57 protein-coding genes and 1 pseudogene (1 of these 58 running past the window's edge) are annotated in these 54,703 nt (G+C 38.8%); 7 read left to right on the forward strand and 51 right to left on the reverse strand.

Going from position 1 to position 54,703, the window contains the following annotated elements:
* From HMPREF2607_RS04110 to ndk, 14 genes are all read right to left on the reverse strand, one after another.
* Positions 1-5: the start of an endonuclease III domain-containing protein gene (locus tag HMPREF2607_RS04110; protein ID WP_021144101.1), read on the reverse strand. It extends 619 nt beyond the left edge of the window; the window shows 5 of its 624 coding nt (coding positions 1-5); its start codon is at positions 3-5; its stop codon lies beyond the left edge, outside the window.
* Entirely contained in the window at positions 2-1,522 is a 1,521-nt protein-coding gene (locus tag HMPREF2607_RS04115; protein WP_021146817.1) for an ABC transporter permease/substrate-binding protein, read from the reverse strand. Before HMPREF2607_RS04115 ends, HMPREF2607_RS04110 begins: the two co-directional genes overlap by 4 nt.
* Positions 1,515-2,243 carry an ABC transporter ATP-binding protein gene (locus tag HMPREF2607_RS04120; protein ID WP_021144098.1) on the reverse strand — a complete coding sequence of 243 codons (729 nt, stop codon included), beginning with the start codon at positions 2,241-2,243 and terminating at the stop codon, positions 1,515-1,517. The genes HMPREF2607_RS04115 and HMPREF2607_RS04120 overlap by 8 nt, the downstream gene beginning before the upstream one ends.
* Positions 2,236-3,090, reverse strand: a complete 855-nt coding sequence (locus tag HMPREF2607_RS04125) for an SDR family oxidoreductase (RefSeq protein ID WP_021144097.1) — start codon at positions 3,088-3,090, stop codon at positions 2,236-2,238. Before HMPREF2607_RS04125 ends, HMPREF2607_RS04120 begins: the two co-directional genes overlap by 8 nt.
* Before the next feature lie 18 nt (positions 3,091-3,108).
* Positions 3,109-3,558, reverse strand: a complete 450-nt coding sequence (locus HMPREF2607_RS04130) for a MarR family winged helix-turn-helix transcriptional regulator (RefSeq protein WP_021144096.1) — start codon at positions 3,556-3,558, stop codon at positions 3,109-3,111.
* A gap of 160 nt (positions 3,559-3,718) precedes the next feature.
* Positions 3,719-4,438 (reverse strand): acetolactate decarboxylase, encoded by a 720-nt coding sequence (budA, locus tag HMPREF2607_RS04135; protein WP_002883899.1) that lies wholly within the window; start codon positions 4,436-4,438, stop codon positions 3,719-3,721.
* Positions 4,439-4,453: 15 nt separating this feature from the next.
* Entirely contained in the window at positions 4,454-6,130 is a 1,677-nt protein-coding gene (alsS, locus tag HMPREF2607_RS04140) for an acetolactate synthase AlsS (RefSeq protein ID WP_070476038.1), read from the reverse strand.
* Positions 6,131-6,343: 213 nt separating this feature from the next.
* A complete protein-coding gene (locus HMPREF2607_RS04145; RefSeq protein WP_002883903.1) occupies positions 6,344-6,685 on the reverse strand; it encodes a hypothetical protein in 342 nt (113 codons plus the stop codon).
* A 98-nt stretch (positions 6,686-6,783) separates the two neighbouring features.
* Positions 6,784-8,163 carry a hypothetical protein gene (locus HMPREF2607_RS04150; protein ID WP_070476040.1) on the reverse strand — a complete coding sequence of 460 codons (1,380 nt, stop codon included), beginning with the start codon at positions 8,161-8,163 and terminating at the stop codon, positions 6,784-6,786.
* 47 nt (positions 8,164-8,210) lie between these two features.
* Entirely contained in the window at positions 8,211-10,043 is a 1,833-nt protein-coding gene (lepA, locus tag HMPREF2607_RS04155) for a translation elongation factor 4 (protein WP_003092624.1), read from the reverse strand.
* A gap of 121 nt (positions 10,044-10,164) precedes the next feature.
* Positions 10,165-10,329 carry a hypothetical protein gene (locus HMPREF2607_RS10475; protein ID WP_164712007.1) on the reverse strand — a complete coding sequence of 55 codons (165 nt, stop codon included), beginning with the start codon at positions 10,327-10,329 and terminating at the stop codon, positions 10,165-10,167.
* Between the two features lie 100 nt (positions 10,330-10,429).
* Positions 10,430-11,194 (reverse strand): (S)-acetoin forming diacetyl reductase, encoded by a 765-nt coding sequence (locus HMPREF2607_RS04160; protein ID WP_002883902.1) that lies wholly within the window; start codon positions 11,192-11,194, stop codon positions 10,430-10,432.
* A 213-nt stretch (positions 11,195-11,407) separates the two neighbouring features.
* Entirely contained in the window at positions 11,408-11,701 is a 294-nt protein-coding gene (locus HMPREF2607_RS04165) for a rhodanese-like domain-containing protein (protein WP_038676115.1), read from the reverse strand.
* 1 nt (position 11,702) lies between these two features.
* On the reverse strand, positions 11,703-12,116 hold the full coding sequence (gene ndk, locus HMPREF2607_RS04170; RefSeq protein WP_186821383.1) for a nucleoside-diphosphate kinase: 414 nt from the start codon (positions 12,114-12,116) through the stop codon (positions 11,703-11,705).
* 167 nt (positions 12,117-12,283) lie between these two features.
* Here ndk and HMPREF2607_RS04175 point away from each other — a divergent pair, with 167 nt between their 5' ends.
* Complete coding sequence (locus tag HMPREF2607_RS04175; RefSeq protein WP_070476046.1) at positions 12,284-13,429, forward strand: cobalamin-independent methionine synthase II family protein; 1,146 nt, start codon at positions 12,284-12,286, stop codon at positions 13,427-13,429.
* A gap of 60 nt (positions 13,430-13,489) precedes the next feature.
* On the opposite strand, the gene trmFO is transcribed toward HMPREF2607_RS04175, so the two are convergent.
* The 17 genes from trmFO to HMPREF2607_RS04265 all read right to left on the reverse strand — a co-directional run bounded on the left by trmFO (position 13,490) and on the right by HMPREF2607_RS04265 (position 30,731).
* Positions 13,490-14,833, reverse strand: coding sequence for a methylenetetrahydrofolate--tRNA-(uracil(54)-C(5))-methyltransferase (FADH(2)-oxidizing) TrmFO (trmFO, locus tag HMPREF2607_RS04180; protein WP_070476049.1), 1,344 nt, complete (start codon positions 14,831-14,833; stop codon positions 13,490-13,492).
* Positions 14,834-14,950: 117 nt separating this feature from the next.
* Positions 14,951-16,327, reverse strand: a complete 1,377-nt coding sequence (locus tag HMPREF2607_RS04185) for a sensor histidine kinase (RefSeq protein ID WP_148130146.1) — start codon at positions 16,325-16,327, stop codon at positions 14,951-14,953.
* Positions 16,318-16,977: a response regulator transcription factor gene (locus HMPREF2607_RS04190; protein ID WP_070476052.1), complete on the reverse strand. Its 660-nt coding sequence runs from the start codon at positions 16,975-16,977 to the stop codon at positions 16,318-16,320. Before HMPREF2607_RS04190 ends, HMPREF2607_RS04185 begins: the two co-directional genes overlap by 10 nt.
* A gap of 35 nt (positions 16,978-17,012) precedes the next feature.
* Positions 17,013-17,837 (reverse strand): TraX family protein, encoded by an 825-nt coding sequence (locus HMPREF2607_RS04195; RefSeq protein ID WP_070476054.1) that lies wholly within the window; start codon positions 17,835-17,837, stop codon positions 17,013-17,015.
* Positions 17,838-18,604: 767 nt separating this feature from the next.
* Positions 18,605-19,333, reverse strand: coding sequence for a lantibiotic immunity ABC transporter MutE/EpiE family permease subunit (locus HMPREF2607_RS04205; RefSeq protein WP_070476060.1), 729 nt, complete (start codon positions 19,331-19,333; stop codon positions 18,605-18,607).
* Positions 19,334-19,337: 4 nt separating this feature from the next.
* Positions 19,338-20,012: an ABC transporter ATP-binding protein gene (locus tag HMPREF2607_RS04210; RefSeq protein ID WP_070476064.1), complete on the reverse strand. Its 675-nt coding sequence runs from the start codon at positions 20,010-20,012 to the stop codon at positions 19,338-19,340.
* 180 nt (positions 20,013-20,192) lie between these two features.
* Positions 20,193-22,337, reverse strand: a complete 2,145-nt coding sequence (topA, locus tag HMPREF2607_RS04215; protein ID WP_014633069.1) for a type I DNA topoisomerase — start codon at positions 22,335-22,337, stop codon at positions 20,193-20,195.
* A 167-nt stretch (positions 22,338-22,504) separates the two neighbouring features.
* Complete coding sequence (gene dprA, locus HMPREF2607_RS04220) at positions 22,505-23,344, reverse strand: DNA-processing protein DprA (protein ID WP_070476066.1); 840 nt, start codon at positions 23,342-23,344, stop codon at positions 22,505-22,507.
* A gap of 66 nt (positions 23,345-23,410) precedes the next feature.
* The gene (locus HMPREF2607_RS04225) at positions 23,411-24,331 is read right to left on the reverse strand and encodes an ROK family protein (protein WP_070476068.1); all 921 of its coding nucleotides are present in this window, start codon (positions 24,329-24,331) and stop codon (positions 23,411-23,413) included.
* 6 nt (positions 24,332-24,337) lie between these two features.
* A complete protein-coding gene (locus tag HMPREF2607_RS04230) occupies positions 24,338-25,108 on the reverse strand; it encodes a ribonuclease HII (RefSeq protein WP_070476069.1) in 771 nt (256 codons plus the stop codon).
* Positions 25,095-25,949 (reverse strand): ribosome biogenesis GTPase YlqF, encoded by an 855-nt coding sequence (gene ylqF / locus HMPREF2607_RS04235; protein WP_070476072.1) that lies wholly within the window; start codon positions 25,947-25,949, stop codon positions 25,095-25,097. Before ylqF ends, HMPREF2607_RS04230 begins: the two co-directional genes overlap by 14 nt.
* A gap of 128 nt (positions 25,950-26,077) precedes the next feature.
* Positions 26,078-26,767 (reverse strand): XRE family transcriptional regulator, encoded by a 690-nt coding sequence (locus HMPREF2607_RS04240; RefSeq protein ID WP_013990509.1) that lies wholly within the window; start codon positions 26,765-26,767, stop codon positions 26,078-26,080.
* A gap of 94 nt (positions 26,768-26,861) precedes the next feature.
* Positions 26,862-27,377 (reverse strand): transcription repressor NadR, encoded by a 516-nt coding sequence (locus HMPREF2607_RS04245; RefSeq protein WP_013990508.1) that lies wholly within the window; start codon positions 27,375-27,377, stop codon positions 26,862-26,864.
* A gap of 22 nt (positions 27,378-27,399) precedes the next feature.
* A complete protein-coding gene (locus HMPREF2607_RS04250) occupies positions 27,400-27,927 on the reverse strand; it encodes an ECF transporter S component (RefSeq protein ID WP_002883896.1) in 528 nt (175 codons plus the stop codon).
* A gap of 112 nt (positions 27,928-28,039) precedes the next feature.
* Positions 28,040-29,602, reverse strand: a complete 1,563-nt coding sequence (gene ffh / locus HMPREF2607_RS04255) for a signal recognition particle protein (protein ID WP_002883924.1) — start codon at positions 29,600-29,602, stop codon at positions 28,040-28,042.
* Between the two features lie 32 nt (positions 29,603-29,634).
* The gene (locus HMPREF2607_RS04260; protein WP_070476075.1) at positions 29,635-29,967 is read right to left on the reverse strand and encodes a putative DNA-binding protein; all 333 of its coding nucleotides are present in this window, start codon (positions 29,965-29,967) and stop codon (positions 29,635-29,637) included.
* Positions 29,968-30,032: 65 nt separating this feature from the next.
* Positions 30,033-30,731, reverse strand: coding sequence for a GntR family transcriptional regulator (locus tag HMPREF2607_RS04265; protein WP_021144070.1), 699 nt, complete (start codon positions 30,729-30,731; stop codon positions 30,033-30,035).
* Between the two features lie 163 nt (positions 30,732-30,894).
* On the opposite strand from HMPREF2607_RS04265, the gene guaA reads away from it, so the two are divergent.
* Positions 30,895-32,457, forward strand: a complete 1,563-nt coding sequence (gene guaA, locus HMPREF2607_RS04270) for a glutamine-hydrolyzing GMP synthase (protein WP_070476078.1) — start codon at positions 30,895-30,897, stop codon at positions 32,455-32,457.
* A 286-nt stretch (positions 32,458-32,743) separates the two neighbouring features.
* Here the strand turns inward: guaA and HMPREF2607_RS04275 are convergent, their stop codons facing one another.
* The gene (locus tag HMPREF2607_RS04275; RefSeq protein ID WP_021144068.1) at positions 32,744-33,328 is read right to left on the reverse strand and encodes a GNAT family N-acetyltransferase; all 585 of its coding nucleotides are present in this window, start codon (positions 33,326-33,328) and stop codon (positions 32,744-32,746) included.
* Between the two features lie 118 nt (positions 33,329-33,446).
* Here HMPREF2607_RS04275 and HMPREF2607_RS10750 point away from each other — a divergent pair.
* Positions 33,447-33,503, forward strand: a pseudogene (locus HMPREF2607_RS10750) (IS3 family transposase); the annotation flags it as partial.
* Between the two features lie 109 nt (positions 33,504-33,612).
* Here the strand turns inward: HMPREF2607_RS10750 and adhP are convergent.
* From adhP to glmS, 9 genes are all read right to left on the reverse strand, one after another.
* Positions 33,613-34,632, reverse strand: a complete 1,020-nt coding sequence (gene adhP / locus HMPREF2607_RS04280) for an alcohol dehydrogenase AdhP (RefSeq protein WP_049545388.1) — start codon at positions 34,630-34,632, stop codon at positions 33,613-33,615.
* A 161-nt stretch (positions 34,633-34,793) separates the two neighbouring features.
* Positions 34,794-35,075: a DUF5960 family protein gene (locus HMPREF2607_RS04285; protein WP_037611375.1), complete on the reverse strand. Its 282-nt coding sequence runs from the start codon at positions 35,073-35,075 to the stop codon at positions 34,794-34,796.
* Positions 35,053-35,430, reverse strand: coding sequence for a hypothetical protein (locus HMPREF2607_RS04290; protein WP_014634573.1), 378 nt, complete (start codon positions 35,428-35,430; stop codon positions 35,053-35,055). The genes HMPREF2607_RS04285 and HMPREF2607_RS04290 overlap by 23 nt, the downstream gene beginning before the upstream one ends.
* Positions 35,427-36,842, reverse strand: coding sequence for a Y-family DNA polymerase (locus HMPREF2607_RS04295; protein WP_070476080.1), 1,416 nt, complete (start codon positions 36,840-36,842; stop codon positions 35,427-35,429). Before HMPREF2607_RS04295 ends, HMPREF2607_RS04290 begins: the two co-directional genes overlap by 4 nt.
* Before the next feature lie 113 nt (positions 36,843-36,955).
* Positions 36,956-37,807 carry an amino acid ABC transporter substrate-binding protein gene (locus tag HMPREF2607_RS04300; protein WP_070476083.1) on the reverse strand — a complete coding sequence of 284 codons (852 nt, stop codon included), beginning with the start codon at positions 37,805-37,807 and terminating at the stop codon, positions 36,956-36,958.
* Positions 37,808-37,819: 12 nt separating this feature from the next.
* Entirely contained in the window at positions 37,820-38,449 is a 630-nt protein-coding gene (locus HMPREF2607_RS04305; RefSeq protein WP_002891086.1) for an amino acid ABC transporter ATP-binding protein, read from the reverse strand.
* A gap of 8 nt (positions 38,450-38,457) precedes the next feature.
* Entirely contained in the window at positions 38,458-39,099 is a 642-nt protein-coding gene (locus tag HMPREF2607_RS04310; protein WP_002891087.1) for an amino acid ABC transporter permease, read from the reverse strand.
* A 199-nt stretch (positions 39,100-39,298) separates the two neighbouring features.
* On the reverse strand, positions 39,299-39,631 hold the full coding sequence (locus HMPREF2607_RS04315) for a zinc ribbon domain-containing protein YjdM (RefSeq protein ID WP_002891088.1): 333 nt from the start codon (positions 39,629-39,631) through the stop codon (positions 39,299-39,301).
* A 117-nt stretch (positions 39,632-39,748) separates the two neighbouring features.
* Positions 39,749-41,557, reverse strand: coding sequence for a glutamine--fructose-6-phosphate transaminase (isomerizing) (glmS, locus tag HMPREF2607_RS04320; protein ID WP_070476086.1), 1,809 nt, complete (start codon positions 41,555-41,557; stop codon positions 39,749-39,751).
* A 207-nt stretch (positions 41,558-41,764) separates the two neighbouring features.
* Here glmS and HMPREF2607_RS04325 point away from each other — a divergent pair, with 207 nt between their 5' ends.
* Positions 41,765-42,673 carry a LysR family transcriptional regulator gene (locus tag HMPREF2607_RS04325; RefSeq protein WP_014634578.1) on the forward strand — a complete coding sequence of 303 codons (909 nt, stop codon included), beginning with the start codon at positions 41,765-41,767 and terminating at the stop codon, positions 42,671-42,673.
* Between the two features lie 93 nt (positions 42,674-42,766).
* Here HMPREF2607_RS04325 and HMPREF2607_RS04330 read toward each other — a convergent pair whose 3' ends face one another.
* On the reverse strand, positions 42,767-43,480 hold the full coding sequence (locus HMPREF2607_RS04330; protein ID WP_064521226.1) for a glycoside hydrolase family 73 protein: 714 nt from the start codon (positions 43,478-43,480) through the stop codon (positions 42,767-42,769).
* Positions 43,481-43,652: 172 nt separating this feature from the next.
* Between HMPREF2607_RS04330 and HMPREF2607_RS04335 the strand changes: the two genes are divergently transcribed.
* Positions 43,653-44,660: a YeiH family protein gene (locus HMPREF2607_RS04335; protein ID WP_070476089.1), complete on the forward strand. Its 1,008-nt coding sequence runs from the start codon at positions 43,653-43,655 to the stop codon at positions 44,658-44,660.
* A 54-nt stretch (positions 44,661-44,714) separates the two neighbouring features.
* On the opposite strand, the gene HMPREF2607_RS04340 is transcribed toward HMPREF2607_RS04335, so the two are convergent.
* The 3 genes from HMPREF2607_RS04340 to HMPREF2607_RS04350 form a co-directional block, all read right to left on the reverse strand.
* Positions 44,715-45,026: a hypothetical protein gene (locus HMPREF2607_RS04340; RefSeq protein WP_070476092.1), complete on the reverse strand. Its 312-nt coding sequence runs from the start codon at positions 45,024-45,026 to the stop codon at positions 44,715-44,717.
* A 145-nt stretch (positions 45,027-45,171) separates the two neighbouring features.
* A complete protein-coding gene (locus HMPREF2607_RS04345; protein WP_037597868.1) occupies positions 45,172-45,570 on the reverse strand; it encodes a hypothetical protein in 399 nt (132 codons plus the stop codon).
* A 218-nt stretch (positions 45,571-45,788) separates the two neighbouring features.
* Positions 45,789-47,333 carry a metal ABC transporter solute-binding protein, Zn/Mn family gene (locus tag HMPREF2607_RS04350; RefSeq protein WP_070476094.1) on the reverse strand — a complete coding sequence of 515 codons (1,545 nt, stop codon included), beginning with the start codon at positions 47,331-47,333 and terminating at the stop codon, positions 45,789-45,791.
* 157 nt (positions 47,334-47,490) lie between these two features.
* Between HMPREF2607_RS04350 and HMPREF2607_RS04355 the strand changes: the two genes are divergently transcribed.
* Positions 47,491-48,312: a PrsW family glutamic-type intramembrane protease gene (locus tag HMPREF2607_RS04355; RefSeq protein ID WP_070476099.1), complete on the forward strand. Its 822-nt coding sequence runs from the start codon at positions 47,491-47,493 to the stop codon at positions 48,310-48,312.
* 54 nt (positions 48,313-48,366) lie between these two features.
* Here HMPREF2607_RS04355 and HMPREF2607_RS04360 read toward each other — a convergent pair whose 3' ends face one another.
* The 6 genes from HMPREF2607_RS04360 to HMPREF2607_RS04385 form a co-directional block, all read right to left on the reverse strand.
* Positions 48,367-49,764, reverse strand: a complete 1,398-nt coding sequence (locus HMPREF2607_RS04360; RefSeq protein ID WP_070476101.1) for a C69 family dipeptidase — start codon at positions 49,762-49,764, stop codon at positions 48,367-48,369.
* Positions 49,765-49,781: 17 nt separating this feature from the next.
* Positions 49,782-50,693, reverse strand: coding sequence for a DNA-binding protein WhiA (gene whiA, locus HMPREF2607_RS04365; RefSeq protein ID WP_004182012.1), 912 nt, complete (start codon positions 50,691-50,693; stop codon positions 49,782-49,784).
* Complete coding sequence (locus HMPREF2607_RS04370; RefSeq protein ID WP_002891102.1) at positions 50,690-51,664, reverse strand: YvcK family protein; 975 nt, start codon at positions 51,662-51,664, stop codon at positions 50,690-50,692. The genes whiA and HMPREF2607_RS04370 overlap by 4 nt, the downstream gene beginning before the upstream one ends.
* Positions 51,661-52,551, reverse strand: coding sequence for an RNase adapter RapZ (gene rapZ, locus HMPREF2607_RS04375; protein ID WP_070476103.1), 891 nt, complete (start codon positions 52,549-52,551; stop codon positions 51,661-51,663). The genes HMPREF2607_RS04370 and rapZ overlap by 4 nt, the downstream gene beginning before the upstream one ends.
* Positions 52,532-53,302, reverse strand: coding sequence for a DUF1003 domain-containing protein (locus HMPREF2607_RS04380; protein ID WP_070476105.1), 771 nt, complete (start codon positions 53,300-53,302; stop codon positions 52,532-52,534). Before HMPREF2607_RS04380 ends, rapZ begins: the two co-directional genes overlap by 20 nt.
* 126 nt (positions 53,303-53,428) lie before the next feature.
* Complete coding sequence (locus HMPREF2607_RS04385; protein ID WP_398584101.1) at positions 53,429-54,319, reverse strand: CAP domain-containing protein; 891 nt, start codon at positions 54,317-54,319, stop codon at positions 53,429-53,431.
* Positions 54,320-54,332: 13 nt separating this feature from the next.
* On the opposite strand from HMPREF2607_RS04385, the gene HMPREF2607_RS10755 reads away from it, so the two are divergent.
* Positions 54,333-54,703 (forward strand): hypothetical protein (locus HMPREF2607_RS10755; RefSeq protein WP_398584102.1); only part of this gene is annotated, 371 nt, incomplete at its 3' end.

Raw genomic sequence — 54,703 nt, forward strand, 5'->3', positions numbered from 1 at the left:
ATCATTTCTTCAATAGTCCTTGTTTTACCAAAAACTCACGTGCGACTTTAGCAGCAGGTTTTCCTTCTACTCCCACTTGGTAGTTCATCTGACTCATTTGGCTCTCTGTGATTTTGCCAGTCAACTTGTTCAGAATGCCTTCCAATTCTGGATGTTTCTTAAGAAGAGCTTCTTTCATGAGGGGTGCTCCTTGGTAAGGTGGGAAGAGGTGTTGGTCATCCTCTAGAACAACTAAATTATATTGAGCAATTTCTGGGTCTGTTGAATAGGCATCTGTTATTTGAATATTGCCTTGTTGGATTGCCTCATAGCGAAGTGCCGGCTCCATGGTAGCCACATTAAGATTTAGTCCATAAACTGATTGAAGTCCTTTGTTTCCGTCCTCACGGTCGTTAAATTCCAACGTGAAACCAGCTTTGAGCTTGTCCTGAACTTTCTTGAGATCAGAAATCGTCTTCAGATTATACTCTTTCGCAATACTTTTCGGAACAGCAATCGCATAGGTGTTTTGATAAGCCATCGGTTTGAGTAAAGCTAGATTATCTTGTTTCTTTATACCATCACGCGCAACCTCGAAAACTTCTTTGGAGTCGTTACTGACTTTAGGAGCTGGTTGCAAGAGAGAGCTTGTAATGGTCCCTGTAAATTCTGGATAGATATCGATATCACCCTTTTTAAGCGCTTGATAAAGGAAATCTGTCTTCCCAAAGTTAGGCTTAACCGTCACTGTCATGTCACTATTTTCCTCAATGAGAAGTTTGTACATATTCATGAGAATTTCAGGCTCAGGCCCCAATTTCCCAGCTATGACTAGGTTTTCTTTTTCTTTCTGAGGAATCATGCTTGGAGCATAACTCGCTCCCAAACCAAGGAGCATCACCGCAAAGGCCGCAACAATCGTACGCAACTTTGCCTTTTCCAACCATTTGAGAATAACATTAAATAGAATGGCCAAAATGGCTGATGAGATTGCGCCGATTAAAATGAGACTGGCATTCCGACGGTCAATCCCCAAAAGGATAAAGGAACCCAATCCTCCAGCTCCAACAAGAGCGGCTAAAGTCGCTGTCCCAATGATCATAACGGTTGCTGTACGAACCCCCGATACAATGACAGGCATGGCCAGTGGAATTTCAAACTTCTTGAGTCGCTCCCACTTGGTCATTCCAAAAGCAACCCCTGCCTCCTCAAGACTAGGATCAATGCCGTTCAAGGCTGTGATTGTATTTTCCAAAATCGGGAAAATAGCGTAAATGACTAAGGCTGTGAGGGCTGGTAAGGTTCCAATCCCCATGAAAGGAATAAAGAGACCCAACAAAGCCATTGAGGGAATGGTCTGGAAGATACCCGCAACTTGTAGCACCCAGTTCGCCGCTTTTTTGTGGCTATTTAGATAAACCGCCAGCGGAATCGTCAGAAAAATAGCGACCAACAAGGTCAAGAGAGACAATTGTAAGTGTTGTCCAAGGGCTGTAAGCCAGTCCCCAAAACGTTCTTGAAAAGTTGTAAATAGTTTAGACATGGTGAGCACCTCCAAACAAATCTGCGACAAAGTCTGTCGCAGGCGCTTGTAAAATTGTTTCAGGGTCTGCTACCTGACGAATTTCTCCATCCTGCAAAACTGCAATTCGATCCCCTAATTTTAAGGCCTCATCCGTATCATGTGTTACGAAGATGGTCGTCATGCCGAATTCTTTATGTAAGGCCTTGGTCAATTCTTGTAACTGCTTGCGTGAGATGGCATCCAAAGCTGAAAAAGGTTCGTCCATCAATAGGATTTTGGGTTCCCCAATGATGGCTCGCACAATTCCAATCCGCTGTTGCTCTCCACCAGATAATTCACTAGGCATGCGCTTTGCATACTCTGCAGCAGGCAGGCCAACCTTATCCAAGAGTTCTTCTGTTTTAGAAGCAATTTGTTCTTTAGTCCAGCCCTTCATCTCAGGAATCAGAGCTATATTTTCAGCAACGGTCAAGTTTGGAAATAGGGCAATAGCCTGAAGGACATAGCCAGTACTGAGACGTAACTCCCGTTCATCATAGTCCTTGATGCGTTTTCCATCCATATAGATATTGCCATCTGTCGGCTCCAAAAGACGGTTAATCATCTTGATCATGGTGGTCTTACCAGATCCTGAAGGACCCACTAGCACCATGAATTCTCCATTTTCAATGCGGAGATTGACATCTTTCAAAATGTTTTTATCCGTGTAGCGCAAGGCTACATGTTTATATTCAATCATGTTCTTCCTCAATAAGTTTTCTGTCTCTAAGAATATCCAATAAGCTACTTGCTGGATGCCCTAGGACTTTTTCGATATCTGTTGAAACCCCAGCTTGTTCCCCAACTTTGATAGCTGTATAGGTGCTGACCCAGGCATCGTACTCCCAAGTTTGTGCTGGCCATTTTTTTCGTGACTCATAGGCTTCTTCTACTGATTCATCTACATACGCTATGGACTTACCGGTCTCCTTTGAGAGAAGCGCTACGATTTCTTGCATAGAAAGATCCTCTGGCCCTGTCAAATTCAAGGTTTGATTTTCCCACTCCTTAGGATTTAAAAGAATTTCTGCGGCAACACTAGATGTGTCCTTACGGGCAACAGCTGAAACAAGGCCCCTGCCAGCCGGACCACGAATTTCTCCATTTTCAAGAGCAATATCAATAAAGAAGTCCAAGTAAAAATTATCTCTCAAAAATGTATAGGTGAATCCTAACTTCTTGATATAGGCTTCCGTCTGGGCATGATCTCGAGACAAAGTGAACGTTGCCTTCTCATCTGCCCCATAAAAAGAGGTATAAACAATATGCTGCACCCCTCCTAGTTTTGCAGCATCTAAAAACTCCTTGTGCTCCTTGACACGCTCTGGATTTTCCCGAGCAGATACCATCAACAAGGTATCGATACCCTTTAAGGCCTCAACCACCTCTGGAGTATTGGCATACACTATGTTACGGATTTCTGCAGACGCGTAGACTTTTGCACGCTCTGGACTTCTTGCCAGATGGATAGAAGAAATTCCTTGCTGATCGACAAGATCAGCCACATAAGAGCCTAATTTCCCTGTTACACCTGTTATTCCAATCATAACTGTTACTCCCTTTCCCTACATATCATTTTCTTTAGCTTTTAGATTTGTGATAATACGCTCCTGATAGGCTTCAAATTCACGGATTTCTTGATCCGAAAAGCCTTGGTAGAAAATCTCTCCCAGTTCTTTGCTAACGCGGTCTCCAATTTCTTTTTGCGCCCAACCGAGATCGGTCAAAGAGATATATTTTTTCCTTTTATCCTGCGTGCAAGGTTGAATCGTAACCAAGCCTTGTTCTTCCAATTTCTTAACCATACTGGTCAATGTATTATTAGCTAGACCCGTCGAAAGAGCGATATCTGTCGCAGTAGCGCACCCCAACTCTTGCTTCCACAAAATCGTTAAAATTTTTCCTTGTTCACTTCTGTATTGAGTATCTGGTTCCTTGCTCAAGAGTTTTTGAAAAAGTCGTCCGTTTAATAAGCGTATCTGTAAAGCTTGGTAGCCCCCTTGCATCTTGTCCATTTTGTCTCCTTTTTATTTCTATATCGAAATATTAAAGTCATTGTACCACTGCCTGTTACATCCGTCAACAATTTCGATATGGAAATAACTTCAAAAAACAAAAAACTTCCCTAATTATCTAGGAAAGTTCTTTCTATGATTTTTGATGTCTTAAAAAATTTTATTCAGCCTTAGTAATATCTTCACGCATCTCATCGACATTAAATTTAGCAAAAAGATACTGACGGTCTTGAACTGGGAAACGTTGGTCGAGTTGGTCAACTGGACCGACTTCGATAATACCATTTTCAATAACAAAGTCCATAACGTGACCACCAAATGTCAAGTCGTCTGAAATAAAATGGAGGTGATACCCAGCAACACTCACACCGTGGAACATTTCTGGCGTCCAAATACCAACGATAGTACCTGAAATATTATCCACCTCGTACTCAGGTTGGCGAGTGGCAACATCAGCAAACTTAATATCGGCATTTGATTTTGGAATCATGCGCACGTGCATATGTTTAAAATGACCCTTAATTTTGATAGAACGGAAAAGATTGACCCCATCATAATAAGATTCAATACGATCCTCAAGTTCTTTATCAGTCATTTCATAACGTTGACGGAAGATTACTTCAGCTTGGTGAGGTACGACTGCTGCATAAGGTACTTTTTCATCAGGAGAAACTTCTACCACTTCGACCTTACCCTCAGACCCTTTGGCTTGATAGGCTTTACCGTCAAGAACAATCAATTCACCATCGATAGAATCTAATGTTCCGAGACCCAAGTCTCCATGCTCCAACAATTCTCCAACTGTTAAAGTACCTCCATAAAGCCCAGCCATCAAGGCTCCCAAAGTATTATATTGAAATAATTTTATGGCTTCAGACATGTCTACACCCTCTTTTTAGTAAAATTCATCTGGCAAAATAGTTTCGCCAAGTTTAATATTATCTTTATAGTCGATTGGAACATCAATAAGGACTGGTCCATCTACAGCTTGAGCCAAAGCTTCTTGAAGCAAGCTAGCAAACTCTTCCTTACTAGTTGCACGATAACCTTTCGCTCCAAAGCTCTCAGCATATATTACAAAATCTACAGGACCAAAGTCAACCCCAGATGAACGACCGTACTTCATTTCTTCCTGGAATTCCACCATATTGTAATGGCCATCGTTCCAGATAATATGAACAATTGGCAATTTCAAACGAACTGCCGTTTCCAATTCTTGTGCTGAGAAAAGGAAACCACCGTCACCAGAAACAGAAATGACTTTTGTCTTAGGACGAACCAAAGCTGCAGAGATGGCCCACGGAAGAGCAACCCCTAAAGTTTGCATCCCATTAGAGAAAAGCAAATGACGTGGTTCATAAGATTTGAAATAGCGAGCCATCCAAATATAGTGACTACCAACGTCAACGGTGACTGTCATATCATCTTTGGTTTGGTCTTGCAAAACTTCAATCAAATCTAGCGGATGTACCTTTCCTTCTTCAGGTCGGCGATCAAACTTAACATCCTCTACAACGTTATTCTTCAATCCTTTAAGGTATTCAACTGATCCTTCAGGTAATTTATAACCTTGAATAGCTGGCAAGAGCAAATCTAAAGTGGCTTCAACATTACCAATCAACTCACGTTCTGGCTGGAAGTAAGTATCCACCTCAGCAGGTTCCACGTCGATTACAATGATACGTGCCGAAATTTCAGCATTCCAGTTACGTGCTTCATACTCGATTGGGTCATAACCAATAGCAATAATCAAGTCAGACTTCTTAAGCAACATGTCCCCCGGTTGGTTACGGAAAAGACCTACACGACCAAAGAAAGTATCTTCTTCAAGGTCACGTGACACGATACCAGCACCTTGGAAAGTTTCAACAACTGGTAATTTAACATGCTTCAAAATCTGGCGAATAGAGTAAGTTACAGCTTCTGATGAAGCACCATTCCCCAATAGAAAGACTGGCAATACAGCATTTTTAATGGCTTGTGCGAGATAGTTAATATCAGAAACAGATGCTGAACCAAGTTTTGGATCTGTCATAGGCTTAATAGCCTTAACACTGACCGGAGCATCCGTCACGTCTTGAGGAATTGAAATAAAACTTGCACCTGGTTTCCCTGACTTAGCGTGACGATAGGCATTTGCTACCGTTTCAGAAAGGGTGTTAGCATCATGTACTTCAGCAGCATACTTGGTAATTGGCTCAAGCATGGCAACGTTATTCATTGATTGATGGGCACGTTTCAAGAGATCTGCACGCTTAACCTGACCACCAATAGCAAGAACAGGGTCTCCTTCATCTGTCGCTGTTACCAAACCAGTAGCCAAATTAGAGACACCTGGGCCAGATGTTACCAATACTACACCAGGTTTCCCTGTAATACGTCCAACACCTTGAGCCATAAAAGCAGCATTTTGCTCATGACGGGCAACAATCAATTCAGGTCCCTTATCTTCCAAGGTATCAAAAACTCTATCGATTTTTGCACCTGGAATCCCAAAGACATAATCAACATCATGGTTGATCAAACTATCAACCACTAAATCCGCACCATACAATTGCTTTTCTTCTGACATGAACACAGTCCTTCTGGCCCTAAAATGATAGAGCCAACTTTCCTTTCAAGTATAAGTCACAAAGTGTCAAAGTCTGCTCGTTTTTTCACAAACTTTCGTCACTTCACAATTCTGTTATCATTATAGCACAGTTTTCAGACAATCTTGTGAAAAAAAGATTGTGAAATTTTGAACTTCTGGTACAAAAAGAAACACCTGATTGCTATCAGATGTTTATGTATTTTTTACCTTAGCAAACTCTCGATTAAGATAATTTTGCAAGCCTTCAAAAATTTCTAGTAGCTGGAGGTAATTAGACAAACTTGAGCGACCAGGAATGTCAACGACATCCAATGAAATGCGGTCCAAGTCCTTTTCGTAAAGAATACGGAAGGATACCACTGCTTGATCAGAAAAATAATTTTCTCCTGCCATAATGTAGCACTCATAAATGATGCCAACAGGATTCGCAACCTTCAACTCAATACGAACTGCGCCTAATCCCAAGGCCTCCACTTGCTGAAAACGTTCCAGAATAGCCTGTCGCTGACTAGGAATAAAACTTGTGATATCCATAGTGGCCCTCCCAACATTCCTTTTTATCTATTATAGCCTAAAGCCGAGAAAAAAGCTTGTGTAGGGTTTGTAGAAGCCACATAGACATTCAAGAATACTTAGTCGCCCCCTTTGTAGTCTCTAAAGTCTGACTTAATACTGGAATCATAATCATGTTTATCCACCCAATCCTTTATATCAGCAAAAGAATGGATATCTTTCTTAATACCAGCACTATCCTCTACAGAAACTACAATTGTATCTTCTCCATTTGTTCCCAACCAATGTAAGATATCATTTGTTTGCTCTTCAGGAGAAAAATAGATTTGTGATTGTCTTTCGTACTCTCTATCTCTATAAGACTCATATTGAGCTAATTGCTTTTTATAGGTATTATATTCCCTATCGTAATCCTTTTGAACTTTTTGACGTGCTTTTTCGTAAGCTCGATAGTCTTTCTGATAGTCTTGTTGAGCCTTTTTGTTAAGAATCTCACTGAAACTTAAAGTTTTAACAGGAAAAATAGAATCAGGAAAAACATTTAATTCTGAAACTTTCTTTGGTTCACTTGGCTTATCAGGTCCTTTCCTTTTCAATGGCTCAGTTGGACCAGCTGGGAAATCTCCCTCCTTGCCTTGACGGGTCAATACTTTAAATTTCTTTATTGTATTACTATTTGTTGGTGTCTGATTTACAACTACTTGGTAAATATGCTTGACTCCAGGATTGTTATTAAATAGATTAATCTGACTCTCCTCTTTGGCAGTATCCACATTATCAATTTCTATGATAAGGTTTAGCTGAGCAGATAAATAGCTGTCCTTTGGGGCTGGTGACTTACTTAAAAGCTCATCCAAGTTTCCTTCTCTCTTTAAATATCCCCACATGGTGCTATCATTCATCTGATTACGAGCAGAACTCTTATCACCAAAATAAAGCAATTCATCCTTACTATAAGAATAATCTGGTAAATTGCTAGTTAAAAATTGGTTCGTATCCAAATTGTAAGCGAATTGCTTGTCGCTTCGAGTATTCCTCAAGAAAACATAATCATAACCATCAATCGTTCTTAAAGACACAGTCAACTCTTTGATTTCCTTAAAATCCTTGGCTTTCTTCAAATATGGAGTCAAATTAATAATTTTCTTTTTAAAATCTTTGTTAACATCATAAACTACCAAATGAGCTTGATGCAGACTACTCATGGTATCGTAATAGCGAACAAAATGATTTCTACCAATCAACTCAGTCGCTACGTTATCTTCAGAATTATAAAAAGTGGGTTCTTCCTGACTAATGGCAACATACTGATGGCGACTACCGAAAATCTCATTGTCAGTTACCTTATCCGCTTTTAGAGCAGTCTGTAATTCCTCTACAGCTTTTTCATGAAATTTATGTTTGACATAAGCATTTCCTAAAAAGAAAAATGTGAGTAAAGTCGCAGTATAAATCCTTCCACGCTTCGAGAAGGGAAATCTTAAAATCTTCTTTATCATAACTTTTTTACAAAAATAGCCAGAACATCACATTCTGACTATTACTTTTATTTCTCATCTTCGTCCATTGAAAGCACTGACAAGAAGGCTTCTTGTGGGACTTCAACCGAACCGATGGCTTTCATACGTTTCTTACCGGCTTTTTGTTTTTCGAGGAGTTTACGTTTACGTGAAACGTCACCACCGTAACACTTAGCCAAGACGTTTTTACGAAGGGCTTTGATATCTGTACGGGCAACGATTTTTTGACCGATAGCCGCTTGGATTGGCACTTCGAATTGTTGACGTGGAATGATTTTCTTAAGTTTATCAACGATAAGTTTTCCACGCTCGTAGGCAAATTCCTTGTGAACAATGAAGCTAAGGGCATCGACCTTGTCACCATTAAGGAGAATATCCATTTTCACCAATTGTGAACGACGGTATTCTGACAATTCATAGTCAAAGCTTGCATAACCACGTGTAGATGATTTCAATTTATCAAAGAAATCAAAGACAATTTCAGCAAGTGGAATTTGATAGATAACGTTCACACGATTATCATCGATATATTCCATGGTTTCAAAATCACCACGTTTTCGTTGTGCCAACTCCATAACCGCACCAACATATTCTTGAGGAACCATGATTTGAGCTTTAACATAAGGTTCTTCAATAGCATCAATTCGTGTAGGATCTGGGAATTCAGATGGGTTAGACACTTCAAGCATCTCACCGTCAGTAGTATTAACATGGTAAACTACCGATGGTGCTGTCATAATGAGGTCGATGTTAAACTCACGTTCCAAACGTTCTTGGATAACATCCATGTGAAGAAGACCCAAGAAACCACAACGGAAACCAAAACCAAGGGCTTGAGACGTTTCAGGCTCAAATTGAAGACTGGCATCGTTCAACTGAAGTTTTTCAAGGGCTTCACGCAAGTCGTTATATTTATTTGACTCAATTGGGTAAAGACCTGCAAACACCATTGGGTTCATTTGCTTATAGCCATGGAGCGGCTCTGCAGCTGGATTGTCTGCAAGTGTTACGGTATCACCGACACGAGTATCCGCAACAGTCTTAATTGAGGCTGCAATATAACCAACATCACCTGTCGCAAGATAATCACGTCCAACAGCTTTAGGTGTGAAGATACCCACCTCAGTAACATCAAAGGTCTTACCATTAGACATCATTTGAATCTTATCGCCAGGTTTAACCATTCCGTTAACCACCCTCACTTGGAGGATAACCCCACGGTAGGCATCGTAAACAGAGTCAAAGATAAGGGCTTGGAGAGGGGCTTCAACATCACCTTGAGGTGCAGGCACTTTCTCAACGATTTGTTCGAGAATCTCTTCGATACCAATACCGGCCTTAGCTGATGCAAGCACAGCTTCAGAAGCATCTAGTCCGATGACATCTTCAACCTCTGTACGCACACGTTCAGGATCTGCAGCTGGAAGGTCAATTTTATTGATAACTGGTAAGATTTCCAAGTCATTATCTAGTGCCAAGTAAACATTGGCAAGTGTTTGCGCTTCAATTCCTTGAGCTGCATCTACCACCAAGATAGCACCCTCACAGGCAGCAAGAGAACGTGACACCTCATAAGTAAAGTCCACGTGTCCCGGGGTGTCGATAAGGTGGAAAATGTATGTTTCACCATCTTTAGCTGTATAGTTAAGCTCAATGGCATTTAGTTTAATAGTGATTCCACGTTCACGCTCAAGGTCCATGCTATCAAGGAGTTGCGCCTGCATCTCACGACTTGACACTGTTTCAGTCTTTTCCAAAATACGGTCAGCAAGGGTTGATTTCCCATGGTCAATATGGGCAATAATAGAGAAGTTACGAATCTTCTCCTGTCGTTGTTTTAATTCTTCAATATTTGGCATTTTTATCTTTCCTAGTTCTTACTTGTGATTATAAAAAAACTAATCGTTACCTTCTATTATACAAAAAAGACAGGCTTTTGCCTATCTCTAATATCTGCTTTCTGACTGCATTTAGTCCTTCTTATTTCTTAAAAGTATCGTTGTAGTGCTTATTAATAATTGCTGAGCGCTTGTTTTCTGTTGAACCACTTGAAAATGGCCCCAACCCACAGGCTAGTACAACAACTCCTAATAGAATAAGGCAATAAAATGGATGCTCAACAATATAGTGTAAAATGTCTGACATAGGAAGGCTCCTCTCAAATCATAATTAATTACGATTATATTATCAGAAATATTATGTTTTATCAAGCAAAAAAGAGAGCCTTTCGCTCTCCCTTTCAATCTTAATGGAATTGCATACCACCATCAACGATGATAGTTTGACCTGTGATGTAGTTTGAGTCAGGTCCAGCAAGGAAGCTAACTGCTGCTGCTACGTCTTCAGGTTCAGACAAACGTTTGAGGGTAATATCTTTAGCAAAAGTTTGCATACCCCATTCATCATCTTTACCAGCATTTTTACCAACTTCGTGGGCAATGTCAAACATCATTGGAGTCTTAACGATACCTGGTGCATAAGCATTGACAGTGATGCCTGAATCAGCCAAATCACGCGCCAAAGTTTGAGTAATACCACGCACTGCAAATTTAGTACCACCATATACAGTCAAGTTAGGGTTACCAACGACACCAGCCTGAGATGTTGCATTGATGATTTTACCACCATGACCGAGTGCTTTAAATTGTGCTTGTGCAGCTTGAGCACCCCAAATAACACCACCGACATTGATGTTAAATGTACGTTGGAACTGTTCTTCAGTAATTGTATCAAGAGGTGTTGTTGGAGCCACACCGGCATTATTAACAACAACATTCAAATCGCCAAAGTGATCAACAACTTTTTGGAAAGCAGCTGCTACTTCAGCTTGTTTAGATACATCAGCTACAACTGCAAATGCTTTATCTGCTGACAATTCAGCAACCGCTTTTTCTGCAGTTTCAGCATTGTAGTCCAATACTCCGACTTTAAAACCATCTTCAACCAAACGTTTTGCAATCGCAAAACCAATACCTTGACCTGCACCTGTAACAATAGCAACTTTTGACATACGAAATCCTCCTCTACCAATTAGAGTCACTAGCTTAATAAGAAGCCTTATCTCAATTGGAATACGCTAAGTTAGTCAAGTTCTGGCAAAGTCATTTTTCATAGGCTTTGTCTTAACTCAATTAAAATTCTACCCCTTTATGAAAACGTTGTCAAGTAATTATCAAACTTTTCTGAAAACAAATAAGACCACCTTGAGGTGACCTTATTTCTATTATTCTTCAAATTCAAAACCTATTGCTTCCATATCGTCCAAGCCACCTAGATTAGTCACCTTAGTATAGCCTCTCTCTTTAAGGACCGATGCAGCAAATTCTGCACGAGGCCCCATTTTACAATAGAGGTAAATGAAAGCGTCTTTTTCAGCTGGAATGTCAGCAGAGAAAAACTGGGTATGAGGTATTAAGAGGGCATCCTTAACATGTCCTTCTGCATACTCTTCTGGACTCCTGACATCAATTAACAGTCCACCCTTGGCTAGATCTGACTGAATTTGTGCTAAATCCATCCTACTCACCAAACCAAATCTTAATTTCTCGAGCCGCAGATTCTTCTGAATCAGAGCCATGAACGATATTTGGAATCATGTCACCATCTGGTGCGGTTGCAAAGTCTCCACGAATCGTTCCAGGAGCAGCATCGCCTGGATTGGTTGCTCCCATCATATCACGCCATGACTTGATAACACCTGGACCAGAAATAATACCAATCACTGATGGACCACTCATCATAAATTCTGCAATGCTAGGGAAAAAAGGTTTATCAACCAATTGAGCATAATGCTCTTTAAGACGTTCTTCATCAAGCATCAGCATTTCCATACGTTCAATAATAAAACCACGGCGTTCAATACGATCAATCACTTGTCCCATTAAGTGTCGTTTAACAGCATCTGGTTTAATAATAAAGAATGTTTTTTGCATATTCTCAACCTTAATTGTTTTCTTTTCATTTTACCATAACAAGTATCATTTTGCAGAACAAAACCTTGTATAGCCTTAAACTATACCCTGAGAAAGAAAATAACTATTTTCAATTGAAATAAATAAAAAGTATTATAGATATAAAATCTTATTTTGAGGTAAATCTTATGACAAAATCTAAATTTCAATTAGTTGGTTCTCTTCTTCGTCCTGCTAATCTTCGTAAATACAAGGATGAAATTGAGCACCGTGACGACATCCAGTATCCTTTCTACGATGCGCTTCCAGGCTATCAAGAGACTGAAACTGCAGAAATTAAGCAAATCGTGGCTGACCAAAAATCTAACGGTATTGATATTCTTACTGATGGTGAGTTTGGGCGTTCTATGTGGCACTTGGACTTTGTCTGGGGTCTCAAAGGTATTGAACGTTACATCGCTGAGAATGGCTATACGTTTAAAGACCACGACGGCGGACAATATGAGACTCGTAAAGATATTGGTATTCGTATCACCGAACCACTCTCAGGTAAAAACCACCATTATCTAGATATCTACAAATTGGTTAAGGCTGAAGCTGGTGATGAAGATACTAAGCAAACTATCTGGGGCCCGGCTCATGCTTATACTGAACTTGCTATCTTTGACCGTTTGGCTGGTCCTGGTCAAGTATATGAAACAAACGAAGACCTCAAAAAAGGTTTGATTAATGCCTATAAAGAATTCTTGGAAGAATACAAGGCTGTAGGTGGAAAAATTGTTCAATTTGACGACTGTCTCTGGGAACTCTTTGACCCATCAAACCCTGCAAGTTTCTTTGCGGAAGGTAATTCTGATTTGGCAGAATTGGCTGATGAGTTTGTAGCAATCAATAATGAAGTTGTAGACTATGCTCACGAACTTGGTTTAACGGTTTGGACACACAACTGTCGTGGTAACTATGAAAGCCGTTCTGCTGCCGAAGGAACTTATGAAGCCATCGCTAAGAAGTTCTTGGCAGAGCAACACTATGACCGTTTCTTCCTTGAATGGGACAGCGATACCGCTGGTGACATCAAGGCTCTCGAAGCTCTTAAAGATAGCAAGGCTGAAGTTGTACTTGGACTTCTATCTTCTAAAACAACTGAGCTCGACGACGAAGAACGTGTTCTTGACTTGCTTGAAAAAGCTAGTCAAATCCTTCCTAAAGAGCGTCTCTTCCTCTCTCACCAATGTGGTTTCGCTTCATGTGACTCAGGTAATGAGCTGGCAACACCACAACAATGGGCTAAAATTAAACAAGGTCAAGATATCGCCAAGAAATTCTTTGGTTAATTGAATACAATTAGATTTGAAAAATCCCTTACCGAATTCGGTAAGGGATTTTGATATTGTCTAAGCTTGAATAAAAGGTTGTAAATCCTTAAGAGCACGCTCAGCAATTTTTTCGTAACGTTCTTTCTTATCACGAATACGTGGCCCTTCCAACTCTTTGATAATACCGAAGTTAACATTCATTGGTTGGAAATGTTTACTTTCAGCGTGAGTCACATAGTAGGGAAGGCTACCGATAGCTGTTGTGTGAGGGAAGAGGACTTCTTCTTCACCCTTAAAGAGACGGGCAGCATTGATTCCAGCAACCAAACCTGAAGCAGCTGATTCAACATAACCTTCAACACCGGTCATTTGCCCTGCAAAGAACAAATTAGGGTTTGATTTTGATTGGAAGGTTTGTTTTAACAAATTTGGCGAATCCATGTAAGAGTTACGGTGCATAACCCCATAACGTACAAATTCAGCATTTTCAAGTCCTGGAATCATTTGGAAGACACGCTTTTGCTCTCCCCATTTGAGGTGAGTTTGGAAACCAACAATATTATAGAGACTACCAGCCGCATTGTCCTGACGAAGCTGAACAACCGCATAAGGTGTCTTGAAATCGCCGTCACGTGGACCTTTGTAATCATCAGGATACTCCAAACCAACTGGTTTCATAGGGCCATAGAGCATTGTCTTGATACCACGTTTAGCCATGACCTCGATAGGCATACACCCTTCGAAATACTTTTCTTTTTCGAAAGAATTCAAAGGAGCTTCTTCAGCTGTTGTCAAAGCCTCATGGAAAGCCATGAACTCTTCCTTAGTCATTGGACAGTTTAGATAAGCTGCCTCACCCTTGTCATAGCGTGACTTAAGGTAAACCTTGTTCATGTCGATAGTCGCTTTATCAACGATTGGTGCAGCGGCATCATAGAAATAGAAGCCATCTCCACCGTTTAGTTCATGAATTTTTTCAGCTAAAGCATCAGAAGTCAATGGTCCTGAAGCAATAACTGTAATGGCATCATCAGGAATTTCTGTGATTTCTTCACGGATAACTTCAATTAATGGATGATTTTCAATTTCAGCTGTCACTGCTTCTGCATAACCTTCACGGTCCACCGCCATGGCACCACCAGCTGGCACACGGTGAGCTTCTCCATTACGCATAATGATAGAGTCCAAGCGACGCATTTCTTCTTTAAGAAGCCCTACAGCATTGGTCAAGCTATCTCCACGGAAAGAGTTAGAACAAACCAATTCTGCAAAATTTGTTGTCTTATGCTGTGGTGTTGCTTTGACCCCACGCATTTCATAAAGTTTTACTGGAATACCACGTTTGGCAATCTGATAAGCAGCCTCGGATCCGGCCAAACCAGCTCCAATCACGTTAATATAATCTGCTTTTGATTGAGACATGACACTAATACCTCTTCGGGAACAAGATAAAATCCTGCCCCCACAAATCTTTCTTCATTTTTACTCTTAGTAGTATAGCAAAAAACTCCTCATCTGGCGACTAGGAGTCATCTGTATTTAAAGGGGTAAAATGATAGTCACTCTAGCACCACCTGTGCCATTGTCATTTGAAAGAGAAAGACTACCGTGGTGTAAGCGAATAATATCATTAGCAATAGTCAGACCAAGTCCACTATGATTGCGGCTCTGTCTACTTTTATCCTCTTGATAAAAGAGCTGAGTGGCCTTTTCAAGTGATTCAAGGGAAAATCCTGGACCAGAATCAAGGCAGATAAACTTGAATTCATCACTTTCTACCCTAGAAGTTAAGAGCAACTGACTACCACTAGGCGTATGCTCTACCGCATTCGAAACGATATTCATAAAAGCTCGATTTAACAAGGACCTGTCCCAATTACCTATAATTTCATCCTCAATTTCTTTCTTGTCAAATACCACATTGATTTGTTTCGTTTGTACTAATGACAAGGTTTGATCGTAAATGTCTTCAACAAATTCCTTAACTGGAATTTCTTCAAGCGTCAAAGTTTTCTTCAAACTCGTTTTGTTGAGTTCAGACAACTCTTTCACATAAGCATCAACCTGTTCAATCCCTTTTTGAAAATGCTCTAACAAATCCATCTGTTCCGCATCCAAGGAGGTCATAGCTAAGAGTTCTGCATTCCCACGGGCGACTGTCAGCGGTGTCTTTAAATCATGTGTCAAAGCAGAGATCTGATTTTGTTTATCTTGCTCTGCCTTCCAATTTTCCATCAAAGACTCACGAAGTGCTACTCGCATATGATCCAAACCATTTAAAACCTGGTTAAACTCAGTAATTTTAGATTTGGACGTTTGAAAATCCAAGTCTTGCTCTGCTATTTTCTCTGTTGCCTTCAATATTGGTCTCAACTCTCGACTCAATTTACTAGCATAGTAAAAAGTTAAAGTAATAAATATGAGTAGTATAGACACCATCATTGAGCCAATCATCAATAGATTAGCATTAGGCAAATGCTGGTTCATCCACTCATTACGATACCGAGGTGATAGTTGATAATTGACAATGACTATCCCATCTGACCGTTCAAATGACTGAAAATAGCCATATTTACCACCATGAGCATTCTTGAATTGGTAATCTAGCAAGGATTCTTCTTGCAAGTTAACTGGCATGTTAGACTTCTTAAGCTTAAAATCCCTAGTCAAGAAGACATAGCTTGTACCATCAGGCAAGACATCTGGATTAAAGACCTTAGAAGTTTCAATTTCATTCCTGACGGCAGACAAATCACTTTCTACCTGATTTGCTGGAAACACAACGCCAAAACGATAAGACAAGCTGAACAAAGACAAAATAAGCAGGCTACTGATTGCTGATAGAACTGTAAGACTGACGACATAAGATAATAAGATTGTTCTTAGAGAGTGTTCTCGTTTTTTAATTAGTGCCACTTGTAACCAATCCCCCAGACTGTTTCAATAGGATTTTGCCCAACATTTTTGAGCTTTGCACGGATATTTTTGATATGTTCAGCCACTGCTGTCGGACTCCCTTTATCCTCATAGCCGTACAAATGCGTGTAGATTTGCTCTTTGGAAAAGACTTGGCCCTTATTTTCAGCCAGGAACTGACAAATACGATATTCTGACCTAGTCAAATCTAACAACTGATTCTCAACATAAAGCTCCTGAGCAGACAAATCAAACTGAATATTTTCAATTAATAGCTTATGGTGGCGCTCACGATGTTCACGTCTCAAGTGAGCAGCCACACGCGCTTGAAGTTCTTTAACCCCAAATGGCTTACAAATATAATCATCTGCACCATAAGTCAACCCCTGGACAATATCTGCCTCTTGTGTTTTAGCTGTAATAAAGAGTATAGGACAATCCACCTGATCACGAATCTCATGACAAAACTGGAGACCATCAACATCAGGCATCATGATATCCAGTAAAATCAAGTCAAACCGTGGCAACGAGTTCTTATCCAAATCCAAAACACTTGTAAGCCCTGTAACCTTATGATTTTGGAGCTCTAAAGCCTTTACAACCAATTGAACAATATCTTCCTGATCATCAATAACAAGTATCTGAGCCATAACCTTTCCTTTCGTACAAAGTTACCCTTATCATATCATCTATACAAGAGAACTGACAAGGCGTAAAGTAGATAAATATGAGTAGGGTAAAAGACATAGAACAAATATTTTGACCCTTTACCTCTTTGACCGTTATAACAAAGCATTAAGGGAGCTGCAAATATTTCCATCCATTCAATGTATCTAAACATTAAATCCTGAAATGAAGGTCTACTTAGAACAATCCCCATCAGTACCCAAACAAGACTAACAGTCACAAAAGCAAGCACTTCTTTCTTAAGATTCTTGTGACAAAGATACATAGCGATACCAGTCAAAAGCAACCATGTTCCTCCATCGCTAATAGATGTATGAGTTGGCAACACTGTGTAATTAAGTAAATTTATGAATAAAGTAAAGATTGGTTTGTCTTGACCTGACAGATACAAAAGTAGCATTAACCATGGAAGCATTAATGGAAAAAGTAAGGTTGGAATTCCTTTTAGATATTTCTTTTCTTGAATCCAAGCAATGCCTTGAAGAGCAACGAGCAAGATAGCAAACGATGATAGCATCATATTTTTTGGAAAGAAACCATCTGGCCTTACAAGAGGATGTAAAAAATTATAAAATCCAAATTGAATTAATCCCATCAAAATCGCTAAAACATATATTTTTAGGAAGTATTTCTTTCGGTTTCGGGTATGAATAAAACCCTCAATCACAGAAAATAGAAACAAGGGGGCCGCTAATCTCCCAATCATAGCAAACCAAATGGGTATTTTCCCAGTATAGTCAAAAAAATAATGAATATGGTCGAATACCATAGCAATTAGGGCTATATATTTGAGTTGGAAACCTGATAGACTTAAACGTTTCATAATAACTCTCCTTTCTTTTCATGCTTAGTATAAAACACAAATTAACTAACATCGTTTACTTTTCCGACAAACTACTAACCACATTTTAGGATAACCATGGAAGACTAATACACTATCCATATTATTTCTTATATTATCTTTTGGTTCTATAATCTATTAAACATATAAATAACAAAGTCACCCTAACAATCCATAAAGGTAGGGAATTGAGTTGGCTCCAATCATTAAGGATAAGGCTATTGATAGGTAAAACAATAGGAAGCCAATGAATAGACAAGAAAATTTTATTACTAGCAAAAATAATAAAAATAATTTCAACCATAGAGATAATAATATTACTAACACTGTTCAGACTCACTTGTATAAAGTAGTGAAAATGATTAAGAAAGACTATTAACATCCAACTTGATAAACTTACTACAAATCCATTCACACTATTCATAAGAAGGAGGTTTATGATAAGCCAACTAAATAAAGAAGGTAGGCTAAGGGTTAGGTCTACTATCAAAAGTTTAGCCAACCATATACGTCTTTGCTTAGGGTAACTCGATATTTCTTGATAATGATTAGCGTATTTTTCTTGTTCAATCCCTAAAATTGACAAAAATGATGTCAATAGCGGATAGCATAAAAAAGATAATATGGCTAAATTAGTTAGAGAAAAACCATTAGGAACGAAGCTCACATACATTGGAATTGTAATGATCTCTAAGACAGCAAAACTGAGAATAAGATAAAGACCGAAAGTATTCTTTAATTTAAGTAACTCACTCCTTAGCATTTAATTGTCTCCTTTGCAGTGAAAAAGATAAAAGCAATGTCACTACTATTGATAGCATCATCGTAAGTAACACCTGAAAAATGCTAGTATGATTCGTATTTACAATAATATCCCCCGATGGTTTAAGATTTAATAAAAATTGAGCTATTTTATAGTGATAAGTATAGGGGAAAACGAACCAAAGTGGACTCTGAGCAATAAAGGGTGCTATTAAAAGACAAACCAATGTATTAAGAGCTAATAGGATGAATTGACTCATGTATTTAGACATTAGGTAAAGTAAAGGAATGTTCCATAAAGTTGTCATCCAAATTAAGATTAAGGAAATAGCTGTTTTAGGAATATTTATTGGAATAAAACCTGTGTAAATAAATGCAACGAGACTGAGGAAAGCAAGTAAGAATAAACTAGAAATCAATGTCCTCATTCCTATAAGCACCATTTTCATCAAGATAATTTTCCAAGTGAAATATCCATTTGTAACATTTTGAAAATGCCCAGCCTGGTCTTCTAAACGTCTATCAACTATAAACAAAAGACCATTTACAAGATATAAAAAGATAGCTTCCCACCAATAAACCGAGAAAGGAACAAAAATCTGTAACCCTCCCATTAAAAAGGCTATAAGAACAGTTAAAAATGGTATGATGATTAAAAATTTAGTCGTTCCTAAATGTCGTAATTTAAGCAATTCCGAATAGAATATCTTTTGCATATCACTAACCCCCATGAACAATTTTAAAGAAGAGTCTCTCAAGACTATCTACATTTTTGTTTTCACCATCATATTGAATTTTACCTTTATCGAGAATAAGAATATGATCAGCAACCTTACTAATTTCTAGAAGTTGATGACTGGAAACCAGAATTGTCATCCCTTTTGCTTTCAAGGAACGAATAAGGTCTAGCAATTCATTTATACCATCGGGATCAAGGCCATTAGTAGGCTCATCTAGAATTAAAAATTGGGGATCAGTTAAAATAGCCATTCCAATCCCAAGTCGTTGCTTCATACCTAATGAAAATTTACCAGCTTTTTTCTTTCCAGTATTTGAAAGACCAAGTATTTCTAAGGTTTCAAAAATTTTTGAATCAGGAATATCATATAGCAATGCTTTTGTTTTTAGATTATCAAAAGCTGAAAGATTGTGATAAATTGCAGGTGCTTCGATTAATGCACCTAATGAATGGTTGTTTTTGGATGATCCAACAAATCGAATTTCTCCACTACTTTTTTGGACTAAACCAAAAAGAATTTTCATCAGAGTTGACTTACCAGCACCATTTACACCTAACAGACCAGAAACTGTTCCAGATTCAATTGTAAATGTGATGTTGTCTAAAATCGTCTTATCTTTGTAGGATTTTGAAAGTTGTTTAACAGTTATTTGCATTGGTACACCTCTTTTAGAATACGTGTGTTTTCAATATAAACTCATGTCTTACTAATATCAGAAAAACACTTACTCTCCTTTCTTTTCATCCTTAGTATAAAAAACAAATTTAAGGAAAGTATCAGTTTTTTTGATAAAATACAAAAAACTATCTCAAGACTTAACTTGAGATAGCTTTCTTTATTTAACAATAGATTCTTTGTAGTCACACTCTTCATTACTACAGATAACTTGCTTGCCGCCGCCACGGACTTTCTTCTCAACGAGATAATCACCTGATTTAGGACAGTTACGTCCAACAGGGATATCCCACGATGTAAATTCACAGTCAGGATAGCGATCACAACCATAAAAGACACGATTTCGTTTTGTCTTACGTTCGATGACCTGACCTTTACCACAGGTTGGACAAGTAACGCCAATTTCTTTGGTAATGGCTTTAGTATTGTGACAGTCTGGGAAGTTACTACATGCGTAGAACTTACCGTATCGACCAAGTTTGATAACCATTGGGTGACCACAGAGGTCACAATCAAAACCAGCTGGCTCATCCTTGATTTGGATTTTTTCAATACCTTCTTCAGCTTTTTCCAATTCTTTTTGGAATGGTTTGAAGAATTCATCAATAACCTTCTGCCACTGCTCCTTACCGATTTCAACTTTATCGAGTTTTCCTTCCATCTCGGCAGTGAATTTAACATCCACGATGTCTGGAAAGAATTCGACGATTAAGCTATTAACGATTTCACCAAGTTCTGTTGGTTCAAAACGTTTAGCTACTAATTTGACATAGTAACGACGTTGAATAACATCAAGTGTAGGTGCATAAGTTGACGGACGACCCACACCATTTTCTTCCAGCGTCTTAATCAGAGTCGCTTCAGAATAGCGGGCTGGTGGTTGCGTGAAGTGTTGTTCAGGCGTTGTCACAACCTTCTTAACCGTATCACCTTCTGCCATATCAGGAAGCATTTTATTCTTATCAGAGTCGTTGTAAACGGCCATATAACCATCGAACTTGATTTGGCTACCATTTGCAGTGAAAATGACTCCGTTTTGAGACAAGGTCACCTTCATCGTATCAAATACTGCAGCTGTCATTTGACTCGCTACAAAACGATTCCAGATAAGAGTATAAAGCTTAAGCTGATCCTTATCCAAATACTTAGCAATACTTTCTGGTGTTTGGAAAACATTTGACGGACGAATAGCCTCATGGGCATCTTGTGCTCCCGAACTATTTTTCACCTTGCTGCCATGTTTTGAATACTTAGAACCAAAGCGTTCTGTGATAAATTCAGCAGCCTGATTTTGAGCAACCGGACTGATACGTGTTGAGTCCGTACGCATATAGGTAATCAAACCTTGAGCGCCTGAACCCAGATTAATCCCTTCATACAACTGTTGGGCAACCATCATGGTCTTACGTGTACGGAAGTTAATCTTATTGGCAGCATCCTGTTGGAGAGATGATGTTGTATATGGCAATGGCGCATTACGACGACGTTCTTTTTTCTCTACCTTATCAACGTTAAAATCATCACTTGTGATACGAGAGAGAACGGCTTGAACATCGTCATTATTGTTGAGCTTAAGCTTTTTACCATCCAAACCATAGAAGCTAGCCTGAAACTTCTTAGCACCCTTCTTAAAGGCACCATCAATAGTCCAGTATTCTTCTGGTTTAAAGGCCTTAATTTCATTTTCACGATCAATAATAAGCTTAAGCGCTACCGATTGTACACGACCTGCAGAAAGACCTTTCTTAACCTTCTTCCATAGAAGCGGTGAAATAGAGTAACCCACAATACGGTCCAAGACACGACGAGCTTGCTGGGCATCTACCAAGTCCATGTCAATGGCGCGTGGCTCTACAAAGGCATTTTTTACTGCGTCTTTAGTAATTTCGTTAAAAACAACACGATTCTTATCATCTGGCTCTAATCCAAGAATATGTGACAAATGCCATGAAATGGCTTCCCCTTCACGGTCCGGGTCACTTGCGAGAAAGACTTGCTTGGCTTTTTTAGCTTCTTTCTTCAATTCATTGATAAGAGGTCCCTTACCTCGAATATTAATGTACTGAGGTTCGTAGTTGTTTTCAAAATCAATCGACATACTTGATTTTTTCAAATCACGGATATGCCCAACAGAGGCTACAACTTTATAGTTGCGGCCAAGATACTTCTCAATCGTTTTCGCTTTAGCAGGAGACTCCACGATGACCAAATTTTTCTTTGGTGTCGCTCTCTTTTTAGTCGCCTTTTTAGCAGTCGTTTTCTTTGTTGTTTTAGTTTTCGTTTTTGTTGTCGTTGCTGTCGCCATAGACTATTTCCTTATAATGTTATAAACTGGCTGCGCCACTCATCTGTGTAAAATCTAGTCACAAGACATTAAAAAATGAAACATCTTGGACCGAGCAACTAACATGATACCTTCCTTTTCTTTAACTGTCAATAAAAAACTTTATCTCTATAGGAGAACTTTGATTTTCAAGAAAACTCTGAAAGGATGTCAAACCCTGTCGTAATGCACTTTGCGCCCTCTTGAATCAAATGATGGCATCCGTCTGACTTTCCATCTAAAATATTTCCTGGAATAGCAAAGACATCTCTTCCTTCTTCCATGGCACGTTCACAAGTAATCAGACTTCCCGAGCGAAGCTTAGCTTCTACGACCATAACTCCTTGACACAATCCAGAAATAATCCGATTGCGTTCAGGAAAGTGGTACTTGAGAGGCTGTTCACCCGGTCCATATTCTGTAAGAACTAAATGATTTTTGGCCATATAGTCCTGCAAAGCTTTATTTTCTTTAGGATAATAAACATCAAGTCCGGTCCCGATAACTGCAATGGTGTTCCCCTTATTTTTCAAGGCCTCCATATGCGCACAAGTATCAATCCCACGCGCCAATCCACTCACAATAGTAAAGTGATTCCCAAGTTCACTAACAATTTTTCGAACGGACTGTTTGCCTGTTTCAGAACACTTTCTTGCCCCAACAACAGCTAGCTTTGGTTTACTCAGTAAATCAAGATTCCCCTGATAATAAAGGAGAACAGGAGGATTATAGGTATGCTTCAGCTCAATAGGATATTCTTTATCAAAAATCGATAACGTAGGAAAACGGTCGAATTGTTCTTTGAGTTGCTTAATATCTAAACTCTTATACTTTTCCATAAAAAGAACGGCATTTTTAGACTTGGATACCACTGCCATATCACGTAAACTCAATTTTCTATCTTGAGTCTTTTGATAGTCCAAAATATTTAATATATTCAAATTCGTCAACCCAGCGGCTTTAAGTTTAAAAAGTTCAAAATTATTCATATAGATACCTCCTTTTCATTATTCGTAACAGAAAAGAAAAAAGCTCCATTATGGAACTTTCCTTGATTATAAATCATTTTCAGAGGCAAAATAAGACGCCGCTCCTAGGAGGTTACTATCGTTATGGAATTGACAGGCTTGAATAGTTATGGACTCAAGACCTAATTCAGACTTATCCTTAAATAACTCCTCATAGGCATCGCTTATTCCTTCTATTAAAGTACCTTGCCTGCTGATACCACCACCAATAACAACTTTCTCCAGCCTAAAGAAGCTCTGCAAATTTAGCACAAGAACGGCAATTTCATGACAATAGTCTTTAAATAAAAGATTTAGCTCTTCCGATTGATTTCCCTCTATAGCTGAGAATACGGCTGGACCATCGTCTTGATCTAACCCAAGTAATTGACTGGCTTCATGAACAAAGCCAACTGCAGAACCCTTATTATCGACAAGGCTTACTAAGCCATGCATAAACAATTCCCACTGGAAGGGTAGAGAGGTTTGACTCATGCTTTGGGGACTTGGAGCTCGCAGATATTGGGTGACTGACAGAGGTGATAGCAAGTCCTCCTGTGAGACAAGTCCTAAACCAACACCAGTACCTAAAACCAAGGCTGCCCCACAATCTAAGTCTTGTAGACTTCCATATCTGGCTTCAGCCAAAGCTGCCGCGTCAGCATCATTGATAACCTTTACAGGCAGTTGAAATGTTTTAGTCAATCGTGATCCAAGAGGAATAGCCGTTAAATAAGGGATAAGACCTCCCTTGAAAATGAAGCCACGTTTACTATTTATTTCTCCTGGGCACGCAATGGCAATCCCAGAAATGATATCCTTGTGAGACGAGACAATATGCTCTAAAGTCAACCAAAAGTCGTCTAACGTTGGTGGTGTTGGAACTTTAGATTGATTGCTAATCCTAAAATCATCATCAACTAACCCAAACTTGATAAAGGTTCCTCCAATATCAATAGCTAAAATCACACCACTTCACCTACTTTTTATTATTGACTTTATGGGTTCAAAGCTTCTTCTATGAATTGGAGTAACACCAAATTTATCTATGCCAGACAAATGATCCTTGGTACCATAACCTGCATTTTTGGCAAATGCGTAACCAGGAAACTCCTGGTCATAATCAGCCATCATCTTATCACGGGTTACCTTTGCTACGATAGAAGCTGCCGCAATTGATAAAGAATTAGCATCCCCTTTTATAATTGATGTTTGTCCTATTGGTAGGTCCAAAGTCATGGCATCAATTAACAAATGTTCTGGTTTGGAACTAAGTTTTTCAATAGCATCAGCCATAGCAATCTTGGTTGCTTCATAAATATTGACATCGTCAATCACATGATTGTCCTTTATACCAATCCCGACGGCTACCGCTTCCTTCATGACCTGCGTATAAATAGCTTCATGTTTTGATTTTGGTATTTTTTTACTATCATTAAGACCTTTTATTTTGCAAAGCTTTGGTAAGATAACCGCTGCAGCTACCACTGGCCCAGCCAAAGGGCCACGTCCAACTTCATCAACACCTGCAATGAGTTCAACTCCCTGAGCATAAAGCGATTTTTCATAACTGAGCATCATCTCTAAGCGTTCTTCCTCAGCAATCTCAGCTAGGATAGCTTTACGGCGTTGCTTAATGGCAGTCTGTACACCAGCCCGACTATCTTCCTCAAAACTGGCCCATCGGTGGTCGTCAAGATCTGTCAAAGTGGCCAATTGCTCTTTGACTTCTTTAATTGTCGCCATCAGTATCGACCTCAACAATATCAAGTGTGTAACGACCTAGTTTTCCATCACGAACTTCTTTGACAAATAGATTATAGAAACGGTCATAATCTTCACGGAAGCCAAGTTTTCGAGTCATTTCCATAATGATTTCTGGCGCCTCTTCTTCAAGTTCAATCCCTTTAAAGCGTTCTTCTAAACGTTCAGGATAGTAAGTTTTAAAATAGTTAAGGCCAAAAATCGTAACTTCATCCATTGGCAAAAGCTGGTCCTTGATAGCTCCGGTCAAAGCAAGCTTCAAGCCGACCAATTCATCTTCAAACTTAGGCCACAAAATCCCAGGAGTATCCAGAATTTCCAAGTCCTTATTAGACTTCAACCACTGTTGACCTTTTGTCACACCAGGTTTATTTCCTACAACGGCAATTTTTTTACCAGCCAAACGATTCATCAAGGTAGATTTCCCTGCATTTGGAATCCCAATAATCATGGTTCGCAAGGTCTCTTTCTGAATACCACGTTCACGTAGTCGTTGAATCTTGTCAGCCATAAGACTCTTAGCAGCGTCTGTCACCAATTTAACTGTAGATTGTTCCTTGGAATTGATGGCCAAGGTTTTAATCCCTTGACTCTCAAAATAGCTACGCCACTCTTTTGTACGATTACTATCAGCAAGGTCAGCCTTATTGAGAATTAAAAGTTTTGGTTTATCGCCAACAATTTTAGTTAGCATGGGATTTTGACTTGACAGTGGCAAACGTGCATCCACTAAAATTGTTACAAAATCAACATGCTTAAGATTTTCCTGAACTTGTCGACGAGCTTTGGACATGTGACCAGGAAACCATTGAATAGTAGCCATGTATATCTCTCCTCTTTATTTTCTTAGTAAAATATGATTTAAACTCTTTAAAAAAAGCCAAAGACTTGGCTTTACTTTACTTATATTATATCAGATTTAGTTTAAGATGCCCAATCGATAAAAGTTAACTAAGCCTCAACAGGCATAAAGTTGCCGACAATTTTACCGATGATTCGCGGATCTTCGTCATAGGGTGCAAACTTATCACCATAACGTTTATTAAGAGAAACTAAACGTAGCCCATCTTCCTCGCGATAAACTTTTTTAATATAGGTTTGACCATCCCAGTCTACAGCATAAACAGCTCCATCATAATCAAAACCTGTTTGTTTGATTAGCACTACTTCACCATTTAGGTAGGTAGGTTCCATAGAGTCTCCAAATACCCATGACGCAAAATCATGATCCAATTCTTCATCATAGAAAACTTCATCATAGTTGCCGTCACCAAAGTAAGTGTAACCAGTTCCGGCTGATAAACGCTCGAAAACTTTGTAAGAGTAAAGCGGAACAACAGGTGCTTTTTGCTTTTCTGCTTCTTGCTCTTCTAGGAGAGCCTTAGTGAGTCGCAAAGCTTCTTGGCGATTTTCCTCATTTAATTCCAAGTAGACTTCTACAATCTCATGCTCAGAAAGAAAATAGGTCTCAGCTACACCAAAAAGTTCGGCCAAAACCGAAAGGTTCTTTTGATTAGGTTTCGTCTTACCATTTTCCCAATTAAAATAAGAGGAGCGTGAAATTCCTAGATGCTTAGCTACTGATGCTTGGCTCATTCCTTGTGCTTCTCGAATTTCCTTAAGTCTTTGTCCTGAAAACATGGCTACCTCCGTAAGTTAATAAACTAACATAAGTTTATCAAAAAAAGTAGTTGTTTTCAAGTGAAACTAACTACTTTTACATTTCTCTTTTATCTCATTCTTTAACTAAAAATCCTAGATGGTTAAGTGCCTCTTCAATATAATCTATATCTTGCTCACTATCTGCTTCGACAAGATGATAATGAACACCGTTTGTCAAATCAGATAAGGGGCGAAAGTCATTTGACGAGGCCTGGTCTAAAAAATGACTAACATCTCGACGACAAGTCAATTTCAACAAAGTCTGAATTTCTCCATAAACTGGATGATCTATCATGATATTTTGAATACGGCCTCCATTATCAACAATAGCCAAAAGCTCATCCTCCATATCGGACACTTTATGATTCACCTTAAATAGTCGATGTACATAAGAATTGTCATCGCTACTTTTATAGATATATCCCCTATTAGTTGAAATAATCTGGGCACCATCTGCACGCAAGAGGGCAATATCTTGAACAATGATTTGACGTGTCACACCAAAATGCTCCGCCAAACTCTGTCCATTCATTGACTCTTTAGCTCCCTTTAAGAGTGCCAATAATTCTTGTTTTCGATTTGAAGCCATAGACCAACCATCCCTCTTTCAATTAGCGTATTTTTCGAATACTTTTGAAAATCGTTAATGCTATAACATAGTCTATCATACTATGGACAATAGTGCCAAAACCAACTAAAACAAAGAGAACATAGAATAGTTTTTGGAAATCCTCTCCTGTTACGGAATAAAAAATCACGCAAGCAAGAACTTCACCTATGGCATGGATAAGACCTAAAACAAAGTTGAAAAGTAATGATGATTTATGGTTTTCTATCGTTTGTGGAAATTTTTTCAAATAGAGTGCGCCTAAAAAGCCAAATATAATATGTGAAAAGGCCCTAAAAACAACCACAATCGGATAGCCAGCCATAAAGTATCCCAAACTAGAGGCTAAGATAACAAAAGCAGTTACCCAGGGAGATATAAACATGGCTAGAAATATTGGAACATGACTCCCCAAAGTATACGAAGCCGGTGGGATAATCAGTTTAATTGGCATGATACTTGGGATAAGGATAGCAATTGCAGTTAATAAAGCTGCAAAGGTCATTTCTTGAATTCTCTTTTTAGGTTTCATAATCTACTCCTTTTTACTGTATATACATTAGTATATTACAGTGTATAGTTGTATAAGTCAATATTTTTCAGAAAAAAACACTAGAGCAAAATGCCCTAGCGTTCTATGTTTCTTATTTACGTTTTTTCTTAGCTTTTTTCATCTTATTAGCTTGACGCTTCATCGCATGTTTCATGGCAAATGAACCAACCTTACCTTTAAGGCCACCACCAAGCATTTGGCTAAGATCCATATTTCCAAGATCTGGCATACCAGCGCCACCCATCATGCCTTCAAGAGCAGACATGTCCATATTACCCATATCCGGCATATTTGGCATGTTTTTTGGCAAATTATTTGGGTTAAGACCCATTTGACGCATCATTTGCTCCATATCACCAGACATAACACCTTGCATCATTTGTTTTGCCTGGTTAAAGTCTTTAATAAACTTGTTTACTTCGATGAAGGTATTCCCTGAACCATTGGCAATCCGGCGACGACGACTTGGTGTCAAAAGATCTGGATTTTCACGTTCTTCAGGTGTCATAGATGATACGATAGCACGTTTGCGCGCAATTTGTTTTTCATCTACTTTAACATTAGCCAAGGCTGGATTGTTAGCCATACCTGGCAACATCTTGAGCAAATCCTCCATTGGACCCATATTTTGTACCTGGTCTAATTGGTCAATGAAGTCATTGAAGTCAAAGGTGTTTTCACGCATCTTTTCAGCCAACTCAAGAGATTTTTTCTCATCGTACTCTTGAGAAGCTTTTTCGATAAGGGTAAGAAGGTCACCCATACCCAAAATACGACTTGACATACGGTCTGGGTGGAAAGTCTCGATATCCGTAATTTTCTCACCAGTACCCGTAAATTTGATTGGCTTGCCGGTAATCTCACGAATAGAAAGAGCCGCACCACCACGTGTGTCCCCATCAATTTTTGTAAGAACAACACCAGTGATATCTAGCTGTTCGTTGAACTCCTTGGCAACGTTAGCAGCTTCCTGACCAATCATGCTATCCACAACCAAGAGAATTTCGTTTGGATGAGCAAAATCCTTAATATCATGCAATTCTTGCATGAGAGTCTCGTCAATCTGCAAACGACCAGCCGTATCAATCAAGACATAGTCATTCTTGTTGGCACGCGCTTGTTCCAAACCATTTTTGACAATCTCAACTGCTGGTGTTTCTGTTCCCATATCAAAAACAGGAACATTGATTTGTTGCCCCAAAGTCTTCAACTGATCAATGGCTGCTGGACGATAGATGTCCGCCGCAATCATCATTGGACGGGCCTCTTGTTCCTTAATCAACTTATTAGCCAATTTACCAGCAAAGGTTGTCTTACCAGCCCCTTGGAGACCAACCATCATAATGATGGTTGGAATCTTTGGAGATTTCTCAATTTCAGATGTTTCAGACCCAAGAATCTCTGTCAATTCTTCATTAACAATCTTGATAATTTGTTGTGAAGCATCAAGAGTATCAATGATTTCGTGACCTACAGCACGTTCACGAACACGTTTAATAAATGTCTTAACGACTGGTAGCGCTACGTCTGCTTCAAGAAGTGCCAAACGAATCTCTTTAGTGACTTCTTGAACTTCTTTCTCTGAAAGTTTTCCTTTACGTCTTAAATTTTTGAAAACGCCTTGCAAGCGTTCCGTTAAGCTTTCAAAAGCCATATATCATTTCCTCTCTTACTTTCTGCTTGAATCTAATCTCTATTATCAATGCTGCTGAGCACAGCAATTTGTTCCTGAAGATAGCTATCGTCTGGATATTTTTTCATGATATCATCAAAAATTTGGCTACGAACGATGTAATCTGAATACATATGTAATTTCATCTCGTAAGCTTCTAAAATCTTCTCAGTACGCTTGATGTTATCATATACTGCCTGACGACTCACACCAAATTCCTCGGCAATTTCTGCCAAACTATAATCATCCGCATAATAGAGCTCAATATAGTTCATCTGCTTATCTGTCAACAGTGCAGCATAGAACTCAAAAAGGGCATTCATGCGATTGGTTTTTTCAATTTCCATAAGCTCCATTTTACCATAAAATCATGGTGTTAGCACGATTCTTGTGCAGAAAAAAGCAGTGACTTCTAATTGTTCTCCAAATAAAATTCAAAACGGTCTCCAACATAGTAACTTCGTACATATTCGAAAGCCTGACCGTCTTGGAGGAAGGAAATTTGTGTCAGACTCAAGAGAGCGTCACCAGTCTTAACCTTGAGGTGCTTGGCTAAACTACTATTGGCCAAACTAGCTGATATGGTCTGCTGACTTTTCCCTATTTCATAGCCGTTATCGGTCAGTGTCTTGAAGAAATGTTCCGTAATTTCTGACTCCTTGAAACCTCGGATAATCTTCTCAGGGATACTGGCAATCTCATAGGCAACTGGAAGATCGTCCGCAAAACGAACACGTTCCATACGAATCACATAGGACTGTGGTAAGACACCTAAATTCTTGATTTCAAATTCATTGGGATGCACACGCTTATATGAAATAAGCTCACTAGATGGTTTCTTGCCTTGGGATTTTACAATCTCTGTGAAACTCGTGGTTCCACGCATCTTTTCCTTAACTCGACTGCTAGCCACAAAAGTACCACTGCCTGGTTTACGCTCTAAAATACCCTCGTCTACTAAAAGTGTTATGGCCTGACGCACAGTCATACGACTCACATCAAAAGTCTCGCAAAGATCCCGCTCGCTAGGGAGACGTTGCCCGATTTTCCAAGTGCCGTCATCAACATCTGCCTTAATCTTATCATGTATGCGAATATATGCTGGTAGCATCTAATACCCCCTTCTTTACCCCTATTTTACAAAAAAACTAATAGAATTGTAAAGGTGACGACTAGACTTACAGTTTATCGTATAAATCTAGGTGCTAAGTCCTTAAAATTGTGATACAATGATTGCATAAGAGTCATGTGTGACGTAAAAAGAAAGGGTAATAATGACTGACATTTCTACTTTGAATGATGTGCAGAAAATCATTGTTCTAGACTATGGTAGCCAATACAATCAGCTGATTGCACGTCGTATTCGTGAATTTGGCGTTTTCTCTGAATTGAAAAGCCATAAAATTACCGCTGATGAAGTCCGTGCCATCGATCCTATCGGTATCGTACTTTCAGGTGGTCCTAACTCTGTTTATGCCGAAGATGCATTTGGTATTGACGAAGAAATTTTTGAACTTGGTATTCCAATTCTTGGTATCTGTTACGGAATGCAACTGTTGACCCACAAACTTGGTGGTAAAGTTGTTCCTGCTGGTGAAGCTGGTAACCGTGAGTATGGCCAATCAACACTTCGCCTTCGTGCCCAATCAGAACTCTTTGCAGGAACTCCTAAAGAACAAGTCGTTCTTATGAGCCACGGTGATGCTGTTACAGAAATTCCAGAAGGTTTCCATCTTGTTGGTGACTCAGTAGATTGCCCATTCGCCGCAATGGAAAATACTGAGAAAAACTTCTACGGTATCCAATTCCACCCAGAAGTTCGTCACTCTGTATATGGTAACGATATCTTGAAAAACTTTGCTTTTGGTATCTGTGGTGCCAAAGGTGACTGGTCAATGGCTAACTTCGTAGATATGCAAATTGCACAAATCCGTGAAACAGTTGGTGACCGAAAAGTCCTTCTTGGGCTCTCAGGTGGGGTTGACTCATCTGTTGTTGGTGTCCTTTTGCAAAAAGCTATCGGAGATCAATTGACATGTATCTTTGTTGACCACGGTCTTCTCCGTAAAGGTGAAGGTGACCAAGTTATGGAGATGCTCGGAGGTAAATTTGGCCTTAACATTATCCGTGTTGACGCTTCTAAACGCTTCCTAGATCTCTTGGCTGGTGTTGATGATCCTGAGAAAAAACGTAAAATCATTGGTAACGAGTTTGTTTACGTCTTTGATGACGAAGCAAGCAAACTTAAAGGTGTAGACTTCCTAGCTCAAGGAACACTCTACACTGATATTATTGAATCAGGTACTGAGACAGCCCAAACAATCAAATCTCACCACAACGTTGGTGGTCTTCCAGAAGACATGCAGTTTGAATTGATTGAACCGCTTAATACCCTCTTTAAAGATGAAGTACGTGCCCTTGGTACTGAGATGGGAATGCCTGATGAAGTTGTCTGGCGTCAACCTTTCCCAGGACCAGGACTTGCCATCCGTGTTATGGGTGAAATCACTGAAGAGAAACTTGAAACTGTTCGTGAGTCTGATGCTATCCTTCGTGAAGAAATTGCCAAAGCCGGTCTTGATCGTGATGTATGGCAATACTTCACTGTTAACACAGGCGTTCGCTCTGTCGGTGTTATGGGTGATGGCCGTACTTATGACTACACAATCGCTATCCGTGCTATCACTTCAATTGACGGTATGACAGCCGACTTTGCGAAACTTCCATGGGAAGTTCTTCAAAAGATTTCTGTTCGAATCGTTAACGAAGTTGACCACGTTAACCGTATCGTCTACGATATTACAAGTAAACCACCTGCAACTGTAGAGTGGGAATAAAATATAAACCTAATTTAAAGTGACTTGATTGATTTAACAGCATTTTGAATTGTTTTAAAACGCTAAAATCTAATTAATTATATTTGGTTCCCCACCAAATACCCCACCAGAATTTCTTTCTGGTGGGGATTTTTTATATCTTATTTAAAAAATAAACCAATAAGCAATGATATGGGGTCAGAAAAATTTTTCCTTTTCTGATGTTCAGTACTAACTCTTACAACATACTTAGACAATGGGGAAAATCAAAACACTCAGATTGTTATTTATTTGTAAAAATTTCACTTTAACCATTTGCTATATTGCTTTCATTGACATTTAGCCCATAAATTTCAAAATCATGATAGGATCCATTATAGAACTCGAATTGGGAAATTTTGCTTTCCTTTTTAAAACCTAAACTGATTGGTATAAACTTACTTTTAACATTATCAACATCTATATAAATCAAAATCTTATCAATTTTAAATTTGGATGGAATGATTTTTATTAATTCTTTTAATCCCTGCTTTACAAAACCTTGATTTTCATATTTTTCTGATATCCAATATCCAATTTCGGCTTGATGTTTTTGTAAATCAATATTATGTATATCTATCATCCCTACTGGTTTCTGATTGACGCAAATTGTTAACATAAATAACTCATTACGCTCCATTTTTTCACGTGCATACTTTATAAACGCTCTTTCATTTTCAATACTTTTCATATCTTCCACCCAAGGAAGCCACATAGCAAGACGTTCTCGTTCAGTAGAAACAATCTCATATAACCCTTCACTATGGCTATCGGATATATATAAAAGTTGGCATCGTTTCCCACGTGATTTATACTCTATGAATAGTTCCGAGTCCAAGTTGGTAGAATCCACTTCATACTCCTTGTTATAAATGATAATATTCTTTAGCTTCTTTATTTACGAAATCATTATATTACTTTTTTACTACTTTTCAAATGAATAAAATTTTGTCTATCTTTTTGAGGTCAGTACATATTACAACAACAAACGAATTAAGGTAAAACTAAAAGGACCTAGTCCTATATAGTAGAGAACTAAATCCTTCACTTAAATTATTTGTCTAACTTTCTAGTATCAGTTCAAGTTTATACCGCTCGACTCTTCACATAGTCAGGATAGCATAGAAAGATGTTTGCTTACTTAGTGAAATCCAATACTTTACGTCCTTGAATTTCACCTTTTTCCATTTGATCAAAGACTTCTACCGCTGTATCAACAGGAACAGTTTCAACAACCGGTACTACCAAGCCTTGTGCACCGAAGTCAAAGGCTTCTTCCAAGTCTTTACGTGTACCTACAAGAGATCCAACAACACGGATACCATCTAGAACTGTTTTGACAATTGAGAGATCCATATATTCTGATGGGAGACCAACCGCAACGACTATTCCACCAGCACGTACACTATCGATAGCCTGGTTGAAAGCAACCTTAGAAACCGCTGTTACAACAGCACTGTGTGTACCACCAGTTTTTTCTTGGATATAGCCTGCTACATCTTCAACTTCTTTACCGTTAACCACTAAATCAGCGCCAGATTCTTTAGCCAAATCAAGTTTATCTTGGTTGATATCAACAGCCACTACTCGTGCATTGAAAACCTTCTTAGCATATTGAATAGCCAAGTTACCTAGTCCTCCAGCACCATAAATAGCTACCCATTGACCAGGTTCAACTTTAGCTTCTTTAATAGCTTTATATGTTGTAACTCCCGCACAAGTAATAGATGAAGCTTGAGCTGGATTAAGTCCTTCTGGAACTTTCACAGCGTAGTCAGCAGTAACCAAAGCGTAGTCACTCATACCACCGTCCACACTATAACCAGCATTTTTTACAGAGCGACAGAGTGTTTCACGACCAGTTGTACAATATTCACAATGACCACATCCTTCGAAGAACCAAGCGATTGATACGCGATCACCTTTTTTAAGTGTTTCAACCCCTTCGCCAACTTCTTCAACAATACCAATTCCTTCGTGTCCTAAGATACGACCTGGTACTTGGCCAAAGTCTCCATGAGCTACATGAAGGTCAGTATGGCAAACGCCACAGTACTCAACTTTAACCAAAGCTTGACCATGACCAACTACTGCTGGTTTTTCATGATCAACAACTTCAACACCTGTACTTGCTTGATTAACAACAACTGCTCTCATCTTAATTACCTCCATATGATAACTTTTAACACCTTCATTATAGCACTTGCAGAGACAATGTCAACGCTTACATAAAACTTTTTTTAGCTTGCGAAAACTTTCTTGAAAACACTCTATACAAGTGGAATTGCTACTATTTCTGCTGCTGATATAGCTATATTTCAATCATTCCCAAGATATCTATACTGTCTCACAAGTGTCTTGGAATCCGGTAGGCTGACTTCAAAATGGAAATAATGATTGCGTCCATCTCTGGCATTCTCTTTATTTAATAAGAAATAATTCTTTTGACTGATAGCCATCTCCCTCATAATATCATCCGTCAAAAAGGTTAAGGGAATATCCATGGCAGAATAACGATAAAAGTCTTCTTCAAATTTTAAATAGCTATCAGAAAAATAATCAATTTGAAGTTTATCATCATAAATTTTTCTCTTCCTCATCTATGGTCTCAACCCCCAAACTAATTTCTAATATATCCTTTGTTCGAATACATTTATGTCGCTTGCAAGATTTTATAGTAACTTGATTAAAATCCAAGTCAACCACATAGCCACTACATCTACAGCGCCTACCTTGATCCTTTATCTGGAAGCTTCCCAATAATTGACCTGAATAAAGCTGGTTTAATAAAGTAAACTTCTCTAAATCATCCAAATGACTCCTAAGATTTTCTTTAGTCTTATCTTCATGTAGGGAACTTGTATGTTCTGATAAGAAAAAGCCCATCCACTTCATCATTCCCCTATCTTGATGTTCCCTAGCTGATTGAAAGGGAAGGTAACTACGGTCTATCATTTTAAGCCATCTAATCCTCCAGCAGAGTGTCCACCAATAAGCTTACTTCGAGCAAGACTCCTAGATGCCTCCTGTAAAGCAGTTGCTTTTTGAATGGTCGTAAAGCCAAATTCCTGTCGAATACTATCTATAGCTGCCTGAAGTCTTTCTTCTTTATCAATGTCATCTGGATTATCAAATAAAGAAAGAATTTGAATCCTTTCATCTACAAAATTTGCATAAGAAACACTGACACTTCGAACAGCCCCTCCTTGATATTTCTTCCTAAAGAGTTCAATGACATGACTTATTAGTACTCTTGTATTATTGGCAGGTTCAATCTTCATCTGTGCTTGTAGCGAACGCTTGCCCTCTAACTTTGAAAATCCAATGCTAATGGAAACTTGACAGGCTTTCTTATGAGCTCGTCTTAACCTAATGGCTACCTGTTCTGCCATCTCTCTTAGAATCAATTCGATATCAGCTTGACGGTCATAGTCTCGTGGTAAGATTTGGGAATTTCCTAAGCCATGTGACTTTGGCTTATAAGGTTTATGAACATTACTCTCATCGATACCGTTGGCATGAAAAAAGAGATCTAAGCCTACAATACCCAACTCCTTTTTAAGGGTATCAGGATTGCTATTAGCAAGTTCTCGAATAGAGAAAATCCCCAACTTGTTTAAACGCTTCTCCATCCGCTTTCCAATCCCCCAGAAATCGGTCATATGAGGAATATTCCAAACCTTAGTTTCAACATCTTCGTAGGACCAGTTGGCTCTCATAGTAGCCGTATGTTTGGCCTCATTATCAAGAGCTAACTTGGCCAATAAGGGATTGCTGTTAGACATCCCAACTGTCGAGTAAATACCTGTCTCCCTCCAAATATCTCTTTGAATACGCCCTGAAATCATATCTAACTTATCTTTTCTTGTAACAGTCCTATCGGGAATAAAGTAATTCAGTGACGACGAGAGATCAATGAAACCCTCATCAATGGAATAAGGAAGAATATCTTCAACACTGGCATAATTCTGGAAAATGTGTTGAATCTGGATATTCTTTTTTATATAAAGGTCCATTCTAGGAGGAACAATAAAGGTAACCTTAGCCCAAGATTCGATGTAATCTACAAAAGCTCTATCCGTTGGAAGTCCCTGCTTTTTGGCATTATAATAATGAAACTTACGAGAATGAATGTCAAAAGGTAAGTCGTAAGAACGACTAACATTTGACTTACCAAAAACCTGCTTAAATATGGGGGAGGAGGCTAATATCAAACCATTAGCATTTTCAGCCCTGCTCATCACACATAGAGAAGTCTTAAGAGGGTGCAGCCCACGTTCAACACACTCTACACTCGCATAGAAAGATTTCATATCTACAAAAGCAATATCACTTTGCGGTTCTCTTGAATAATCAAAATATCCCATGCTCGCCCTTTCGTTAGTTTATAAACTAACATTAGTATAAAATATAACTTCTTATATTTCAAGTATTTTTCACAAAAAAATAACAACATCTCTTCTAGAATGTTGTTATCCTTCTATTTTTTCCCTTTAACTTGGTCGGTGGCAACATCTTCACCAAACCATTTGTCAGAAATCTTTTGGAATTCTCCATTTTTATAAAGGGTTCTAAATCCTTGATTGATTTTTTTAATCAATGTCTTATCTGCCTTACGAGCACCTACAGCAAAGCTTTCACCCTCGTAACCAGCAGGCATGACATTATACTGATTCAGAACTCCTGATTTTTCTAAGTAGTAATTAGCATACACACGGTCAATCAATAGACCGTCAATACGTCCACTATCAAGGTCAATCAAAGCTTGAGTAAAGGTTGAATATTGGACTGCTTTTTGGTTAGCAACGATATCCTTCAAAATTTTTGGAGAAGCATTGAAAGCATCATATCCAGATGAACCTGCTTGAGCACCCAAGGTCTTACCAGACATTCCTGAAACAGAATCAATACCTGATGACTTTTTGGTTACCAGCACTTGTTCATTGACCATATAAGGCTCTGTAAAGTCTGCAGACTGCTTACGCTCATCCGTGACTGAGTAACCATTCCAAATAAGGTCAATTGTCCCATTCTTCAGTTCAGTTTCCTTCATATCCCAGTCAATAGCCTGCCATTCGACATCAATACCGTACAATTTAAAAACTGCAGTGGCAAGATCAATATCAAAACCAACATAGCTACCATCCTTTTCCTCAAATCCCATAGGAACAAAGGTCGCATCAAAACCAATTTTGATTTTCTTTTCTTTGGTATAGGTTTGCCACTGGTCTTTCTGAGTTGCAAAATGTGAGCGCGAGCTACAAGCCGATAGCGCAAACAAAGGCAAGACGACAAGACAACCTAGCAAAATCGTTTTTACTATTTTTTTCATGGAAAATCCTCACTATTTTGGATTGATAGTGACAATCTCATCGGCGATATGTTGTGCAAACTGCATATCGTGAGTAATAACGATTTGCGTAATCCCAGTCTCACGATTCTGCAAAATCAATTTTTCAACTTCTTGACGCAACTCAGGGTCAAGAGCTGACGTTGGTTCATCATAGCCGACAATTTTCGGATCAATCATCATAGCACGCGCAAATGCAACACGTTGTTTTTGTCCCCCAGAAAGAGAGTAAGGATAAGCATTTCCGTGAGCTCCAAGACCTAAACGATCAAGTAGGGCTTGAGCTTTTTTCTGGGCATCTTCCTTAGACATTCCCATCGTCTTAATTGGTGAAAGCGTTAGATTGTCTAAGACTGTCAAGTGCGGAAACAGTTGGAAATCTTGGAAGACAAAACCTAGCAAGTTACGACTTTCCATCTGATCCAAAGGAATCTCTTCATTTTCATAAATAATTTGCCCTGAATCAATGGTTTCAAGTCCTGCTAGCATACGCAAGAGAGTCGTTTTACCACCACCAGATGGTCCGACAATAGCTAAGATTTTCCCTTCTTCGACAGTTAGGTTATAGTTATCAAAGATTTTGTGTTGACCAAATTGCTTGGAAATATTTTTTAATTCTAACATAAGGTCTCCTATTTATAATAGTTGAATTTCTTTTCGATGTGTTTCGAAGCCACAGTCACCACACCCACAAGGATAAGATAGATAGCTCCAGCCACAAACATCGGTGCTAGGGTCGCATCGCGGTTCGCAGCGGTACGACTTTCCAAAAGAAGGTCTCCAACCCCAAGCACATAAACCAATGATGAATCCTTAACCAAGTTGATAATCTCGTTAAAAATACTTGGCAAGACAATCTTGACCACCTGAGGAAGGATAATGTAGCGGATAGTTTGGAAAGGACTAAGTTTAAGCATTTTCGCTGCTTCGTATTGTCCTTTCGGAATAGCCAAGATTCCTCCACGGAAAATCTCTGCGAAATAAGCTGCATAATTAAGCGTAAAAGCAAGAATAGCAGCTGGCAGACGGTCAAAGACAATCCCAACACTCGGAAGAACGTAATAAACAAAGATCAATTGTAAAAGGAGGGGTGTTCCACGCATAATCCAAACGTAAAGGGTTAGTAACCAATTTAAAGGTTTGAATTTAATCTGCATTAAGAAAGCAAGTACAATCCCTAATGGAATCGACAGTACGATAACAATGAAGAATACTTGAAGTGTGACTACCGCACCGTTCAAAAGGGCTGGTAATACTTCCAAAACGTATGACATATAAACTCCTATAATTATTTAGTATTGTTGAATATTATACCAAATTATTTAAAAAAATGATATAAGATTTTGAAAATAGTAAAAAGGAGTGCAACTAGACCCATTTTTCAAAATGAGTTCATAGTCACACTCCTGAGAGACTTAAATAATCGTTTCTAAGAAACAAACCATACTTAAGTCTAGCATCCCTAAAGCTTATTTAGATTTTCTTAACAAATTCAGATTTAAGTTTCATAGCACCAAAACCATCAATCTTACAATCAATATTGTGGTCACCTTCAACCAAACGAATATTTTTAACACGTGTGCCTTGTTTAATATCTTTTGGCGCACCTTTAACTTTCAAATCTTTGATAACTGTAACAGTGTCACCGTCAGCAAGACGTGTGCCATTGCTATCAAGAACCACAAGTCCTTCTTCTTCTGCAACTTCGTTTGGATCCCACTCATAGGCACATTCAGGACATACAAGCAAGATTCCATCTTCATAAACATACTCTGAGTTACATTTTGGACAATTTGGTAATGACATAATTCTCTCCTAAGATTGTGATATAGATACTATTCTACTTTAGATTGCCTAATTAAGCAAGGGTGAAAACGATAAAAACAAACAACATCCCTTACATTGTAAGAGATGTTAGTATTTTTATTCAACAGTAACTGATTTAGCCAAGTTACGTGGTTTATCAACGTCAAGTCCACGGTGAAGAGTTGCAAAATAAGCAATCAATTGTGTTGGTACGACCATAGAAATTGGTGACAAGTAAGGGTGAACATTATTGAGAACAATATCATCGCCTTCCTTAGCAACATTTTCTTCAGAAATGGTCAACACATTAGCACCACGTGCAGCCACCTCTTGAATATTACCACGAGTATGGCTAGCAAGAACAGGATCTGACAAGAGGGCAATAACAGGTGTACCATCTTCAATCAAAGCGATAGTTCCGTGCTTCAACTCACCCGCTGCGAAGCCTTCACATTGGATATATGAAATTTCTTTCAATTTAAGACTAGCTTCCATAGCAACATAGTAATCTTGACCACGACCAATATAGAAAGCGTTACGAGTTTCTGCAAGAAGAGCTGCCACTTTCTCGTCAATAACTTCTTTTTCAGAAAGTGTTGATTCGATAGATTGTGCTACAAGTGACAATTCATGTACCAAGTCAAATGCTTTAGCTTTTTCATTACCATTCGCTTCACCGACTGCTTTAGCCAAGAAGGCAAGAGCTGCAATCTGAGCAGTATAAGCTTTTGTAGAAGCCACGGCAATTTCTGGTCCAGCATGAAGAAGCATTGTGTGGTCAGCTTCACGAGAAAGAGTAGATCCCGGAACGTTTGTAACTGTCAAACTTGGAATACCTAATTCGTTAGCTTTAACAAGCACCTGACGGCTATCTGCTGTTTCACCTGATTGACTAATAAAGACAAAGAGAGGTTTCTTGCTAAGGAGTGGCATACCATAACCCCACTCAGAAGAAATACCAAGCTCAACTGGTGTATCTGTTAACTCTTCTAGCATCTTCTTAGAAGCAAAACCAGCATGATATGATGTTCCTGCTGCAAGGATATAGATACGATCAGCCTCTTGAACAGCCTTGATAATATCAGCATCTACAGTCACTTGCCCCTTGTCATCTGTGTAGGCTTGGATAAGCTTACGCATCACTGTTGGTTGCTCATCGATTTCTTTGAGCATGTAGTAAGGGTAAGTGCCTTTACCAATATCAGATAGGTCAAGTTCAGCTGTATAGCTATCACGTTCTTTTACATTGCCATCATAATCTTGAACTTCAACACTATCAGCTTTCACGATAACTAACTCTTGATCGTGAATTTCCATGTATTGATTAGTTTCGCGAATCATAGCCATGGCATCTGAGCAGACCATGTTATAGCCATCACCAAGACCAATCAAAAGTGGTGATTTGTTTTTTGCAACGTAAATTGTTGAGGCATCTTCAGAATCCATGAGGGCAAAGGCATATGATCCACGGATAATGTGAAGAGCTTTCTTGAATGCTTCAAGAGTTGACAAACCATCTTCTTCAACGAATTTTCCAATCAAGTGAACTGCAATTTCAGTATCAGTTTGACCTTTGAAATGGTGACCAGCAAGGTATTCTTCCTTAATTTCAAGATAGTTTTCAATAACACCATTGTGAACCAAAACGAAACGTTCTGTTTCTGAGCGGTGTGGGTGAGCATTGTCCTCTGTTGGTTTCCCGTGAGTCGCCCAACGAGTATGTCCGATACCTGCTGTACCTTCTACTCCTTCAGTTTTAGCAGCAAGTTCCGCAATACGGCCAACAGCCTTAACCAATTGACTAGATGTAGCACCAGCTACAAAGATACCAGCTGAATCATAACCACGGTATTCTAGCTTTTCAAGTCCTTGAATCAAGATATCAGTTGCATTTGTGTTACCTACAACACCAACAATTCCACACATATTTTTAATAATAACCTCAAATCAAAGAGGTCATGTCTCCTTCATTTAAAATTGGTATAGTCAATAAGCTCTTTAAAAAGCTTAACGAGGACAGTATATTGCATATATTTGACAATGTCAAGTATAAAAATTGGTATAGTCCTAAAAAGACCTTTTACTCGCCTCTTATCCTAAGGAATAATCCTTAAAATATGCTATAATAAGGCTATGCGAATTCAACAATTACATTATATTATCAAAATCGTCGAAACCGGCTCAATGAATGAAGCTGCAAAACAACTTTTCATCACACAACCAAGTCTTTCAAATGCTGTTCGTGACTTGGAAAGAGAAATGGGAATTGATATCTTTATCCGTAACCCTAAGGGAATCACCTTAACCAAGGATGGCGTTGAATTTCTCTCTTATGCCCGTCAGGTAGTGGAACAAACGAATCTCTTGGAAGAACGCTACAAGAGTCACACAGAGACACGTGAATTGTTTAGTGTTTCCTCTCAACACTACGCTTTTGTTGTCAATGCCTTCGTCTCACTTCTTAAGAGAGCTGATATGACACGTTACGAGCTCTTCTTACGTGAAACACGTACTTACGAAATTATTGAAGACGTTAAAAACTTCCGTTCAGAAATTGGTGTTCTCTTCCTTAACAGCTATAACCGAGATGTCTTGACTAAGATGTTTGACGACAACCGTCTCACATATACCAGTCTCTTCAAAGCTAGACCGCATATCTTTGTCAGCAAGTCAAATCCCTTGGCTAAGCATGAAGTTGTCTCTTTAGAAGATTTAGAGGAATTCCCATACCTTAGCTATGATCAGGGGATTCATAATTCCTTCTACTATTCTGAAGAGATTCTCTCGCAGATTCCCCATAAAAAGTCTATCGTGGTTTCAGACCGCGCGACACTCTTCAACCTATTAATTGGTTTGGATGGTTACACCATTGCTACAGGTATTTTAAATAGTAATCTGAATGGTGATAACATTGTCTCTATCCCGCTTGATATTGATGATGAAATTGATATTGTTTACTTGAAGCATGAAAAGGCAACCCTCTCTAAAATGGGAGAAAAATTCCTTGATAACCTCGTTAAAGAAGTCACTTTTGACAACTAATAGATGTTAGTCCCCAGCACATAATGTTGGGGACTTTTTATCGCCAAAACTATCCAATTGAAAGCACAAAAAAGAGCCTTTCGACTCTCATCATTATTTATAATTTTTATAGCTTGCCCAAGCTTCATCTATAGATAAGGTATCAGCATCTGTGTATGAGCCTCTATAGCTGTTCCAAACAAGGCCACTTGTTGAACCAGTTGCTTGGGTAACTGGAGCTTGATCATAGGCAGTCAACCCATAGTATGCAATAATGCTATTTAATTTAGAAGCGTAAAGACTATCTGTAGCATAAGTCCCTGTCAGTGCCTGAGTGGCATCTGCATAACTACTTGTATTTGATTTCCAAGTACCTGCATAAGTAGATGACGTCATCAAAGCAGCATAATCTGCTAGGGAATCACTCAGACTTCCATAAGAACGGAAGGGTTCATCAATCTCATAAGTCTTTCCTGTACCGTCATCTTCCCAAGTACGCATAGTAACGGAGTTTCCATTATAAGAGCCCTTAATCCCAAAGAAGTTGTAATAAGGAGCTTGACTCAGACCTGACTGACCTGAATTTGATTCCAGAATAGCTTGAGCAATTAGAACAGAAGCATAGATATTGTAATCTTGACCAATCTGTCTCGCAGTCTCTCCGATACTATCAATAAAAGCCGTCGTAGTTTGATTGTAGGCAGCTTCAGCTTTAGCATTAACACTGTTATCATTTTTTCTATCTGTTGTAAAAGCTAGAACCAAAAAAAGTGAACACATAAAAGCTCCCACGATAAAAATCATATACTTCTTTAAATGACGATACATACAACCCTTCCTTCATAAGATTTTCAATTATAATATTTTAATACTATTCTATCAGAAAAACTGACAAGTCGCAACTTTCAGACCCATTTTCCCTGATAAATAAAGCAAATGTCACCTTTACATCATATTTATAATAAGCTATAATATAGTCAAATTTTAAGGAGATAAATGAATGAAAATAAAAGAATTCTTACCAGGATTAAGTATTGCAATACTTATATCTCTCCTAGCATGGTTCCTTGGAAACTTGTTCCCTATTATTGGTGGGCCTGTCCTTGGTTTATTTATAGGACTTCTGCTAGGAATTATTCTAAGAGATTCTCAGAAATTTAAAGCAGGAATGCAATTCACTTCTAAAAAAGTATTACAATACGCTGTTATTCTTCTTGGATTTGGACTAAATCTTTCCCAAGTCTTTAAGGTTGGCGTAACATCACTTCCCATTATTCTAGTAACTATTACTACGGCACTGCTTACTGCTTATGCCGTTCATCGCATGTTCAAGTTAGATAGTGAAATTGCTACTTTAGTAGGTGTTGGTTCTTCTATTTGTGGGGGATCTGCTATCGCTGCAACTGCTCCTGTAATCAAGGCTAAAGATGAATCTATTGCAACAGCAATCTCTGTAATTTTCTTTTTCAACATCTTAGCAGCTCTACTCTTCCCTCACTTGGGATCCTGGTTGGGACTTAGCAATCAAGGCTTTGCCATATTTGCTGGAACAGCTGTCAACGATACTTCTTCTGTAACTGCTACAGCTAGTTCCTGGGATAGCTTACATGGAACATCCATTCTAGAGCAGGCAACAATTGTTAAGTTGACACGAACACTTGCTATCATCCCTATAACTCTTGGGCTTTCTGTATGGCAGTCGCGAAAGGATAATACAAAGGAAGCATTCTCGCTAGCCAAAGCAGTGCCTAACTTTATCCTTTGGTTCCTTTTGGCCTCACTGATTACAACTGTTTCAATGTCACTCGGTGTAACACCTGCCGTCTTTTCACCTTTAAAAGACCTTTCGAAATTTATGATTATTATGGCCATGGCAGCTATTGGTTTCCAAACAAATCTCAAACAACTAATCACTAAAGGAGGCTCAGCACTTCTAGTGGGAGGAGTTTGTTGGTTATTAATCAGTCTTGCTTCTCTTCTCATGCAAAAGCTATTAGGGCTTTGGTAAAAGACATCTAAAAAACTCACAATCTTGCTAAGTTTGTGAGTTTTTATTATAGAATCATTTTTTATACTCAAAGACATAGGTTTGAATAACCTTGTCCCCATCGTTTGTTACTTTCAAATCAACATTGTAGCTTTTGGTTTCACCACTAATATCCTGAACCTTATAATCACCATCTTGTTTTATTGAAGATGTAGTCTGCCCTGAATAATGCTTAACTTCAAGACTTGAAGTTCTGTCTAGAGCAAAAGGAATGAGCCCATTTAAAGAATATAGCCCATACAAAATAAGACATAAAAAGCTCAGTGACGCAAGGCTCACCAAATAATATTTAACAAAAGCCCCCAATTTCAACCCCTGTTTACTCACTTAATTGTTATCTTCCTTTAACTTAACATTATTTTTATTAGAGTATTTTCAAATTTTATTTTACACACATTTGGGTATTTTGTCAAATTATTTGATATTTAAAACAGAACCTATATTTTTCTATATACTAAAAGCCGTTAGTCATCTAACGGCTATTTTTTATTTCTGAGATAATGTATTCAAGACGGCTATAGAGACCAAGTAATAAGTCGTAACTTCGATTTTCATTTTCTTTCAAAACAGTGAAAACTGTTGTACTATAGGTAAATTCAAAGAAGTCATCTAATTCCTTGAGCCAGTCATCAATAACCCCTAAATTTTGATCAATGATTGCAAACAAACTTGGTTGATACCAGATTGTACCTTCGATATAAAGGTTTTTGTCAGATAATTTAGATAGGGATACTTTCAAGTCAGCAAGCTCTCGTTTAGCAAGATTGGGTTCAATCTTTAAATCAAAAAGCAAACGTGCATCATGATTTAGAATATCGAGTTCTGCTTGAAGCAGTTGAATATAATGTATCGCTACTAAATACTGGTTCATGGGTCTCTCCTGGTCATCTGAAAATCGTACTATTATTGTACCACTAAAGAATGAAAAAATGTAGTAATTATTTAATTTTTTACAGGATTTTTTTAGAAAAAATACCATGCTTTAAATTTCTATTTAAAAATAATGACACTAGTGATTTTCTAAGAGTTTAAGAAATGAAAGATTTTTTAAAAAAAGAAAAACACTCACGAATGAGTGCAATTCTAGTATTAATGACTAACCATTTCTTGTGCAATTTCCAAGCCACTAAGTTTTTCAGGATAGTAAGTTGGCCAATTGTCCATCTCTTTTAGAATCTCATCTTGGCTACTATTTCCGAAGAAAATATGGAAATGTGCTGAAGTTGTTGGATCTATTTGATGATCTGAAAATTGGACATATTGGTAAGGGTTATCTGCAGCTTGACTGTCAGTTGCTGTGAAGAGATAACGGACACCTTTTTTACCAGAAGCATAAGTCAAAATCTTATAACCATCATAACGATAAGTGTGTGTCACGCTACTTCCATCATTCTTTGTAAAAGTCATGGTCATCTTTTTACCATCAATAGCAATTTTAGAAACATCTGTTTGATAGCCCTTAGTGTAGTACTCTTTATACTCTTGTGCGGTTTTATCCTTATTCAATAGAGCTTTGTATTCAAATACTTGATCTAAAGTACCATCTTGGAGGTAAGGATAGACCGATTGCCATTCACCAGACCAATCAGAAAGTTCCCTATCTTTGACATCTTTGTCATCAAAGTAACCATTTTGGACTGTTTTCTTATCATCGCTTCCTGTTTCAGGTTGGATAGCTTTACCTTCAACATCTGTTGTTAAACGAAGGTTTTTAAGATTCTCAGTCATAACACTGACATAATCTTCACCTTTTTTCAACTGTTCCTTAGTTAGTGATTCAATTGGATTTAAAACTGCTGTCTTAACACCTACTTCATTAGCTAAGGTTTTGGCAACGCTACTTGAAGCATTTTCCTCAAAGTAGATATAGTTAATGTCATATTCTTTGACATACTTAGAAAGGCTAGCGATACGTTTTGCAGATGGATCAGATTCAGCTGATACACCAGAAATTGGTACTTGTGTCAAACCGTAATCTAAAGCAAGGTAGGCAAAAGCTGAGTGCTGGGTAACAAAACTTTTCTGTTTCGCTTGACTGAAGGCTTCAGTATACTCCTTATCCAAAGTCTTTAATTTTTTAAGGTATTTCTCGGCATTGGTTGTAAAGACTGCTTTTTTATCTGGATGTTGAGCAATCAAACCGTCCCTAATAGTTTCAACTAATTTTTGAGAACGTTTAGGTGAGAGCCAAACATGAGGATCATATTCGTGGTGATGCTCTTCTCCACCGTGATCATGATCTTCTTCCTCTGTTCCAGGTAAGAGAACCATGCCTTGACTTGCCTTAATGATTTTTGTATTTTTAGTGTTGATAGACTTTTCAACTTTTGGAACCCAGGTTTCCATATTTTCATTTAGGTAGACAAAAGTGTCTGCTTTTTCAATGTCAGCGACATTCTTAGTAGATGGTTGAAAATCGTGGGCTTCACTACCAGCGGGAATAAGATAAGACACCTCTCCCTCATCGCCAACAACCTGCTTTGTAAATTCATAAACAGGGTAAAAGCTGGTCACAACCTTCAAGTCGCTATTTCCTTTTGAACCGTGGTGACTAGTCGTATAATAAATACCTGCACCAGCAGCTAAAACAACTGCTGCTATTCCTGCTAGGCCAAAAATGCGTTTCTTTTTCATGATATTCCTTTCAAAATACTTAACCAGTTAATAGTTTACTGGTTAAGTATATCACACTTCATTTATTTTGCAAGTCCTAAAATAAAAAAAATGAAATATTTCGACGAGAAAGAATTATTTGATATACTGGAAATATCATTTGGAAAGTAGGTTATACATGTTTCGAAAATTAATCCTATATCTTTTTTTATTGCTTTCATCCATTGGCCTGACTTATGATACGCAATCATACACCTCAGGTGCCTTGTCTGGTTCAGCATATGGTATTATTGGACTATCAACACTAATTGCCTTATGTTATATCCTACCAGGAATATTTCTGGTTCGATACTTAGGCAAGAGATGGCAGGTGAAACCACTTGTTCTCATATTTGCTCTAATTGGTGGAGTCTTTATTACAGGATGGATAGCTGGTTATGCCAATACCATTTCTCACGACTGGGTGACTGCTCATCTTTCTTCAAAGAGTTTCTTCTACCGCTTTGAGGACGCTCTTATGGCTCCCCTAGTTGAAGAACCCCTCAAACTAGCTGCTTTTCTCTATGCTATCTATATGGTGCCAACAAAAAGTTACAAGGGGCTCTTGCTTGTCGCTATTACGGCAGGTCTTGGCTTCCAGATTAGTGAAGACTTCTCCTATATTCTTTCAGATTTGCCTGATGGTTTTTCTTATACGGTTTCAGGGATTCTTGGTCGAACTATTGGTGCTGTATCGTCTCACTGGCTTTACACGTCCTTCCTTGCTATGGGGCTAGTCCTTATATGGCGTTCACGTCAAAAACTCATTAATTCCAAGTACGGTCTTATTGGTATTCTTTATGCTTGCGGTGCTTTTGCGGCACACTTTGCTTGGAATTCACCTCTTCGAAATTTAGAAAGCGATTTGCCATGGGCATCAGGCCTTCTCATTTCAGTCAATCTTTTCTTTTTCATTACACTTTATCAGATTCTCTCGAAACTGGATGAAGAAAACAAGTAAGGTTAGACTACGAAAAAACCTTTCCATAAAATTGGAAAGGTTTTTTTGATAACTTTAATCACTCATAGAAAAACGATTGGTCATCAAATTACTTGCATCATCTAAGACTTTTGCCAATAGTTTATCTGTTTCTGACTGAATCTTATCACTAATTTTTTGATTTTCAGATTCAAAATCAATACTCTCACCATTTGCTAAAGCATTGTCGACATGATTAATCATAGCATGGCCAAGAGCCATCGTTGTTTCTACATAAGCATCCAAATCAGCCTCATGCTGTTGGAAATGAGGATCACAGATAGCAGCAATCAAGCGATTACTCCAGTAGAAATTGCCTGTATCTACTTTATCAGTTGTTTGACGGAAATAAGCAGGTGTTGTTCCTACCTGAGTCCAGAATGGCACCATTGTACCGAATGGCATTGATCCATAGGCTAACCACTGAATACCAGTTGTTTCTGCTGGTTTGTTAGGACGCATTTGCAAGAGAGCTGTTTGACTTGTACGGTTAATACCGATTGGACGGAATTGGCGTTGACTTACCGCATCTCCTTGAGGTCCATAAGGGTCATAAGGCGTATCTTGGTAATGAAGACTCAAAACGTATTTAACATCTTCAACTGTAATTTTGCGGTATGGTTTTTGGCACCATGGAATAAAGAATGATTTTGGATCATAGTCTTTTTCTGGGTTCAAAAATTTCTGCATAGCCCAAGCGCGTGGTGTATTATAATGACGGTCCTTATCTCGTTGGCTACCAAAAGCATAACGTGGATTAAAGTGTTCATTAGAATAAGTCAAATCCAAGTGATGTTTATTAATAAAAGCTCGAATGTCTGGTGAGGCAAGATAGTCGTCTGGATTTTCAAACTCATAGTGATCGATACCAAGTTGGTTTGGGTTAGTAACATAGGCATCGTCTGGAACACGTCTTGCAATCCAATGGTGACCACCAATTGTTTCCAACCACCAAATTTCTTCAGTGTCTGAAAAAGCAATACCATTTGACTCGTAAGTTCCGTAAGTTTCAAGGAGTTGCCCCAAACGAAGGACACCTTCACGCGCCGTCTTGATATATGGCAAGACCAAAGTCAACATATCCTCTTCTCCAAAACCATCTTTAACAAGAGGATCAGCGCCGAGAACACGCGCATTGGTCGTGATTGTTTCTGTTGCACTCATGGCAACATTAGCTGAGTTAATACCAGCTTCGCCCCAAATACCGTCTTTCCCAAGCGCATCTGGGACAGAAGTATAACGTAGAGGATTATCTGGCAAATCAATTGAAAAATTGCTAAGCACAGACTGGTAATGACGTGGTTGGTCTTCAGGGGTCACGACGAGAAATTCTTTGGGCGTAAAAACGCCTGATTGAGAATCCTCAGTACGTGCAATCATGGTAGAGCCGTCATATGAGGCTTTCTTACCTACTAAAATCGTTGTACAAGCCATAAAAGCTTCCTTTCTACTTACAAATCGTCCGCAATCTTATTGATTTTTCTGAGACGATGGTTAACACCACTCTTGGTCAGAGGAGGTTCTATACTATCTGCGATCTGCTGGATAGAGTAATCTGGGTTGGCAATACGGAGTTGGGCAATTTGGCGCAGCTCCACCGGTAAAATTTCCAAGCCAACCGTATCCATAATCTTGATAATATTATTAATTGTTTTCATGCTAGCACTAATCGTTCTAGCAATATTGGCTGTTTCCGCATTATTGGCACGATTCAGATCATTTCTGGTTTCTCGCATAATTTTGACCTCTTCGAAGGTATCCTTAGAGTTCATTGCGCCAATAACAAGGAGAAAATCCATAATGTCCTCAGCTTTTTGAAGATAGGTCACAAACCCATTTTTATGACTCAAAACCTTAGCATCGAGCATAAATTTTTTCATGAGAGAAGCTAAATCCTCTGCGTGGTCTTGGTAAACGGAAAAAATTTCTAATTGATAACGACCTTTTTCAGGATCACGTACTGTTCCAGTCGCCAAAAAAGCGCCTCGTAAATAGGACCTTCCAGCTTCGTCATCTTCCATTACTGATGTTTCAATACCTGTTTCAAAGCCAAAGAAAGAATCCGCCAATTGTAAATCAGACAAAATATCATTGACATGGTCAGCGACAAAAACCGTGTAAACACGATTTTTCTTGAGATTGGTCTTGTTGTGATGTCTCAATTCAGGATTACTCTGATAACGACTTTCCATTAATTGGTAGATATGTCGCGCAATCTTTGCATTTTCTGTTGAGATGGAAAGAGTCAAGCCTTGATTAGTCAATCCAACCGAACCAGACATCTTAATCAATGCTGACAACTCAGCCTTGTCTTTGCTTGAAGCAGCAATTATCTCTTCTTTAACCTTAATCGTAAAACTCATGACTTGTTCCTCACTAGGTGCATGAGCTCATCCACTACCAAGTCACCATGGTGGAAGGCACCACCATTTTCAAGTCGCAGAAAATTAGAAGACACAACTGTTTTAGCTTCACGACGTAAGCCCTCAAAATCATGCTCAACCTGAACAAGGTATTCATCAAATTTATTACTAGCCATGTATTCCTTAGGTACTTTCTTAATATTAACTAGGACATTGTCAATCACATCAGAGCCAAGATGACGATTAAGAACAGCCACATGGTCGGCATCTGAGAATTGTTCAGTTTCTCCGTACTGAGTCATAATATTACAAATGTAAGTCACATCAGCCTTGGTCTCGATAAGAGCCTGACGAATCTCTGGTATAACTAGGTTGGGCAAAATCGATGTATAAAGAGATCCAGGACCTAAAACAATCATATCACTATTCATAATAGCATCAACAACCTTACGACTGGCCTTAGGCTCTTCGTCATTATAGGTATTGGTCACATAAACGCGTTCAATCATGCCATCATACTGGGCAATACTACTCTCCCCTGCTACTTCATGACCATCTTGAAAAACGGCATGAAGCGTCAAAGCTGTCTCACTAGCAGGATAAATTTTTCCTGTAACGTGGAAGAACTTCGTCAGAAGCTGCATGGCATTATAGGTAGATCCCTGCATTTCTGAAATTCCAGCGATGATTAAATTTCCGAGTGGATGACCAGCCAAAGCACCATCGGTTTTATCAAAACGATATTGGAAAACTCTTTCATAAAGTTTAGGCATATCACTCATAGCTACCAAAACATTACGCAAATCCCCTGGAGGTGTCAGTTGCATGATATCACGCAAATCTCCCGAAGAACCGCCATCATCAGCTACAGTTACCACAGCAGTGATATCAACATCCTTATGACGCAAACTACGAAGAATGACTGGGATACCAGTTCCCCCACCTATTACTGTAATTCTTGGTTTTTTCATGAACGATTCACTGTCTCCTTACGTCGATCCTTATCACGATGTGTTTCATTGACTGTCCAATCATTTTTCAAATCTTGAGCCAGACGATGTGCAAAGGCTACACTACGGTGTTGACCACCAGTACACCCAACAGCAATGGTAAGAACAGACTTACCTTCTTTCTTGTAGCCAGGCAAGATTGGTTTGATAAGCTGTGTCAAATGATTGTAAAACTCTTCTGATTCCTCATGTTTCATGACATAATCAAAAACCTCTTTATCCAAACCTGTGAGGTTGCGAAGTGCAGGATCATAATAAGGGTTTGGCAAGAAACGGACATCAAAAACCAGGTCTGCATCCAATGGCAATCCATATTTAAAACCAAAACTCAAAACTTCAATACGGAAAGAAGATTGGTCTTGTTCAGATGAGAACTGTTCAGAAATAGCCTTACGCAGTTGGCGTGGAGTCAATTCTGTCGTATCTACCACGTTTTGACTCAAACTCTTAAGCGGTGACAAAAGCTCACGCTCTAACTTGATGCCATCCAAAACACGGCCATCTGCCGCTAATGGGTGGCTACGACGTGTCTCTTTATAACGAGAAACCAATTCACCATCCGTGGCATCCAAGAATAGAATCTTGAAATTAAGTTCCTCATTACTTTCCAATTTATCCAGAATATCGTTGATCTCATCGAAGAACAAGCGACTACGCATATCAACGACAAGAGCAATCTTATCTGTCTCTTCACTATGTTTTACCAATTCGATAACCTTAGGTACCAAAGAGGGTGGCATATTATCAATGGTGAAGTATCCAATATCCTCAAAAGATTGAATTGCTACAGTCTTACCTGCACCACTCATCCCTGTTACAACAACTAAATTAATTTTTTTCGTTCCCATGAGACTCCCTTTCTAGTCTTTCTTCTTTCAAGGCACGAATATCGTCTGACATCTTCTCAACTTGTTGGCTAACCCCCATAATCATTTCTGTCTGCAATTTTTGAATTGTCAGAAGATCTGATTGGTCTTGTTGAACCAAGTGGTCAATTTTTTCATGCAAAAGTCGGATTTCTTCCTTAGACTGGGTATTGACGTGATAGTCGTTACGCGCTTGTAAACGGTCGTAATCCGATGCTCGATTCTGACTCATCATAATCAATGGTGCCTGAACGGCCGCTAGAGTAGACAAGGCCAGATTCAACAGAATAAATGGATATTTATCAAAGGCAATTCCAAAGGGTTGAACAACATTCAGCCCCATCCAAATAGCCATAAAAGCAACAAATGACAAGATAAAAGTCCAAGATCCACCAAACCGGGCCACTTCATCCGCTACTTTTTGGCCAAAAGTAATTCTACTATCCAATTGTTCCTGGATATCCTGATCCTCGTACAACAAACTTTTGGTGACATCGTGAACAGTTTCCCGAACGTGTTCGTTTTTCTCATTAGCATTAGAAATAACTTCATCAAGAAAAACTAACCTATAGTCTAAAAGGCTGATATTACTAATAAAATCATTTCCTCGTAAATCAGGGTAATCTTTTTTCAAAAGCACCTGCAAACGACTATTTAGACGTTCGAAATAGGAGCCATCGGTTTCATCGAACCACTCTTTTGAGATATAATCCTGAACTCTCTTAACCTGCATATTTTCGCCTTCTTTCTAGGCTCTATTATACCATATTGAAAGCTTAAACGTTCAATAGATAAAGGAAAAGAGTCCAAGACTAACCTCAGACTCCTCCATTGTTGGGACAATTAATTTAAACTCTTCTTATTGGTAATTTAAAGTCCAGTAGTAAGTACCGTCACCAGCGACAACACAAGCTACTGCTGCTTGAGTAGCATCTGGACTCATGAGAAGTTCACGAATACCACTACTCAACCATTTATTGGCTACAACTGAACCATCAGATTCACGACGATAAACAATACCATCACTGCTGTAAGTGTGTGAAATATCTTTGGCATGTGGAAGGGTTGTGCTATTGTATAGATCATCAGACCATGTAAGTGCTGGTAAACCAGCTGATGTACGTTGCGCATTGATTTCATTAAAGGCAGCCTTAGCTGAGTCCACTTCAACGTAATCAGAGTTTTCAGTTGGTTCTACATGATAAACAAATTTAACATAACCAAATTCAACATCACTATATTTTTTGTCGTCAACACCGCTCTTGAGATTAGCTGTAATAACATAGTCACGTGCCCAAGCACTGCCTTTAGAAGCGTTGAAGTTGTCAACATCTTCAATTTCCCAAGTTACATTACAATCCCAGCCAGCATTATCTAAGAATTTTGGAGCAAAATTCTTAATAACATAATCTTTGAATTCATCCACATTTTGGAATGGCAAAGCTTCACCTGCTTTACCAGTACCAACAACATTTTCAGAATACAATTTAACACTTGATGCGTTGTCATCGTACATGTATTCATCGTTTCCTGCTGGTTTATGGAAGTCTGGGTCAAGCTCAGGGTCATCATTGGCAGTACCATTGTAGAGTTTCCACTTACCATCAACCCATTTGTAGTAACCATCGATACCACGAGCATTTTCTTCATCAGTCATAGCCACACGGTAGTAATAGGTACCGTTGTCATCTACAAATCGTGGATCTGAGTACATGCGATAATCTGTTGGTGGCAATGTTGGTTTTGGCAACTTATCATAGTCAATGTTTGTTTCAGGCGCATATGGTGGTTTTTCAAGTTCAGGAGCTTCAGAACTTGTTTCTGATGTTGAACCTGTCTCTGAAGTTGCTGCTGAAGAAGAGTCAGACGTTACAGCAGAACTTGAGTTACCAGTTGAAGCCGCTTCTGAAGTTGAATTACCTGTTGAAGCAGCATCTGAAGTTGTGGCAGAGGTTGAATCAACGGTTGATGGTGCTTCTGAAGTTGCAGACGAAGTTGAATCTACAGTTGACGCTACTTCTGAACTTGCTGATGAAGTTGAGTCAACAGTTGATGGTGCTTCTGAGGTTGCAGATGACGTTGAATCTACAGTTGACGCTGCTTCTGAACTTGCTGATGAAGTTGAATCTACAGT

The organism is Streptococcus sp. HMSC078H03 (genome assembly GCF_001808655.1).
In the GTDB taxonomy this organism is placed as follows: domain Bacteria; phylum Bacillota; class Bacilli; order Lactobacillales; family Streptococcaceae; genus Streptococcus; species Streptococcus salivarius_G.

What these genes read in the sequence shown, in the direction of transcription:
- adhP (WP_049545388.1), bottom strand. Translation starts at nt 34,632, where the DNA reads ATGAGAGCAGTTGTTGTTAATCAAGCAAGTACAGGTGTTGAAGTTGTT.
- whiA (WP_004182012.1), bottom strand. Translation starts at nt 50,693, where the DNA reads ATGAGTTTTACGATTAAGGTTAAAGAAGAGATAATTGCTGCTTCAAGC.
- HMPREF2607_RS04120 (WP_021144098.1), bottom strand. Translation starts at nt 2,243, where the DNA reads ATGATTGAATATAAACATGTAGCCTTGCGCTACACGGATAAAAACATT.
- HMPREF2607_RS04250 (WP_002883896.1), bottom strand. Translation starts at nt 27,927, where the DNA reads ATGAAACCTAAAAAGAGAATTCAAGAAATGACCTTTGCAGCTTTATTA.
- HMPREF2607_RS04230 (WP_070476069.1), bottom strand. Translation starts at nt 25,108, where the DNA reads ATGGCGACAATTAAAGAAGTCAAAGAGCAATTGGCCACTTTGACAGAT.
- HMPREF2607_RS04330 (WP_064521226.1), bottom strand. Translation starts at nt 43,480, where the DNA reads ATGTATCGTCATTTAAAGAAGTATATGATTTTTATCGTGGGAGCTTTT.
- HMPREF2607_RS04145 (WP_002883903.1), bottom strand. Translation starts at nt 6,685, where the DNA reads ATGGATATCACAAGTTTTATTCCTAGTCAGCGACAGGCTATTCTGGAA.
- HMPREF2607_RS04130 (WP_021144096.1), bottom strand. Translation starts at nt 3,558, where the DNA reads ATGGACAAGATGCAAGGGGGCTACCAAGCTTTACAGATACGCTTATTA.
- HMPREF2607_RS04325 (WP_014634578.1), top strand. Translation starts at nt 41,765, where the DNA reads ATGCGAATTCAACAATTACATTATATTATCAAAATCGTCGAAACCGGC.
- rapZ (WP_070476103.1), bottom strand. Translation starts at nt 52,551, where the DNA reads ATGGGAACGAAAAAAATTAATTTAGTTGTTGTAACAGGGATGAGTGGT.
- HMPREF2607_RS04205 (WP_070476060.1), bottom strand. Translation starts at nt 19,333, where the DNA reads ATGCAAAAGATATTCTATTCGGAATTGCTTAAATTACGACATTTAGGA.
- HMPREF2607_RS10475 (WP_164712007.1), bottom strand. Translation starts at nt 10,329, where the DNA reads ATGTCAGACATTTTACACTATATTGTTGAGCATCCATTTTATTGCCTT.
- alsS (WP_070476038.1), bottom strand. Translation starts at nt 6,130, where the DNA reads ATGTCAGAAGAAAAGCAATTGTATGGTGCGGATTTAGTGGTTGATAGT.
- ndk (WP_186821383.1), bottom strand. Translation starts at nt 12,116, where the DNA reads ATGCAAAAAACATTCTTTATTATTAAACCAGATGCTGTTAAACGACAC.
- HMPREF2607_RS04240 (WP_013990509.1), bottom strand. Translation starts at nt 26,767, where the DNA reads ATGTTTTCAGGACAAAGACTTAAGGAAATTCGAGAAGCACAAGGAATG.
- HMPREF2607_RS04295 (WP_070476080.1), bottom strand. Translation starts at nt 36,842, where the DNA reads ATGGGATATTTTGATTATTCAAGAGAACCGCAAAGTGATATTGCTTTT.
- HMPREF2607_RS04315 (WP_002891088.1), bottom strand. Translation starts at nt 39,631, where the DNA reads ATGTCATTACCAAATTGTCCAAAATGTAACTCAGAGTATGTTTATGAA.
- topA (WP_014633069.1), bottom strand. Translation starts at nt 22,337, where the DNA reads ATGGCGACAGCAACGACAACAAAAACGAAAACTAAAACAACAAAGAAA.
- HMPREF2607_RS04125 (WP_021144097.1), bottom strand. Translation starts at nt 3,090, where the DNA reads ATGATTGGAATAACAGGTGTAACAGGGAAATTAGGCTCTTATGTGGCT.
- HMPREF2607_RS04265 (WP_021144070.1), bottom strand. Translation starts at nt 30,731, where the DNA reads ATGCTACCAGCATATATTCGCATACATGATAAGATTAAGGCAGATGTT.
- HMPREF2607_RS04260 (WP_070476075.1), bottom strand. Translation starts at nt 29,967, where the DNA reads ATGGAAATTGAAAAAACCAATCGCATGAATGCCCTTTTTGAGTTCTAT.
- HMPREF2607_RS04165 (WP_038676115.1), bottom strand. Translation starts at nt 11,701, where the DNA reads ATGGATTTAGCACAAATTCAGTCAGATCTAGCCAAGGGTGGACTGTTA.
- HMPREF2607_RS04380 (WP_070476105.1), bottom strand. Translation starts at nt 53,302, where the DNA reads ATGCAGGTTAAGAGAGTTCAGGATTATATCTCAAAAGAGTGGTTCGAT.
- HMPREF2607_RS04335 (WP_070476089.1), top strand. Translation starts at nt 43,653, where the DNA reads ATGAAAATAAAAGAATTCTTACCAGGATTAAGTATTGCAATACTTATA.
- HMPREF2607_RS04370 (WP_002891102.1), bottom strand. Translation starts at nt 51,664, where the DNA reads ATGAAAAAACCAAGAATTACAGTAATAGGTGGGGGAACTGGTATCCCA.
- HMPREF2607_RS04160 (WP_002883902.1), bottom strand. Translation starts at nt 11,194, where the DNA reads ATGTCAAAAGTTGCTATTGTTACAGGTGCAGGTCAAGGTATTGGTTTT.
- HMPREF2607_RS04245 (WP_013990508.1), bottom strand. Translation starts at nt 27,377, where the DNA reads ATGGCTTCAAATCGAAAACAAGAATTATTGGCACTCTTAAAGGGAGCT.
- HMPREF2607_RS04360 (WP_070476101.1), bottom strand. Translation starts at nt 49,764, where the DNA reads ATGGCTTGTACAACGATTTTAGTAGGTAAGAAAGCCTCATATGACGGC.
- HMPREF2607_RS04190 (WP_070476052.1), bottom strand. Translation starts at nt 16,977, where the DNA reads ATGGCTCAGATACTTGTTATTGATGATCAGGAAGATATTGTTCAATTG.
- glmS (WP_070476086.1), bottom strand. Translation starts at nt 41,557, where the DNA reads ATGTGTGGAATTGTTGGTGTTGTAGGTAACACAAATGCAACTGATATC.
- dprA (WP_070476066.1), bottom strand. Translation starts at nt 23,344, where the DNA reads ATGAATAATTTTGAACTTTTTAAACTTAAAGCCGCTGGGTTGACGAAT.
- HMPREF2607_RS04310 (WP_002891087.1), bottom strand. Translation starts at nt 39,099, where the DNA reads ATGTCATACGTTTTGGAAGTATTACCAGCCCTTTTGAACGGTGCGGTA.
- HMPREF2607_RS04175 (WP_070476046.1), top strand. Translation starts at nt 12,284, where the DNA reads ATGACAAAATCTAAATTTCAATTAGTTGGTTCTCTTCTTCGTCCTGCT.
- HMPREF2607_RS04290 (WP_014634573.1), bottom strand. Translation starts at nt 35,430, where the DNA reads ATGATAGACCGTAGTTACCTTCCCTTTCAATCAGCTAGGGAACATCAA.
- ffh (WP_002883924.1), bottom strand. Translation starts at nt 29,602, where the DNA reads ATGGCTTTTGAAAGCTTAACGGAACGCTTGCAAGGCGTTTTCAAAAAT.
- lepA (WP_003092624.1), bottom strand. Translation starts at nt 10,043, where the DNA reads ATGCCAAATATTGAAGAATTAAAACAACGACAGGAGAAGATTCGTAAC.
- HMPREF2607_RS04195 (WP_070476054.1), bottom strand. Translation starts at nt 17,837, where the DNA reads ATGAAACGTTTAAGTCTATCAGGTTTCCAACTCAAATATATAGCCCTA.
- HMPREF2607_RS04345 (WP_037597868.1), bottom strand. Translation starts at nt 45,570, where the DNA reads ATGAACCAGTATTTAGTAGCGATACATTATATTCAACTGCTTCAAGCA.
- HMPREF2607_RS04300 (WP_070476083.1), bottom strand. Translation starts at nt 37,807, where the DNA reads ATGAAAAAAATAGTAAAAACGATTTTGCTAGGTTGTCTTGTCGTCTTG.
- trmFO (WP_070476049.1), bottom strand. Translation starts at nt 14,833, where the DNA reads ATGTCTCAATCAAAAGCAGATTATATTAACGTGATTGGAGCTGGTTTG.
- ylqF (WP_070476072.1), bottom strand. Translation starts at nt 25,949, where the DNA reads ATGGCTACTATTCAATGGTTTCCTGGTCACATGTCCAAAGCTCGTCGA.
- HMPREF2607_RS04150 (WP_070476040.1), bottom strand. Translation starts at nt 8,163, where the DNA reads ATGATAAAGAAGATTTTAAGATTTCCCTTCTCGAAGCGTGGAAGGATT.
- guaA (WP_070476078.1), top strand. Translation starts at nt 30,895, where the DNA reads ATGACTGACATTTCTACTTTGAATGATGTGCAGAAAATCATTGTTCTA.
- HMPREF2607_RS04350 (WP_070476094.1), bottom strand. Translation starts at nt 47,333, where the DNA reads ATGAAAAAGAAACGCATTTTTGGCCTAGCAGGAATAGCAGCAGTTGTT.
- HMPREF2607_RS04305 (WP_002891086.1), bottom strand. Translation starts at nt 38,449, where the DNA reads ATGTTAGAATTAAAAAATATTTCCAAGCAATTTGGTCAACACAAAATC.
- HMPREF2607_RS04115 (WP_021146817.1), bottom strand. Translation starts at nt 1,522, where the DNA reads ATGTCTAAACTATTTACAACTTTTCAAGAACGTTTTGGGGACTGGCTT.
- HMPREF2607_RS04355 (WP_070476099.1), top strand. Translation starts at nt 47,491, where the DNA reads ATGTTTCGAAAATTAATCCTATATCTTTTTTTATTGCTTTCATCCATT.
- budA (WP_002883899.1), bottom strand. Translation starts at nt 4,438, where the DNA reads ATGTCTGAAGCCATAAAATTATTTCAATATAATACTTTGGGAGCCTTG.
- HMPREF2607_RS04285 (WP_037611375.1), bottom strand. Translation starts at nt 35,075, where the DNA reads ATGAGGAAGAGAAAAATTTATGATGATAAACTTCAAATTGATTATTTT.
- HMPREF2607_RS04210 (WP_070476064.1), bottom strand. Translation starts at nt 20,012, where the DNA reads ATGCAAATAACTGTTAAACAACTTTCAAAATCCTACAAAGATAAGACG.